Source organism: Mesorhizobium sp. WSM4836, from assembly GCF_055811815.1.
The window spans coordinates 1-54673 of the sequence record NZ_JBVVQF010000021.1; the positions used below are offsets into that span (position 1 = coordinate 1).

The 54673-nt window shown below is 63.5% G+C and carries 58 protein-coding genes (1 of these 58 cut by a window edge); 30 read left to right on the top strand and 28 right to left on the bottom strand.

Annotated features, from left to right (window positions below; translation table 11 throughout):
• Positions 1-170: 170 nt before the first annotated feature.
• From AC0L2P_RS22690 to msuE, 5 genes are read right to left on the bottom strand one after another with little or no spacing between them, the layout of a single operon-like run.
• The gene (locus AC0L2P_RS22690; protein WP_473504194.1) at positions 171-932 is read right to left on the bottom strand and encodes an ABC transporter ATP-binding protein; all 762 of its coding nucleotides are present in this window, start codon (positions 930-932) and stop codon (positions 171-173) included.
• Positions 933-974: 42 nt separating this feature from the next.
• Positions 975-1973, bottom strand: a complete 999-nt coding sequence (locus AC0L2P_RS22695) for an ABC transporter substrate-binding protein (protein ID WP_473504196.1) — start codon at positions 1971-1973, stop codon at positions 975-977.
• 58 nt (positions 1974-2031) lie between these two features.
• The gene (locus tag AC0L2P_RS22700; protein WP_473504198.1) at positions 2032-2880 is read right to left on the bottom strand and encodes an ABC transporter permease; all 849 of its coding nucleotides are present in this window, start codon (positions 2878-2880) and stop codon (positions 2032-2034) included.
• Positions 2881-2920: 40 nt separating this feature from the next.
• Positions 2921-4285, bottom strand: a complete 1365-nt coding sequence (locus AC0L2P_RS22705; protein WP_473504201.1) for an LLM class flavin-dependent oxidoreductase — start codon at positions 4283-4285, stop codon at positions 2921-2923.
• Between the two features lie 51 nt (positions 4286-4336).
• A complete protein-coding gene (gene msuE, locus AC0L2P_RS22710; protein ID WP_473504202.1) occupies positions 4337-4894 on the bottom strand; it encodes an FMN reductase in 558 nt (185 codons plus the stop codon).
• A gap of 334 nt (positions 4895-5228) precedes the next feature.
• On the opposite strand from msuE, the gene AC0L2P_RS22715 reads away from it, so the two are divergent.
• Positions 5229-5438: a hypothetical protein gene (locus AC0L2P_RS22715; protein WP_473504204.1), complete on the top strand. Its 210-nt coding sequence runs from the start codon at positions 5229-5231 to the stop codon at positions 5436-5438.
• A gap of 33 nt (positions 5439-5471) precedes the next feature.
• On the opposite strand, the gene AC0L2P_RS22720 is transcribed toward AC0L2P_RS22715, so the two are convergent.
• Positions 5472-6764 (bottom strand): Nramp family divalent metal transporter, encoded by a 1293-nt coding sequence (locus tag AC0L2P_RS22720; RefSeq protein ID WP_473504206.1) that lies wholly within the window; start codon positions 6762-6764, stop codon positions 5472-5474.
• A 255-nt stretch (positions 6765-7019) separates the two neighbouring features.
• On the opposite strand from AC0L2P_RS22720, the gene AC0L2P_RS22725 reads away from it, so the two are divergent.
• Together AC0L2P_RS22725 and AC0L2P_RS22730 are read left to right on the top strand one after the other, a co-directional pair.
• A complete protein-coding gene (locus AC0L2P_RS22725; protein WP_023677305.1) occupies positions 7020-7325 on the top strand; it encodes a hypothetical protein in 306 nt (101 codons plus the stop codon).
• A 468-nt stretch (positions 7326-7793) separates the two neighbouring features.
• Positions 7794-9920: an alpha/beta fold hydrolase gene (locus AC0L2P_RS22730; protein ID WP_473504208.1), complete on the top strand. Its 2127-nt coding sequence runs from the start codon at positions 7794-7796 to the stop codon at positions 9918-9920.
• Between the two features lie 112 nt (positions 9921-10032).
• Here the strand turns inward: AC0L2P_RS22730 and AC0L2P_RS22735 are convergent, their stop codons facing one another.
• A complete protein-coding gene (locus tag AC0L2P_RS22735; RefSeq protein ID WP_473504210.1) occupies positions 10033-10887 on the bottom strand; it encodes an aldo/keto reductase in 855 nt (284 codons plus the stop codon).
• 229 nt (positions 10888-11116) lie between these two features.
• On the opposite strand from AC0L2P_RS22735, the gene AC0L2P_RS22740 reads away from it, so the two are divergent.
• The 4 genes from AC0L2P_RS22740 to AC0L2P_RS22755 all read left to right on the top strand — a co-directional run bounded on the left by AC0L2P_RS22740 (position 11117) and on the right by AC0L2P_RS22755 (position 13494).
• Positions 11117-11752 (top strand): ankyrin repeat domain-containing protein, encoded by a 636-nt coding sequence (locus AC0L2P_RS22740; RefSeq protein WP_473504212.1) that lies wholly within the window; start codon positions 11117-11119, stop codon positions 11750-11752.
• Positions 11753-11897: 145 nt separating this feature from the next.
• The gene (locus tag AC0L2P_RS22745; protein WP_473504214.1) at positions 11898-12287 is read left to right on the top strand and encodes an ArsR/SmtB family transcription factor; all 390 of its coding nucleotides are present in this window, start codon (positions 11898-11900) and stop codon (positions 12285-12287) included.
• Entirely contained in the window at positions 12284-12817 is a 534-nt protein-coding gene (locus AC0L2P_RS22750) for an SRPBCC family protein (protein WP_473504216.1), read from the top strand. The genes AC0L2P_RS22745 and AC0L2P_RS22750 overlap by 4 nt, the downstream gene beginning before the upstream one ends.
• Before the next feature lie 101 nt (positions 12818-12918).
• Positions 12919-13494 (top strand): dihydrofolate reductase family protein, encoded by a 576-nt coding sequence (locus AC0L2P_RS22755; protein WP_473504218.1) that lies wholly within the window; start codon positions 12919-12921, stop codon positions 13492-13494.
• Positions 13495-13506: 12 nt separating this feature from the next.
• Here AC0L2P_RS22755 and AC0L2P_RS22760 read toward each other — a convergent pair whose 3' ends face one another.
• The 6 genes from AC0L2P_RS22760 to AC0L2P_RS22785 form a co-directional block, all read right to left on the bottom strand.
• On the bottom strand, positions 13507-14307 hold the full coding sequence (locus AC0L2P_RS22760) for a class I SAM-dependent methyltransferase (RefSeq protein WP_473504220.1): 801 nt from the start codon (positions 14305-14307) through the stop codon (positions 13507-13509).
• Between the two features lie 94 nt (positions 14308-14401).
• A complete protein-coding gene (locus AC0L2P_RS22765; protein ID WP_473504222.1) occupies positions 14402-15313 on the bottom strand; it encodes a DUF930 domain-containing protein in 912 nt (303 codons plus the stop codon).
• Between the two features lie 183 nt (positions 15314-15496).
• Positions 15497-16246, bottom strand: a complete 750-nt coding sequence (locus tag AC0L2P_RS22770) for a glucose 1-dehydrogenase (RefSeq protein ID WP_473504224.1) — start codon at positions 16244-16246, stop codon at positions 15497-15499.
• A gap of 46 nt (positions 16247-16292) precedes the next feature.
• On the bottom strand, positions 16293-17297 hold the full coding sequence (locus AC0L2P_RS22775; RefSeq protein ID WP_473504225.1) for a sugar-binding protein: 1005 nt from the start codon (positions 17295-17297) through the stop codon (positions 16293-16295).
• Between the two features lie 51 nt (positions 17298-17348).
• Entirely contained in the window at positions 17349-18410 is a 1062-nt protein-coding gene (locus AC0L2P_RS22780) for an ABC transporter permease (RefSeq protein ID WP_473504227.1), read from the bottom strand.
• 55 nt (positions 18411-18465) lie between these two features.
• Positions 18466-19206, bottom strand: coding sequence for an ATP-binding cassette domain-containing protein (locus tag AC0L2P_RS22785; protein ID WP_473504229.1), 741 nt, complete (start codon positions 19204-19206; stop codon positions 18466-18468).
• 463 nt (positions 19207-19669) lie between these two features.
• Between AC0L2P_RS22785 and AC0L2P_RS22790 the strand changes: the two genes are divergently transcribed.
• Complete coding sequence (locus tag AC0L2P_RS22790; protein ID WP_473504231.1) at positions 19670-21103, top strand: coiled-coil domain-containing protein; 1434 nt, start codon at positions 19670-19672, stop codon at positions 21101-21103.
• Between the two features lie 132 nt (positions 21104-21235).
• Entirely contained in the window at positions 21236-22798 is a 1563-nt protein-coding gene (locus AC0L2P_RS22795) for a serine hydrolase (protein ID WP_473504233.1), read from the top strand.
• 29 nt (positions 22799-22827) lie between these two features.
• Here the strand turns inward: AC0L2P_RS22795 and AC0L2P_RS22800 are convergent, their stop codons facing one another.
• A complete protein-coding gene (locus tag AC0L2P_RS22800) occupies positions 22828-23763 on the bottom strand; it encodes a hypothetical protein (protein WP_473504235.1) in 936 nt (311 codons plus the stop codon).
• A gap of 267 nt (positions 23764-24030) precedes the next feature.
• Here AC0L2P_RS22800 and AC0L2P_RS22805 point away from each other — a divergent pair, with 267 nt between their 5' ends.
• Positions 24031-24471: a hypothetical protein gene (locus AC0L2P_RS22805; protein ID WP_473504237.1), complete on the top strand. Its 441-nt coding sequence runs from the start codon at positions 24031-24033 to the stop codon at positions 24469-24471.
• A gap of 18 nt (positions 24472-24489) precedes the next feature.
• On the opposite strand, the gene AC0L2P_RS22810 is transcribed toward AC0L2P_RS22805, so the two are convergent.
• Positions 24490-25122, bottom strand: a complete 633-nt coding sequence (locus AC0L2P_RS22810) for a TetR/AcrR family transcriptional regulator (protein WP_473504239.1) — start codon at positions 25120-25122, stop codon at positions 24490-24492.
• A gap of 704 nt (positions 25123-25826) precedes the next feature.
• On the opposite strand from AC0L2P_RS22810, the gene AC0L2P_RS22815 reads away from it, so the two are divergent.
• The 3 genes from AC0L2P_RS22815 to AC0L2P_RS22825 are packed head-to-tail and all read left to right on the top strand — an operon-like array spanning position 25827 to position 29610.
• A complete protein-coding gene (locus tag AC0L2P_RS22815) occupies positions 25827-26312 on the top strand; it encodes a (2Fe-2S)-binding protein (protein ID WP_473504241.1) in 486 nt (161 codons plus the stop codon).
• Entirely contained in the window at positions 26309-27292 is a 984-nt protein-coding gene (locus AC0L2P_RS22820) for an FAD binding domain-containing protein (protein ID WP_473504243.1), read from the top strand. The genes AC0L2P_RS22815 and AC0L2P_RS22820 overlap by 4 nt, the downstream gene beginning before the upstream one ends.
• On the top strand, positions 27289-29610 hold the full coding sequence (locus tag AC0L2P_RS22825; RefSeq protein WP_473504245.1) for a xanthine dehydrogenase family protein molybdopterin-binding subunit: 2322 nt from the start codon (positions 27289-27291) through the stop codon (positions 29608-29610). The genes AC0L2P_RS22820 and AC0L2P_RS22825 overlap by 4 nt, the downstream gene beginning before the upstream one ends.
• Before the next feature lie 190 nt (positions 29611-29800).
• On the opposite strand, the gene AC0L2P_RS22830 is transcribed toward AC0L2P_RS22825, so the two are convergent.
• Positions 29801-30811 (bottom strand): zinc-dependent alcohol dehydrogenase family protein, encoded by a 1011-nt coding sequence (locus AC0L2P_RS22830; RefSeq protein WP_473504247.1) that lies wholly within the window; start codon positions 30809-30811, stop codon positions 29801-29803.
• A 106-nt stretch (positions 30812-30917) separates the two neighbouring features.
• Here AC0L2P_RS22830 and AC0L2P_RS22835 point away from each other — a divergent pair, with 106 nt between their 5' ends.
• On the top strand, positions 30918-31844 hold the full coding sequence (locus AC0L2P_RS22835; RefSeq protein WP_473504439.1) for a LysR family transcriptional regulator: 927 nt from the start codon (positions 30918-30920) through the stop codon (positions 31842-31844).
• Between the two features lie 53 nt (positions 31845-31897).
• Here the strand turns inward: AC0L2P_RS22835 and AC0L2P_RS22840 are convergent, their stop codons facing one another.
• The 7 genes from AC0L2P_RS22840 to AC0L2P_RS22870 form a co-directional block, all read right to left on the bottom strand.
• Complete coding sequence (locus tag AC0L2P_RS22840; RefSeq protein ID WP_473504249.1) at positions 31898-32662, bottom strand: slipin family protein; 765 nt, start codon at positions 32660-32662, stop codon at positions 31898-31900.
• The gene (locus AC0L2P_RS22845; RefSeq protein ID WP_473504251.1) at positions 32659-34053 is read right to left on the bottom strand and encodes an NfeD family protein; all 1395 of its coding nucleotides are present in this window, start codon (positions 34051-34053) and stop codon (positions 32659-32661) included. Before AC0L2P_RS22845 ends, AC0L2P_RS22840 begins: the two co-directional genes overlap by 4 nt.
• 257 nt (positions 34054-34310) lie before the next feature.
• Entirely contained in the window at positions 34311-34598 is a 288-nt protein-coding gene (locus tag AC0L2P_RS22850) for a hypothetical protein (RefSeq protein WP_473504253.1), read from the bottom strand.
• Between the two features lie 108 nt (positions 34599-34706).
• Positions 34707-35168, bottom strand: a complete 462-nt coding sequence (locus AC0L2P_RS22855) for an RES family NAD+ phosphorylase (RefSeq protein ID WP_473504441.1) — start codon at positions 35166-35168, stop codon at positions 34707-34709.
• Positions 35169-35261: 93 nt separating this feature from the next.
• Positions 35262-35609, bottom strand: a complete 348-nt coding sequence (locus AC0L2P_RS22860) for a hypothetical protein (protein WP_473504255.1) — start codon at positions 35607-35609, stop codon at positions 35262-35264.
• A gap of 155 nt (positions 35610-35764) precedes the next feature.
• A complete protein-coding gene (locus AC0L2P_RS22865) occupies positions 35765-36529 on the bottom strand; it encodes a pseudouridine synthase (RefSeq protein ID WP_473504257.1) in 765 nt (254 codons plus the stop codon).
• Between the two features lie 93 nt (positions 36530-36622).
• Positions 36623-38056: a LuxR C-terminal-related transcriptional regulator gene (locus AC0L2P_RS22870; RefSeq protein ID WP_473504258.1), complete on the bottom strand. Its 1434-nt coding sequence runs from the start codon at positions 38054-38056 to the stop codon at positions 36623-36625.
• A gap of 217 nt (positions 38057-38273) precedes the next feature.
• Here AC0L2P_RS22870 and AC0L2P_RS22875 point away from each other — a divergent pair, with 217 nt between their 5' ends.
• The 6 genes from AC0L2P_RS22875 to AC0L2P_RS22900 all read left to right on the top strand — a co-directional run bounded on the left by AC0L2P_RS22875 (position 38274) and on the right by AC0L2P_RS22900 (position 42874).
• Positions 38274-38561 (top strand): hypothetical protein, encoded by a 288-nt coding sequence (locus AC0L2P_RS22875; RefSeq protein ID WP_473504260.1) that lies wholly within the window; start codon positions 38274-38276, stop codon positions 38559-38561.
• 53 nt (positions 38562-38614) lie between these two features.
• A complete protein-coding gene (locus AC0L2P_RS22880) occupies positions 38615-39502 on the top strand; it encodes a DMT family transporter (RefSeq protein WP_473504262.1) in 888 nt (295 codons plus the stop codon).
• A gap of 124 nt (positions 39503-39626) precedes the next feature.
• Positions 39627-40355 (top strand): gamma-glutamylcyclotransferase, encoded by a 729-nt coding sequence (locus AC0L2P_RS22885; RefSeq protein WP_473504264.1) that lies wholly within the window; start codon positions 39627-39629, stop codon positions 40353-40355.
• Positions 40339-40584, top strand: coding sequence for a hypothetical protein (locus AC0L2P_RS22890; protein WP_473504266.1), 246 nt, complete (start codon positions 40339-40341; stop codon positions 40582-40584). The genes AC0L2P_RS22885 and AC0L2P_RS22890 overlap by 17 nt, the downstream gene beginning before the upstream one ends.
• A 111-nt stretch (positions 40585-40695) precedes the next feature.
• Positions 40696-42189, top strand: a complete 1494-nt coding sequence (locus AC0L2P_RS22895; RefSeq protein ID WP_473504443.1) for a winged helix-turn-helix domain-containing protein — start codon at positions 40696-40698, stop codon at positions 42187-42189.
• Between the two features lie 109 nt (positions 42190-42298).
• Positions 42299-42874: a DUF922 domain-containing Zn-dependent protease gene (locus tag AC0L2P_RS22900; RefSeq protein WP_473504445.1), complete on the top strand. Its 576-nt coding sequence runs from the start codon at positions 42299-42301 to the stop codon at positions 42872-42874.
• A gap of 47 nt (positions 42875-42921) precedes the next feature.
• On the opposite strand, the gene AC0L2P_RS22905 is transcribed toward AC0L2P_RS22900, so the two are convergent.
• Positions 42922-43665, bottom strand: coding sequence for an SDR family oxidoreductase (locus AC0L2P_RS22905; protein ID WP_473504268.1), 744 nt, complete (start codon positions 43663-43665; stop codon positions 42922-42924).
• 283 nt (positions 43666-43948) lie between these two features.
• Between AC0L2P_RS22905 and AC0L2P_RS22910 the strand changes: the two genes are divergently transcribed.
• The 7 genes from AC0L2P_RS22910 (at position 43949) to AC0L2P_RS22940 (ending at position 49161) form a co-directional block, all read left to right on the top strand.
• Positions 43949-44587 (top strand): NAD(P)H-dependent oxidoreductase, encoded by a 639-nt coding sequence (locus AC0L2P_RS22910; RefSeq protein WP_473504270.1) that lies wholly within the window; start codon positions 43949-43951, stop codon positions 44585-44587.
• A 69-nt stretch (positions 44588-44656) separates the two neighbouring features.
• Entirely contained in the window at positions 44657-44989 is a 333-nt protein-coding gene (locus tag AC0L2P_RS22915; RefSeq protein WP_473504272.1) for an ArsR/SmtB family transcription factor, read from the top strand.
• Between the two features lie 16 nt (positions 44990-45005).
• Positions 45006-45692: an aquaporin gene (locus AC0L2P_RS22920; protein ID WP_473504274.1), complete on the top strand. Its 687-nt coding sequence runs from the start codon at positions 45006-45008 to the stop codon at positions 45690-45692.
• Positions 45689-46111: an arsenate reductase (glutaredoxin) gene (gene arsC, locus AC0L2P_RS22925; RefSeq protein ID WP_473504276.1), complete on the top strand. Its 423-nt coding sequence runs from the start codon at positions 45689-45691 to the stop codon at positions 46109-46111. Before AC0L2P_RS22920 ends, arsC begins: the two co-directional genes overlap by 4 nt.
• A 70-nt stretch (positions 46112-46181) precedes the next feature.
• Entirely contained in the window at positions 46182-46514 is a 333-nt protein-coding gene (locus tag AC0L2P_RS22930) for an ArsR/SmtB family transcription factor (RefSeq protein WP_473504278.1), read from the top strand.
• Positions 46515-46564: 50 nt separating this feature from the next.
• Positions 46565-47941, top strand: coding sequence for an NAD(P)-binding domain-containing protein (locus AC0L2P_RS22935; protein ID WP_473504280.1), 1377 nt, complete (start codon positions 46565-46567; stop codon positions 47939-47941).
• Positions 47938-49161: an MFS transporter gene (locus tag AC0L2P_RS22940; protein WP_473504282.1), complete on the top strand. Its 1224-nt coding sequence runs from the start codon at positions 47938-47940 to the stop codon at positions 49159-49161. Before AC0L2P_RS22935 ends, AC0L2P_RS22940 begins: the two co-directional genes overlap by 4 nt.
• A gap of 24 nt (positions 49162-49185) precedes the next feature.
• Here the strand turns inward: AC0L2P_RS22940 and AC0L2P_RS22945 are convergent, their stop codons facing one another.
• Positions 49186-49410, bottom strand: coding sequence for a hypothetical protein (locus tag AC0L2P_RS22945; RefSeq protein WP_473504284.1), 225 nt, complete (start codon positions 49408-49410; stop codon positions 49186-49188).
• Positions 49411-49641: 231 nt separating this feature from the next.
• Positions 49642-50007: a VOC family protein gene (locus AC0L2P_RS22950; RefSeq protein ID WP_473504286.1), complete on the bottom strand. Its 366-nt coding sequence runs from the start codon at positions 50005-50007 to the stop codon at positions 49642-49644.
• Positions 50008-50151: 144 nt separating this feature from the next.
• Here AC0L2P_RS22950 and AC0L2P_RS22955 point away from each other — a divergent pair, with 144 nt between their 5' ends.
• The 3 genes from AC0L2P_RS22955 (at position 50152) to AC0L2P_RS22965 (ending at position 53028) form a co-directional block, all read left to right on the top strand.
• Entirely contained in the window at positions 50152-50463 is a 312-nt protein-coding gene (locus tag AC0L2P_RS22955) for a hypothetical protein (RefSeq protein ID WP_473504287.1), read from the top strand.
• 7 nt (positions 50464-50470) lie between these two features.
• Entirely contained in the window at positions 50471-51382 is a 912-nt protein-coding gene (locus AC0L2P_RS22960; RefSeq protein ID WP_473504289.1) for a sigma-70 family RNA polymerase sigma factor, read from the top strand.
• A gap of 125 nt (positions 51383-51507) precedes the next feature.
• A complete protein-coding gene (locus AC0L2P_RS22965) occupies positions 51508-53028 on the top strand; it encodes an FAD-dependent oxidoreductase (RefSeq protein WP_473504291.1) in 1521 nt (506 codons plus the stop codon).
• Positions 53029-53074: 46 nt separating this feature from the next.
• Here the strand turns inward: AC0L2P_RS22965 and dinB are convergent, their stop codons facing one another.
• Positions 53075-54316 carry a DNA polymerase IV gene (dinB, locus tag AC0L2P_RS22970; protein ID WP_473504292.1) on the bottom strand — a complete coding sequence of 414 codons (1242 nt, stop codon included), beginning with the start codon at positions 54314-54316 and terminating at the stop codon, positions 53075-53077.
• A 318-nt stretch (positions 54317-54634) separates the two neighbouring features.
• On the bottom strand, positions 54635-54673 hold the 3' portion of the coding sequence (locus tag AC0L2P_RS22975) for a GNAT family N-acetyltransferase (RefSeq protein WP_473504294.1). 420 nt of this gene lie beyond the right edge of the window; the window shows 39 of its 459 coding nt (coding positions 421-459); the start codon falls outside the window, past its right edge; the stop codon is at positions 54635-54637.

Here is a 54673-nt window from a genome sequence, read left to right on the forward strand (position 1 = left end):
CGCGCCCCTCCCCCCCCCGGTAACCCACCGGGGGGGGGGGGTAACCCGGTCCCCCCAACGCGGGGGGGGGCCGGCCCCCAAACGCACGCCCCCTCCCGGGCGCGGCTCCCCCGACACACCTCTCCCCGCTTCGCGGGGCGAGGAACCCAAGATCGCGTGGGTGGTCCTTGTCAGTGTAGGCCGAACTCGCGCAGCAGTTTTTCGCGGTAGCGTACGAAACGGCTTTCGCTGCGCTCGCGCGGGCGGGGCAGGTCGATGTCGATCAGCCGCGCCGCGCCGCCTTTCTCCTTGGGCAGGATCAGCACCCTGTCGGCGAGGTAGATCGCTTCCTCGAGGTCGTGGGTCACCATCACCATGGTGACGTTCTCCTCGCTCCAGATGCGCGCCAGTTCCTCCTGCATGCCGATCTTGGTCATGGCATCGAGCGCGCCCAGCGGCTCGTCGAGCAGCAGGATTTCAGGCTGCACGGTCAGCGCGCGGGCGATGCCGACGCGCTGCGCCATGCCGCCCGACAGCTGCCTTGGGTAAGCATCGCTGAACTCGGCGAGGCCGACGAGCGCGATGTAGAAGCGCGCCCGTTCCTCGGCCTCGGCCTTCGGCAGGCCGCGCACTTCGAGGCCGAAGGCGACATTGCCGAGCACCGTCAGCCAGGGCAGCAGGCGCGGTTCCTGGAAAATCACCGCGCGCTCGGCGCCGACGCCGTGCACCGGCTTGCCGTCGATGGCGACGCCGCCGCTGTCGGCGGCCTCCAGCCCGGCCAGGATGCGCAGCAGCGTGGTCTTGCCCGACCCGCTGGCGCCGACGATGACAAGGCATTCACCCGAGCGGATGTCGAGGTTGAGCGTTCTCAGCACGGCAAGCGAACGCCCGCCGATGCTGAAGGATTTGGACAGGTCGCGTATGCTGACCTCACAGCCGTTTGTGCCGCTCATCGGGCTCGTCTCCCAGCTGATTGTCTTTGCCGGTTCGCCTTGTCAGTTGGTCTTGGTTTCGCCCGGCCGGTAGAGGATATCCGCTGCCTTCAGCTTACCCTTCGGCAGGCGGCCGTCGCGCTCGAGCACACTGACCCAGAAATCGATGTCGCGATCGGTTGCCTTGGCCCCCTGGCGCAGCCCAAAGCCGGTCCAATAACGCGCCAGCTCGCCGTTTTCGCCGCGCTTGTCGAGGATTGTCGCGAGCACCTTGCGCGCGTCATCGGGGTTCTGCAGCGACCAGTCGGAGGCGCGGGCGGACTGTTCGACGAAGTTGCGGGCGGCGTCGGGATGCGCCGCGATGAAGTCGCGCCTGAGCACGACGAAGCCGCCGGCCAGCTCGCCGAGCACGTCGGTATCGTTGAACACGCCGCGCACGCCGCCATTGTCGACCAGCGCACCGGCAAACGTCGCCTGCCAGTAGCCGAGCGCCGCGACGTCGACCTGGCGGGAGCGCAAGGTCTGCTCGAGCTGCGGTCCGGGCACGACGACGAGATTGGCGGCGTCCGGCGACAGGCCGACGCTGTGCAGTGCCTCGCGCACGGTGTAGTCGAGATGGGCGCCGAGCGTGTTGACGGCGATGGTCTTGCCAGCAATGTCGGCGATCGATTTGATCGGGCTGTCGTCGAGCACGTAGAAGACGCTTCGCACCTTGCTGTTGATGCCGTTGCTCGGATAGACGGCGACGAAGTCGTTGCCGCCGGAAATCGAATTGATCACGGCGGCGGTCGCGGCCGAGCCGATATCGACGCTGCCGGAGGCAAGCGCAAACAACGATTCCGGGCCGCCACCGGAATAGCCGACATTCTCGACCTCGATACCGAGGCCTTTGAAATAGCCGAGCTCGTCGGCCAGTTCATGCGGAGAGATGCTGCCGCGGCTTGCGAGGGAGCGGAACTTGACGGGTGCCGCTTCGGCAAAGGCGAAGCGCGGCAGGCCGGCGGCGAGGAGGCCGGCGGCGAAGGGCGCGCCGGCAAGCAGGGAACGGCGGGTGATTTTCATTATCCGGGTCTTTCCTGATTCGAGTTCTGGCCTGGTTGAGATTGGTAAAGGCGGGTGGTCAGTCGACGGCATTGCTCCAGCGGCAGAGCCGCCGCTGCAGGCTGACCAGCGCCTGGTTGGCGATCAGGCCGAGGCCGGCGAGGATGACGATTGCCGCAAACATCAGCGGGATCTGGAAGTTGTACTGCGCGTTCATCACCTGAAAGCCGATGCCCTTGTTGGCGCCGATCATTTCAGAGGCGATCAAAAGCAGCAGCGCCGTGGTGGCGCTGAGCCTCAGTCCCACGAAGATCGAGGGCACGGCGCCGGGCAGCACGACGCGGCGGAAGACGGTGAGCTGCCGGGCACCGTAGACGCGGGCCATCTCCAGCAGTTTCGGATCGACCTGCTTGACGCCGCCGATGGTGTTGAGCAGCAGCGGGAACAGCGTCGCCCAGAAAATGACGAACACCTTGGAGGCTTCGCCGAGCCCAAGCAACAGGATGAACACCGGATAGAGCGCCAGCGCCGAGGTCTGGCGGAAGACCTGCAGGATGGGATCGAGAGCGGTTTCGACCGCCCGCACCTGGCCCATGAACAGGCCAAGCGGGATGGCGACCAGCACGGCGGCCGCGAAGGCGAGACCGGCGCGCTGCAGGCTGATGGCGATGTCGCCGAGCAAGGTGCCGCCGGCCAGCCCCTTCCAAAGCGCCGCGACAATCGTATCGATCGGCGGCAGCACGGCCGTGTTGACCCACCCTGCGCTGCTCGACACTTGCCAGATTGCGAGGAAAGCAATGAGGACGCCGTAGCGCGACAGGAAGCGGATGCCTGCCCGGCCGCCGAGGCGTAGGAAGTCCGTGCCGAGGCTTGTTGTGCTGTCACGCGTGCCGAGGCTGGCGGCCTGTTCGATGTGCTGCAAGGTCATCGTCTTGCCTCTCGCTTCGAGGGTAGTGGGCTTCTCGGAATTATTCGGCGGCCAGCACGGCCGAGCGGGCAGCGGTCCACGGGTTTTCCGGCCGCCTGAGGCCGAGGTTCTCGCGCAGTGTCCTGCCTTCATAGGCGGTGCGGAACAGGCCGCGGCGCTGCAGTTCGGGGATCACCAGCTCGACGAAGTCGTCGAGCCCGCCGGGCAGCCAGGGCGGCAGGATGTTGAAGCCGTCGGCGGCTTCGTTGCCGAACCACTCCTCCAGCTGGTCGGCGACCTGCGTGGCGCTGCCGATGACGGTGTAATGGCCGCGGGCCGTCGCCACCCATTGATAGAGCTGGCGGATGGTGAAGTTGTGCTCGTCGGCAATCTGGCGGATCAGCGCCTGGCGGCTCTTCATGCCTTCGGTTTCCTTACTCGGCGGTAGCGGTCCATCGAGCGGATAGCCTCTGATGTCGAGCGTCTGACCGGCCAGCCCGTTGAGCAGGGCGACGCCGTCCTCCGGCATGATGAGGTCGTTCAGTTGCTGGTATTTGGCGCGCGCTTCTTCTTCGGTACGCCCGACGAAAGGTGCTACGCCCGGCATGATCAGCACCTGTTCGGGATCGCGGCCAAAAGCCGCCACGCGCGCCTTGATATCGCGATAGAATTCCTGCGCCGACGCCAGGTTCTGATGGGCGGTGAAGATGACTTCCGCCGAGTGGGCGGCGAGCTTGCGGCCGTCTTCCGATTGCCCCGCCTGCACCACCACCGGGTGCCCCTGCACGGGGCGTGGCACGTTGAGTGGACCCTTGACGCTGAAATGCGGGCCCTTGTGGTCGATGTCGTGGAGCTTGTCCTTGTCGTAGAAGCGCCCCGATTTCTTGTCGCGGATGAAGGCGTCGTCCTCCCAGCTGTCCCACAGCGCCTTGACCGTCTCGACATGCTCATGCGCGCGGGCATAGCGCTCGGCGTGGGCAGGCTGGGTCTCGCGATTGAAATTGCGCGCGGTTTCGTCGCCGGCCGAGGTGACGACGTTCCAGCCGGCCCGGCCATTCGACAGATGATCGAGCGAGGCGAATTTGCGGGCGAGCGTGTAGGGCTCCTCGTAGGTGGTCGAGGCAGTGGCGATGAAGCCGAGATGTGTAGTAAGCGGCGCCAGCGCTGCAAACAGCGTCACCGGCTCGAAGCCGGCGATCTTGGCGTTGCCGCCTTCGCGGGCGCCGAGCCCGACGGTCAGATTGTCGGCGAGGAAATAGGCATCGAACAGACCGCGCTCGGCGGTCAGGGCAAGCTGCTTGTGGAACTCGAAATTGGTGGCGCCGTCGGCCGGCGCCTCTGGGTGGCGCCAGGCGGCGATGTGCTGTCCGCCGCCGGGCAGGAAGGCGCCCAGTTTGATTTGCCTGGATTTGGTGGATCGGGTCATCGCGGCGTGCTCCTGGATTGATCGGGGAGGGATCTCGGTTCAGTGGTGCGTTCAGGCGGCAAGGCCGACGCGATAGGGCTCCCCGGTTGCCCGGCATGCCTCGGCGACCGCCTGCCGGGCGCGGGCGTGGATGGCTTCCGACACCAGCACGCCATTGGCAAAATCCTTGTCGGAGGCGTAGATCGCGGTCGGCACGGTCAGCGCCTCGAAGAAGCCGAACAATGGCCGCAGCTGGTGCTCGACGATCAGCGAATGACGCTCGCCGCCACCGGTCGCGGCGAGGATGACGGGCTTGCCCCTCAGCGATGACGGATCGAGCAGGTCGAAGAAGTGCTTGAAAAGCCCGGTATAGCTGCCTTTGAAAGTCGGCGAGCCGGCCACCAGGATGTCAGCGCCCAGCAGCCGCTCGACGATGTTGCGCGCCGCCGGATCGAGGTCGCCGAGGCGCCTTGCCTGCGGCAGGGACGCGCCGAGATCCTCGATGTCGAAGACGGCCGAGGCCGCGCCGATGCTTTCGGCGGCCTGCCCGACAATGTGGCTGACGAACGCCTTGGTCTTCGATGGCCGGGTCAAGTTTCCCGACAGCCCCACAACGAGCTTCTTCGACATTCCTGGCTTCCTCTCAAGTGCTCAATTTTCTAACATCTTGGGTCTAGCGATGTATGTAAGTCTAGAGAGTTTGTAGGATTAAAAGAGCGAGAAAATTTCAAAAGCAGGGCGATGAGCGAACTGGGTTTGCGGAACACCGGCCGTAGTTGGTTCATTCCATGCGGCGTACCGCACCGGCGCAGCGCATCCACCAGCGATGCAACGGCATGCCAGTAGCTTGTCCCTCGGGCTGCGGTGAGTCAGGCCAATTTGATTCAAATCCGGCTGTGGATATTTGCTTTTAGGTAAATCGAGGCGGTCATCTTGCCGGCCGGCGAGCAACAGGGAGAAGCCGATGACAAGCGACTTTGCCGGCGCACATCTCCATCTCGAACGCGCCTGCCATTATTTGAGCGGCGACGACGAGACGAGCCGCACGGCTTGTGCGGCTCTGGATCTCCTGATCGATGCAATTGTCGCGGCGCAATTCAAGCGGCCCACGGGTGACGTCGTGGAATTTCCAAGACCGGCAAAGCTGGGACAATCCGCAAGCGGGAACGGGTAATCCCACCGGCGGCGTCGCTTTGCTTCCGCCGGATCACATGAACCAGGTTGCTACCAGGCCGATCGTCGCCGAGAAGATGGCGGCGGTCGTTGCCCAACCGAGTATGTTGGTGCTGTGGCTGTTCACCTGATCGCCCATGATCCTGCGGCTGTTCGTCATCAGCATGATGAGCAGCAGCAAGGGCGGTGTCGAGAAGCCTTGAACGATGCCGGACCAGACCAGCGCTTTCATCGGATTGAAGCCGAGAAAGTTCAGGCCGGCGGCGATCGCCGTAAAAAATCCGATGGCGAGATAAAATTTGGGCGCCTCTCGAGCCCGGGCGTGCAGGCTGTTCTTCCAGCCAATGGCTTGCGCCACATCATAGGCAGCGCCGGTGGTCATGACAGGAACCGCTAGGAAACCGACGCCGATCAAGCCTGCGGCGAACAGAACGCTTGCGGCCTGGCCGGCGAGCGGCCGCAGCGCCTCAGCCGCCTGCGCAGCCGTGTCGATATCGTGGTGGCCCGTCTTGTAGAGCGTAGCACCCGTCGACAGGATGATGAAATACATGATGAGATTTGAAAACATCATGCCGATGAGGATGTCCCGGCGAGAGCGACGGAGTTCACTGTCGGTGGCGCCCTTCCTTTCCCTGAGCGTCGTTCGCCCCTGGGCAATCTCCTCCTCGACCTCCTCATTGGATTGCCATGTGTAGAGATAGGCGGACAGCGTCGTTCCGATGATGGCGACCAGGATCGACAGGAACTCACGGTTGAATTCGATCCTGGGAAGCAATGTTCCGCGCAGCACCGCCGCAGCGTCCGGCTTGGCCAGAATGGCGGCACCGACATAGGCGAGCAGCGCCAGCGCCAGCCAGCGAAAGATGTTGCGGATCAAAGTATAGGAGCCGAAGACCTGGAGGGCGAAGATGAGGGCGGCGACGAACAGCACGATCAGCGGGATGGGAAGCGGCACGAATATGTTGATCGCCGCCGCCATTCCACCGAGATCCGCCGCTGCCTCGATGGTGTTGCCGACGAGCACACCCAACAGCACGGCCCAGAGCAGCCACCGCGGGTAAAAGTCCTTGATGACATGGAACAATCCGCGCCCGGATACCTGACCAAGCTTCGACGACAGATAGACGACCGCGTACATCATCGGCAAGGTCACCGGAGCCGTCCACAGCAGGTCGGGTCCGAAACGGGCGCCGGCGCTGGCATAGGTGCCTATCGCGGAACAATCGTCGTCGGCCGCCCCGGTTATCAGGCCGAGGCCGAGCGCTCGGCCTATGCCGCCTTTGCCCTCCTTCGGTGGGATGGAACGATCGGAACCGGCCTGCCTCATTGCGACCGGACCGGGTTGCGAACGAAAGGCGCGGCCTGCCATGCAACAATTATAAGGATCGGTCGCGGCGCTGGTCTCATTTTGCTTCCTTCAACAACTTGCCCAAACCCGGCGTGCCATGACTTGTTCCTTGGTGCGGCGGAGCAGGGCGTTGCCCTTGGCCCAGTTTTGCTGTCTTGGGGGGCAAGTTCCGGTTGACCGCTTCTGTACGCGAAGCGACTATCCGGCGGGGTGAAGACTACAGGAGGAAATGCAATGGACGAGCCCGGTCAGTGGCGCCACATGTCGAGCGCGCCAAGGGACGGCAGCAGAATCCTTGTCACGGTTCGGCCGTCCGAACAGGGGCCGGCCGAGGTCGACATGGCTTACTGGGCCCGCGCCGATCAGTTCGGCAGCGAAGGCTGGCGCGCTTCGGATTCTTCGCCAGGCCGCATCGTCGAATATGCCGAACCCGAACTGAAGTGCTGGATGCCGCTGCCGTCGGCCAATCTGAGCAAGGGATCGATGCCTAGCCCCTGGGAGGGCGAAGATGTGCCGCTGGTGGATGGCTCGGGGATATGAAAGGGCCGAATGCCCAAGACCTCCAAGAGCCGATGTCCACAGCTACCCGTATTCGCCAAAAGTGCGCGCAAGCTGGCCGCGGCGGCCCGGAAATCGAACCTCTGGATCATTGACGCCCGGCAGGCCCGCTGGTTCTCAAGATAGTGCGCGAGCGCAATGTCGTGGCGCAGTAATCCGCCGCGCGGCTGCTGGTCCTGCCTGTGATCATCATGCCAGATGGGCCATTCCGTCGGGGGTAGCACGGCGTCCTCCTGAGATACTGGTCTACCGACACTTGTCGTCCCTGCGCCGTGAGAAACGCGGTGGAGCCAGCGTGAAGGATTCGTGAAAAACACCAGGTCGGGCGAAATGATGGTTGAAATAGAGGCAAGTACAGGAAAGGATCGCAAAGAAGCTGTGGCTGTGGCGGATCCGATGGCGCACCCTCATCTCTGTCTGTTAGGCGGCTTTGACTTTGCCGGAGGAGCGGTGGCCCCGGTCTTCAGCCGCAAGGCGCGCGCCATGCTGGCTTATTTGGCCCTGCAATCCGGACACTCCCAATCGCGCGAGAAGCTCGCCGCGCTTTTGTGGGGCGGCAACAGCGAAACCCAGGCCCGGATGAACCTTCGACAGGCCCTTTCCGCCATAAGGAAAGGAATGGGCGCATCCGATGGCGAAAGGTTTTTGAGCGACGGCGACAGCGTTACGCTCAATCTCGACGATGTTGATTTCGACGTCGCGCGGTTCGAGGCGCTGGCCGCCGGCTCCGAGCCGGAGCAACTCGAGCAGGCGCTCGTCGTCTATCGTGGCGACCTCCTCGACGGGTTCGGCCTGAAGGAAGAGCAGTTCGAAGATTGGCTCCGAGTGGAGCGCGAGCGATTGAGGGCAATCGCAACCATCGTGCTGGAGAAGCTCGTTGCGCACTATTCGGCAACGAATGATCTTTCATCATGCCTGCGGGCCGCGGTGCGCCTGCTGGCTTTGGAGCCCTTACGGGAGGATATCCACCGAGCCCTGATGCGGACCTATGCCGCCCAGGGCCGCTTTAACTTCGCGCTGAAACAGTATGAGCACTGCCGTGATGTGCTGCAACTGCAGCTCCGCTTGCAGCCCGAGCCGGAGACCCGGCAACTCTATGATGACCTGCGGACGCGCCGCATGACGCCGCAAGCCGCCACCCGGATAGCCGCCTCGATGTCGCCTTCCCAGACACGGCCAACATCGGCAGCCGGAACCGGTGAGCGGCCGACGTCACGGGCCGAGCCGATGCGCCCCACGACCCACTATGTCAAATCGGCCGGAATCAACATCGCTTATCAGGTAACCGGCGACGGGCCGGTCGACCTGATTTATGTGCCTGGGTGGGTCTCCAACCTTGACCTTGCCTGGTCATCGCCGCGGCTGGCGCATGTGCTCCGGCGTCTCGGTTCCTTTGCCCGCCTGATCCGTATGGACAAGCGAGGGACCGGCCTGTCCGATCGCAATGTCGGTTTGCCAACGCTGGAAGAGCGGATGGAAGACATGCGGGCGGTGTTGGATGCGGTCGGATCGAAGCGAACGGTTCTGTTCGGCAGCTCCGAAGGCGGGCCTATGTGCATGCTTTTCGCGGCGACCTATCCCGAACGAACAGCGGCTCTCGTGCTCAACGGAACCTATGCCAGCGGGCGATGGTCGCAGGATTATCCCTGGGCAAGGACAAGCGAGCAGGTAGAAGAAGATCTGACCGCCGTCGAGAGGCAGTGGGGGGAGCCGGCCGACATGAGCAACGCCGCGCCCAGCCTGATGAATGACAGTTTCGAGAGAGAATGGTTCGCCGCGTATCTTAGGAATTCAGCCTCGCCTGCCGACGCGGTCGCGCTCTGGCGCTGGGGCACTGAAATCGATGTTCGCGCCCTTCTCCCAACCGTTCACGTTCCGACACTGATCGTGCAGACGGCGGGCGACCGCTGGGTAAAGCCGGAAGAGGGGCGCTACCTGGCAACGCGTATCGAAGGCGCCAGATACATTGAGCTTGCCGGCCGTGATCACGTAATCTGGGGGGAGAATTCCGATCGTCTGGTCGACGAGATCCAGGCTTTTGTCACCGGCTCGCTGCCGACAACGTCGAGCGAGCGCGTGCTTGTGACGGTGCTGCACATGGAAATCGTCGGGCTGCCGCCGGCTCCCGTCAACGCTGGCGACCGGGCGCGGCGCGATCTGATGCAGCGACACGACGACGAGATACGCAACGAATTGCATCTTGCTAACGGTCGGGAAATCAGCCGCACCGGAAACGGGTTTCTCGCGGTATTTCTGCGACCAACGCGGGCGATCCAATGTGCGGTCGCGGTCCGTCGTCGAATGAAGAGGTTAGACCTTCAGGTTCGCGCGGCAGTTCATATTGGCGAATGCGAAAGGCGCGGAGACGACTTTACCGGTGTTGCAATTCAGCTGGCATCGCATCTGCTCGACGATGCCGGATCGGGCGAGATCATCGCGTCGCGCACGGTTCGTGATCTCGTGGCCGGTTCCGGCCTGGCCTTTGAAGAGCATGGCGAGATGGAGCTTGCAGGTCTTCCCGGCAGCCTGCAGCTTTTTTCCGTCAGTGACCGGCTGCCTGAGGTCCCGCTGGGTTGAAATATGAGCGGGAGAGTTCCATAGGCCGGCGGGATAGCGCCCCCTCTGTCCTGCCGGACATCTCCCCCGCTTGGTCCGGCTTGGGGGAGATCGGCAGCTTCACTGTCGGCCCTCAGAACAGGAATGCGGCGGTAGCGGGGTTCGGGCCGGTGCGGCCGTCGGGCGAATCCATGCCCCGGATAAGCTCGAGGTCCTTCGCTTCCAACTCGAAATCGAAGACATCGAAATTGGCGGCGATCCTGTCCTGGTGGATCGACTTCGGAATGACGATCAGCCCTTCCTGAAGGTGCCACCTGACGATCGTCTGCGCCACCGACTTGCCGTGTTTCCTGGCGATGCTTTCAAGCGTCGGATCGCTCAACAGCCGGCCGCTGCCCAACGGGCTCCAGCTCTCGATGCGGATATTGTGCCTGTCATGGAATTCACGTTTGTCACGCTGCTGGAAGCGGGGGTGGAGCTCGATCTGGTTGACGGTCGGCGTGACGCCGGTATCGCCGATGATCCGTTCGAGATGGTCCTCGTTGAAATTCGAAACGCCGATCGACTTGATCCGGCCTGATTGCCTGAGTTCGATCAGCGCATTCCAGGCCTCGACATATCTGTCCTGGCTGGGCACCGGCCAATGGATCAGGAACAGGTCGATCTGCTCGATGCCGAGCTTGCTCATCGTCTCGTCGAAGGCGCGCAAGGCGGCGTCGCGCTGATGCGCGCCGTTGCGCAGTTTCGAGGTGATGAACAACTCGTTTCTCGGCACGCCGGCCGAGCGGATCGCCTGCCCGACACCTTCCTCGTTCTGATAGCCTTCGGCGGTGTCGATCAGTCTGTAGCCGGCCTCGATTCCCCAGCGCACCACCTTGGCGGTGATGGCTGGATCGACCTGCCACACGCCGAGGCCGATTTGCGGAATGGCGGAGCCGTCGTTCAATCTGATTTGTTCAGGTCGATTCAGGGTAATCTGTTCAGGCATGTTCAGGTCCTTCTGCATCGTTCCGCCCGGCGCACGCTCTATCTAGTCTGGATGGCCGCGAAAGCCAGTCGATATCAGGAGAATGTGAGGAGACGGACGTGAAGCGCTGATCCTCCGCTTCGGGCCGACAGCTCTCTGTGACCCACGGACTCCAGTGAACTCTACACAGGACGGCCCCACTGTTGCGGATTCTGTGGTATTCTGTGGACTATCCGAGGAGGCGACTGCGTTGACCAACAGCTTGGAAGCCGAAGGGGCAAGAGACTGGTCGCCCCTGCTGGTCGCGGCAGAAGAAGGCGATGCGGAGGCGGTTCGATCGGAATTGGCGGCTGGCGCCGATATCAATCAGTCGGACGACGGCGGCTGGTCTGCACTTCACCTTTCAGCCCTCAATGACCGCACAGCCGTGGTGGAGGCGCTGATCGAAGACCCGGAAATCGACGTGAATTCCAGAAACAAGTGGAAGAGCACACCCTTGAGCCTTGCGTCGGCCAAGGGACATTACGCGTGTATCTCAGTCCTAGTGAGACACCCCCAGATAAAGATCAACGCGCGAGCTGACTACTACGGCAGAACGGCTCTTATCGAGGCGGCGAAGAACGGGCATCTCGAAGTCGTCAAGTTGCTCGTGGAGAATGGCGCGGAAGTAAATCTGACCGATAAGACGGGGAGAAACAACGCGCTCATCGAGGCTATCAAGGGGCGGCACTACGAGATCGCGGAATACCTGCTGGATTCTGGGAAAGTGAGCTTTATCAACAAAGAGATGAGGCTAAACGCCCTGATCTGGGCTGGCAGCTGCCACAACCCTCAGCTTATCGAAAAGCTGGAAACCGCGATCCACAGTTTCTTCGACGGCAAATAGGGGCCTCGTCCCTACTTGTCGCGGGCGCGTCCGTATCTCCTGTCACGTCGACACGCTCGATGGCGCAAACGGCCCCGCGGCACTTTCCATAAATTATTCAACCAAACGGTTGAATATCCGAAGCTGCGCGCCTATATTCAACTACATGGTTGAATTACAGATACCTCAGATAGACGCGGTCTTTCACGCCCTTGGCGACGCCACCCGCCGGCACATGCTTCGCGATCTCGCCGATGGCGAGAAAACGGTAAGCCAACTCGCGGAACCCTTCGCGATGTCGCTCGCGGCCGCCTCCAAGCACATCAAGGCGCTGGAGAATGCAGGGCTTATTCGTCGAGAGGTGAGGGGCCGCACGCATCTGTGTCGTCTGGACCCCGGACCGCTGGCCAGCGCCCATCAGTGGCTCAGCTTTTATGAGCGCTTCTGGACCGGGCGTCTCGATGTTCTCGAACGCCTCCTTCGCGAGGAGGACGCACGCAAAGCCCAGGAAGAGCCCAGGAAATCGCCCAACTCTGAAGAAGGAGACCAGCAATGAACCAGATGAGAACCATCGACGCCTATGGCGCGCTGAGCGAGCCCGCCACGTTCACCATCCAGCGCCTTTTGCCCGGCACCATCGAGCGCGTCTGGGCCTATCTCACCGAGAGTGACCTGCGCCGGCAATGGATGGCAGCGGGCCAGATGGAAATGAAGGCGGGCAGCTCGTTCAAGTTCGTCTGGCGTAACGACGAGCTGACCGACCCGCCTGGCCAGCGCACCGCGGGCTTTCCCGAAGAGCATCGGATGGAGGGCCGGATCACCGAACTCGATCCGCCGCGCAAGCTTTCCATCACCTGGGGAAATACCGGCGGCGTCTCCTTCTTGCTGGAGGCGAAGGGTAGCGATGTGCTGCTCACCGTCGTCCATCGCCGGCTGCCGGAACGTGCAATCCAGCTCAACATCACCGCCGGCTGGCACATGCACCTCGACCTGCTGGCCGCCCGCCTGGCGGGTGAGACACCGACCTCATTCTGGGACGGCTGGAGCCGCCTGCGGGAAGAATACGACCGCCGCCTGCCGGCCTGATGTAACTCGCGGCGGCCATCCCTGAGGTCGCCGCCAGCCACACGAAGCAACGATGAACCGATCAAACGTGCTTGCGTCCCGCAAGCCTGATGGAGGAAGTCATGCGTAAATTGATCACTGGAATGAAAATTTCCGTCGACGGCAAGATGCAGGGGCCCGAGGGTTATGCCGATTGGGTCGACGCGTGGTCTGACGAATACGGCCTGACGCCGCAAATCGACGCCTGCCTGCTTGGCAGCGTCATGTACGCCGGCTACGAGCGCTACTGGAGCGCCATCCAGAACGAGCCCGACAAGCCGCTGCCGATGACCGGCAAGTTACCGAAGCCGGCCGAGCTCGAATGGGCCCGCTTCGCCGCGCAGACCCCGCATTATGTGCTGTCGAACACAATGACTTCGGCGGCCTGGCCAAAGACGCGCTTCTTGCGGAATTTCGAGGACATCGCTGCCCTCAAGCAGCAGCCCGGCAAGGACATTTACCTTATGGGCGGCGCCCGAATTACCGCGAGCCTTATTGATGCCGGGCTGGTCGATGAACTCAGGCTGATCGTCTATCCCCTGCTCGCCGGTGAAGGAAAGGCGCTGTTTGGGACGGCGAAGAATCGTCGTGGGCTCGAACTGCGCAAGGTCGAACAGCTGTCGGACGGCCGCGTCGGGCTGGTCTACGGGATCGGCTAATTAGCGCCGACGTCAGGCGACGGTACCGCGGCAGGCCCAGGCGACATTGGCAAAGGACCTCGGGCCGTCGGGCCGGCCGGCCTCGTAGGCGTCGCGCATGGCGGCGTCGGTGCGCGCCCGCTCTTCCGGGTCGAGCGTGGCCACATACTTGCCGAGCGGCCCTTCGCCGGCGGCAATCGGCGCCCAGTAATCGTCGAAGCTTTCATAGTCCATGCGGATCATCAGCTCGGTCTCCGTAACTTCGCGGAGACCCTGCTCGACAAAGGTCCGTTTCATTTCACCCGGCTGCATCATCGGCTGCGTGCAATAACGGGCGCGCAGCTGGCGTCCGCCTTCGCTGAGCACCGCCACCGTGTCGACCATCATGCGCATCCCCGGCATGCCGCCGAGATGGTCCCATACCGTCGCCGCGACCACGCCGCCCGGCCGCACGACACGGCGCATCTCGGCGACTGCCTTGCCGGCTTCGGGCACGAAATGGAGCACGAGCAGCGCCAGGGCGCGGTCGAACGCACCCTCCTCAAAGGGTAGGGCGCAGGCATCCGCCTGCTGAATTTTTATCCGCGGATCGGTATTGCGGCGGATTGCCTCCTCGACGAAAACGGCTGAAAAGTCGATCGCCGCGACCTCGCTGAGATCTGCCGCCTTGACCAGCGCGAACGTCAGGCTGCCGGTGCCGCAACCGACGTCGAGGACCTTTTCGCCGTCCTTGAGACCCCCGAAATCGATGAACAGGGGCGCGAGCTTTTGGCTCCAGCGGCCCATGAGCTGTTCATAGCCGGCAGCATGGTGAACGTTGAAACTTGAAGTCATCGAACCCTCCCTTGACGTAAGTTAAACCTCGACACAGCGATTGCCAAGACGGGCCGGCATCCACCTTGGGGCGGCGGCGATCAGCCTTGGCTAGCTATTCGGCCGGGAGCCCGCGGCGTTTCAACTCGCTACGTGGCACCGGATTTCCGACACGGAAGGCGAACGCCACGACCTTCGTCGCATCCGGATCGACCTCGCAACGAAAGCTCAGATCGTACCACTTCCCGTTTGCAGGGAACGGCGCACTGGCGACGTTCATGACCGTGCCGGCCTTCAGCCGATACTCAAGCAAGCTGTCTGGGAAATAGGGAGGCGACGCGTGCACCAATTGCTGTGCAAGCTCCGTGTTGCAGAGCTGGCCGATCCGCACGGCACGCGGCACATTTCTCATGGCTGTTGTCGCTACCGGATCACCGGTTGCTGTTTTCGAGAACAATCTCTTCGCTTCTTGAAGCTTCAAGGGCCTTTGCGCTTTGGCGACACCGGTCGAGTTTGGCTTCGGTGGCTGGGTCGCGGCCGGCTGCGCAGCCTGATCCTTCCCCTCGGCCGCTGTCACGGCAGTTGGCTGCGCAAGCTCCTGCTTATCTGGATCTTGCGGCGCCGGCGGTTGTTCCGAACCATCTTCCGCGCTGTTGCCATCCAGAGACTTCCGGGGACCGGCGTCCTTGTCACCGAATTGGAAGACAGGTCTCTGCGCGGCGGCCTCACGGCTCGCCGGCGTCTCGACCTTTGTTTGCTGCGGCTTTTCCGGCTTGGGCGGTTCAGCGGAAGGCGGAGGTTTGGTTTTTTCCGGCGGCTTAGGCGGCGGCACGATATCCACCGCGATGGCCTGCTCCTTCCCTGGCCGCGAGAGCGTTGCCGGCAGTCCGAACAACAAAAGCGCGACGATGAGCAGATGCAGGGCAATCGAGGTGGGCAAGGCCCACCCGAATACCCGGCGCTGATCCCGTATATCGTCCTTCATCGTGACCGGTGTGTGGAATGAAATATTGGCGGCATCAAGCATCGATGCCGCCCGACGTCGAAATAACCCGTCGCGAATCGAAAGTCGGCGGCTGCAATACGGCGCGTCATCCAATCGTCTGGCGCGGGCGTCCGCGCAGGGGACCGGGCCAGCAGCGCATGCAGCAAGTCGTCATTTCAGGCGGCTAGCAGGCACGCCCTGCCGGCACGGTGTCGCCGGTTGAAATCACAGGGAAACCGATAGCCCGCCGTCGACCGCCAGCACGTGCCCGTTGACGTAAGCGGCAGCGTCGGAGGCGAGAAACACCACGGCTCCGCCGAGCTCCTCAGGCTGGGCCCAGCGGCCCGCGGGGGTTCGTGCCTCGACCCATTTGGTGAAGGCCTCGTCGTTCATAAGTGCGGTATTGAGCTCGGTGGCGAAATAGCCCGGGGCGATGGCGTTGACGGTGATGCCGTGACGGCCCAGCTCAGCGGCGGTGGAGCGTGTGAGCCCGTGCAGCCCTGCCTTTGCCGCCACATAGGCGTGAATGGTGGGACGGCCAAGGATCGCTGCGACCGATCCGGTGTTTATTACGCGCCCGAACTTGTTTGGCAGCATCAGGCGCACCGCGTCGCGCATCATGCGGAAGCAAGCCGACAGATTGACGGCAACCACATGGTCGAAATCCTCGTCCTGCCATTCAACCAGCGGTTTCCGATGCTGGATGCCGGCGTTGTTGACCAGAATGTCGAGGCGGCCATGGCGTTCGACGATCCCTTCGAGCGACGCCCTTGAGATCGCCGCGTCGGTGACATCGAACGGCAGGGCTTCTGCACCGATCCGTTCGGCGGCCGCGGAAAGGGCGGCCATGTCGCGGGCATTGACGATCACCGTCGCGCCGTTTTCCGCAAGTGCCTTGGCCATGGCAAAACCAAGACCACGCGAGGCACCCGTGACCAATGCGACACGGCCCTTGAGCGAGAACAATTCCGGCATCGAGATCCCCTATGAAAAGGGCGGGAGTTCCTCCCGCCCAAAAGCACTACTTGGCGACGCAGGTGTCGGCTGTCTCCGGAGTGCAGACATCGAGGCCCGTGTAGGTGGGGTCGGCCGGCGGAGCCTTGCCGTCCTTCATGTCCTTCAGCGCCATCATCGTCTTGTAGCCCATCTCGAACGGCCGCTGGCCGACCTGGCCAAGGGAGAAACCTTCCTTCATCTGGTCGATCTGTACCGGAAGCGTGTCGGCAACGACAAGGGCCAGAGCCTTCGAGGCGATCTTGTCCTTGTACGGTGCGACGGCGGCGCGATTGGCATCGGGGATGAACTGCGGGAAGCCGCCGGTTGGGACGAATGCGTCGAGGTTCGGGTTTTTCGCCATGATATCCTCGAACTGTTGCACCGAAAGCGGGAAATCATCGTTGGTGTAGAGCGGGCAGCCTTCGATTTCGGTCCAGCCGTTCTGGCCGGTCACCCGATCCCCGGGCGAGGCTGCCGATTTGGTGCCCGAAAGCGTATCGCGAATGCCTTGCATGCGCTCATTGTGGTTGGCCGCCGCGGCGCCGCCCGACTGGATGCAGATCGTGCCGCCTTTTGGCTTGATCTGCATGACAAGCTTGGCAAGGTTCACGCCGATCTCGTAATTGTGCGTGCCGATATAGGCAACGCGCAGATCCTTGTTTTCGGGCAGGAGATCGGAGTCCCAGGTGAGGACCGGGATGCCGGCATCCTTGGCGGCCTGCAGCGCAACCGCCATCGCCGCGGCGTTCGATGGCGACACGGCGATGCCGTCCACCTTCTTGGCCACGAGATCCTGCACGATCTGTACCTGCTCGTCGCCGCCGCCATGTTCGCCGGGGCCGATATACATGCACTCCACGGCGCCATTCGATTCGGCCTCGGCTTTCTTGCAGCCGTCGCGTGCCTGATCGAAGAAAGGATTGTTCATGTTCTTCGGCACGAGGGCGAAGGTGTATTTCGCCTGGGCGCCGGAAACGGCCAGCACCATTACGCCAAGCGCGAGGGCGGCCGTTAGCAGGTGTTTTTTCATGTGACGTTCTCCTCCTTGGTGTGATCCCGCAAGCCTCCCGCCAGCGGGTTTCTAGCGGCGTTTTTTGGGCATCAAGACTGCCAGCGACGCGGCGAGAATCGATCTGCCGCCGGTTTGCATGCCCAAGAGAACCGCAAGAACGATGAAGGCGCCGACGAAGGCACCCTGCCAGTTTGAATCGATGCCGGCCATCAGCAGCGCGTTCCTGATCACCTCGAGGAAGGCCGAACCGATGATCGCACCGAAGGCCGTGCCGGCGCCGCCCATGAGGCTGGCGCCGCCAATGACTGTCGCAGCGATAACGCGCAGCTCATAGCCTTGGCCCATGGCGTTGATGGCCGAGCCGTTATAGCCGAGGAGCAGGAGCGAGGCGAGCGCGGCGGTGAAAGCCGAGAAGACATAGGCCTGGAATTTAATCCAGTTGACCGGAACGCCGGTGAGCCGTGCCGCCTCCTCATTGCCGCCGATGGCGAAGAGATGTCGGGCCCAGGCTGTGAAGTTGAACACGAAGCCGACAATCAGGGCCAGGATCACCATAGTCCAGAATTGCGACGACAGTTCTGGTATCCAATGCGGTGCCCAGTTGTCCGGACCATGCCGTGGCCATTTCCACTGACCGATCGCCTTCACGATCGGAGCATCGGGCCCGAACTGGTAGAGCATCTGGTTGGCCGAGAATACGACCGCAAGCGAACGCGCGACGGACAGCATGCCGAGGGTGACCACAAAGGACGGCATCCCGATATAGGCGACAAAGAATCCGTTGACCGCGCCGCAGGCCAGACCGGAGAAAAGGCCCATGGTGAAGGCGACGTACCAGGGATAATGCCAGGTTAGGAACAGGCCGGCGACGATGACCACAAGGCCCATGACGGAGCCGACCGACAGATCGATGCCGCCGGTGATGATGACGATCGTCATGCCGAGCGCCATGATACCGAAAGGTGCGAAATTGCGCGTCACATTGGCGACGTTTTCAGAGGTGCCGAAGCTCGGCTCCATCGCAGTCATCAACATGACGAGCGCGATGAGCGCGATCGTCACCCAGAAGGGCTGACTTGAAATCACACGTTGGAGAACTGTTTTTTCCTTGGTCGGGACGAAGTCCGACATGGCCGGCCGGCTATGCTCTTCGACTGGGCCCTGAACGCCAACTGACCCCTGAACACTATTCGCCACGGATGGCCCCCGTTATCAGTCCAGTGATTTCCTCGGGCGATGTTTTGTCGGCTGGCTTGTCGGCAACTTTCGAGCCCCGCCTGAGGACGATAATGCGATCTGCCACGGCGAACACGTCAGGCATTCGGTGACTGATCAGCATGACGCCGACGCCTTGCGCTTTGAGGCGTCGGATCAGTTCGAGTACCTCCGCCACCTGGCGCACGGAGATGGCGGCCGTCGGTTCGTCCATCAGCACCAGCTTGGCATTTGAAAGCCGGGTCCGCGCGATGGCGACCGCCTGGCGCTGCCCACCCGACATCTTCCTGACGAGGTCGCGCGGCCGGGTTTCCGATTTGAGCTCCTTGAACAGCGCTGCCGAGCGATCGATCATCGCCTGCTTGTCAAGAATCCTGATCGGCCAAAAGCCTTTCTTTATCTCGCGGCCCAGAAAAACGTTCTGCGCGGCCGTCAAATTATCGGCGAGCGCTAGGTCTTGGTAAACAACTTCGATCCCCTTGGCGCGGGCCTGCACGGGCTGGTGGAAGTGGCACACCTCGCCGTCGACTGCAATTTCGCCGTCGCTCGGAGGAAAATTCCCGGCCACGGTCTTGACTATGGTCGACTTGCCGGCGCCGTTGTCCCCCATCAGACCAACGACTTCGCCTCGCTCCACCTGGAAGGTGACGTCGGTCAGGGCCTGGATAGCCCCGAAGTTCTTGGAAACGTGGCGAACCTCAAGCACCGGCATCGCGGTCCTCCCGGGACAACATTATCGGTCTTGTCCCTGGTCTATGCACAGCAGCTAACCAGCGAAACGTATTCAACACAATCATTTATTAGGTCAGGCCTCCCCGGCAGTAACGCGCCTCGTCTGAGGCCGCGACCCTGTAGCTGCTGCAGAGCACCGAGGCGCTCGGCCGGTCCTTACGACAATCATCAGCGATCCTTAGGATTGCGCCGCTTCATTGTCCGTTTCGCACCGTTTCGGGTGAAATGAATGGGCATTTTGCGAGCGGTGCCAACGGTTTGGATATGGAACGCGGAAGAACACGGCTTTGCGTCATTCAAACACACGAGGACAGTGGGCAAGCCTGTCCCTAGCGTGCGTCGGCCAGAGCGCAATCAGGAGATGAACCCGTGCTTGGGGGAGGCGAGGGTCAAGTGTCGAAAGCCCGCTCCTTAACGGCGCTGCACGAGAGGGATATTCGGTCATGAATTTCAAAGGTTTGATCAAGCGTGCCGAGACTGTGGAGAAAGCGTTCAAGGAGCTCGAAACCGATCTGGCGGATGCGTTCAGCGAATGTCTCAACGTCGACGATCAGTCGCCGTTGTACGATGTCACTGTGCCGGATGAGACTGTGTCGGATGAAAATCTCGTAGCAACGGATGACAACTCGCAACTCGAGGCCAATGCGGACGCTTTCGAGACCGCGCGACGGCTGACCCCCCATACGCAAACCCGGCTGGCTGCCTTAAGCGCAGTCGATGGGCTCTTTCACGACGCGCAGGAGTATCTGGGGGAGATCAACGCGAAACTGTCGGAAATCGCGACCTCGCATCATCTGACGGGCGAATTCCTGAAACTCCTCCACGGCGACATTCTTCGCGCCAACGAATTGGAGCTGGCAAATACCGGCCTGACCGCGCAGCAAAGAGCGCTGTCCGAACAGCTCCACGACGCAACCAGAAAGCAGCGTGAGCGCGACAGCACTATCGAGGCCCTGCAGCAGCACGACGCGAGCTTGGTCGAGGATAAGGAAGCACTTCGTGGCGCGCTGGCTGCGGCAAGGCTGGAACTCGTCGTGGCAGGCAATGCGAGCGCAAAACGCGAGGCCGAGTTCGGCGAGCTTGTCAAAACGCTCTCGGCCAGAGCCGTCGAGGCCAACAGACGCTCGCGCGAGAACGAGATGCTGCGGGAGAAACATGTCAGCCTGTCGATCGACCTCGACAAGGCGCTGAAACGGGAGGCCGAGGCGCGGCACAGGCTGGACGAACTCTCGACTGTCCATGCCAATGATGCCGCCCAGGTTTCGGAACTGCTGGCTGCGCTTGGCAAGAGCGAGAAAGAGGAAATGCGGCTGCAGAAATCGCTCGATATGGCGCAAGCGAAGCTATCGGAAATAACGGAAGCAGCCCGCCTCAGGGACGGTGACAGGGAAGCCGAGCTTGCGCGCGGTGTCGCGGAGATGACTGGCTTGCGCTCTGAAATCGAGGATCTCCGATCGCGACTGGAGGCCGCCTCCAACCAGAGCAGCGAAGCCGCCAGCGAGATCGCCAGGCTCAAGGCTCAAGCGAGCGACGCGGTGGCGGAAAAGCAAATTGTCGAGCAAAAATTGTCCGCTCTCATAAAAGAGAGCGAAAACGACAAGGTGAATCTTTCCGCGGTCAGCGCGAATTTTTCGCAGCTTTCCCTGCAGCAGGCATCCGAACAGATACAATTCGACGTCCAGCGGCAGGAATGCGAGGATCTGCGTGCCGAAGTCGCGTCGCTTCAAGCCCGGGTCAAGGAGCTGTTGCCCTATGAGCGGCTCCACAAGGTCACCAACGCCAGACCGCGCGAAGACGGCGTGGTCGAGATCACCGCCGCGGTGGCGGATAAGGCCCGCGCCAGCAGGCGGCGCCTCCGCCTGCGCGCTGCATCCTAGCTCAGGCGCGGCAGTCTGAATTTCGACTGGTGCGAAGCGGACATCCGCCAATGAATGGCGGGTCGAGCGTGAGGCTGGCCTTCCCTGCGTCGGCCTGCGATAGTGCACGCCGTGAAGCGGAGGGGGCTGAGCATGCGGCTATTCACAAACCGGAACCACCTCCGGTGGGGGATGTTTGCCTTCATCGCAATCATGGTGCTTTCGCCGAAAGCAGCATCGGCCGATACCATCCCACCCGACAGGATCACCGCGGCCCTTGCGAAGCTCGAATTGCTTGCCGAAGGCGCCGTCGCGGATGGCAGCGTGCCCGGTCTGGCCATCGGCGTCGTGCATGGCGACGAAGTGATCTTCCTCAAGGGGTTCGGGCATTGCGAGGCCGGCAAGCCGCAGGTCGTCGACGCCGACACGGTCTTCCAGATCGCCTCGCTCTCGAAACCGGTCTCCGCAACCGTCGTGGCGGCGCTGGTCAGCGACGGGGCCGTTTCCTGGGGCTCGAAGATCGCCGACCTCGATCCGGGCTTCAGGCTCGCCGAGCCCTATCCGACCAGCGAACTCACGGTCCGCGACCTGTTTTCGCACCGCAGCGGACTTCCGGGCACGGCGGGCGACGACCTCGAGGACATTGGCTATGATCGCGCGGAAATCCTGCGCCGCCTGCGGTTCGTGTCGCCGTCATCGAGCTTTCGTGCCGGCTATTCCTACAGTAATTTCGGACTGACCGAGGGTGCCGTCGCGGCCGCGAAGCCGACAGGCAAATCATGGGAAGAAGTCGCCGAGGAGAAGCTTTACCGTCCGCTTGGAATGAGCTCGACCAGCTCCCGCCACCTGGACTTCATCAAGCACGCCAACCGCGCCGAACTCCACGCCAAGATCGATGGCGCCTGGACCGCGAAGGTCAAGCGCAATCCGGATGCACAGGCGCCAGCAGGCGGCGTCAGCTCTACGGCACGCGATCTCTCGCAATGGATGCGCCTGGTACTCGGCAACGGCGTCTACGCCGGCGAGACGCTCATCAAGGCCGATGCGCTGGACCAGATGCATGTTCCTCTGATGACCCGCGGCAAGAACCCGGTCTCGGGCGGCGAGTCCTTCTACGGTCTTGGCTGGAACATCGAATTTGGCCGGCACGGCCTGAGCTGGGGTCATGCCGGCGCCTTCAGCGTCGGCGCACGCAGCCTGGTGACGCTGTTCCCTCAGGAGAAGCTTGGCATCGTGATCATCGCCAATGCCTTTCCGACAGGCGTGCCGGAGGGACTGTCCGACAGCTTCGCCGATCTCGTCTTCGACGGAACGATGGAGAAGGATTGGGTGAAGGCGTGGGATGACATCTATGCAGGGCTGTTTGGGCCGGCGGTCACGGCGGCCAAGGCCACCTATGCCGCGCCGCCCTCTCCGGCAAGTCCGGCGGCGCCGGCCAGTGCCTATGCAGGCCGCTACTTCAACGACTTCTTCGGCGATGCAGTTGTGTCGGGCGAAGGAGACGCTCTTGTCCTCAAGGTCGGGCCCGCCGGTGCGCGGTCCTATCCACTGAAGCATTTCGACCGCGACCTCTTCGTGACCTTCCCTGATGCCGAGATGCCGGACAGGCCCTCGGCCGTCAGCTTTGCCGTCGGGCCCGACGGCAAGGCGTCGGCCATGATCGTTGATTTTCTAAACGACAATCATCTCGGTACGCTGCAGCGCGTCGGGGATTAGCCGCCAGCGATGAGTAAGCCTTTGCCGGTTCAGGATGCCGGGCCGAACTGGAGCAATTTGAAGCAATCGCCGCTGCCGGACGTCGCCTGCGTCAGGAAGGGTTTCGACCGGTCGATCCATTCCTGGTGCGATCTGGCATCCGCTTCGATCTCATTGGCCGGTACAAGCTTGACGAAGCCGCGCCCCTTGCTGAAAAGCCAGCACGCGCGGCCGAGGAACCGCCTGCCGCGCTGGCGCAGCAGGTCGGCATCGTAAAAGACGTCGAGCACCTCCTGCTTGATCATCCGCTCTTTTTCGGGATTGGTGATTGCAACCTCGATCGGCTCGCCGCCGATCGCATCCTGCAGATCCTTGTAATCCAGGGCGATCTGGGTGGTGGCATATTTGATGTCGCTCTCGTCACGGACGATGTTGAACCATAACGTCGGGTTGAGCTCGTTGACGACGAACGATGCTTCGAAATCGCGTGACAGATTGAGAATATCGAATCCCTGAACATCAACATCGCGCTCGACCAGAAGGATCTGGGAAACCTGCTTGGCGAGCGCCGTTCCATGGGCGCTGACGGCGGCATTGTTGCCGCCGAGTTCCGGACTGACATAGGCGCCGCCATCATCCAGCAACGGATCGAATTCGCCGAGAGCCTCCACGACAGCGCTGCCGCGGGCAACACGCGCCGCCAATTTGGCGAGAACCTGCTGGAGTTCCGTTTCGCGTCTGCGCTGGTCCTGATAATTCTGCTGGAAAAAGAAGATGAAAAGGGACACGCCAATCCCGATCAGGATCACGCCCAGCTGCGAAAAGATATTGCGATAATATTCCAGCAGCTTTTCACGATGGCGCACGTCGTCACGCACACTGTGCGCGACACGGAGATTAACGATCAGCGAAACGATCATTAGCCCGGCACCGACCAGGATCAGGCCGCCGATCAGGACGTAGCCGTGACGTGAGTTGAAGTCCATTCTTTGGCCGCGCTCCCCGAAACCCCAGACAGCGCAGACTAATACCATTCCGCTTCAACACCTACGTCTTCGTAGGGGCGCCGGCGCCGCTGTTCTTACAGCCAGGACTATGCTCGCCATCCGCCTCGTTTCGTAGCGGTCTTCTCGCAGCGGAATTCAGGCCGGGTGCTTGGAACCAATAACGGGCGAGACTGTTCAGCTATGACTTTGATACGACGCCGACGGCCCGGCCGGCTGGGCATGCGGCGATCTTGAGGAGTTCTCGTCATGAAGATTTCGTCCAGATTTCGTTCAGCCGCGGTTGCCGTCATCGCTGCGGCGGCAGTTAGCTTTGCCAGCGTCGCACATGCCGACACTGGTACGATCCGCTTCGCAGTCTACAAGGCGGCCTTTTTCATCGGTGGCTCCGGAGGCGAGGGCACGCTGACCTTCCATGGTCGCCGATATCCAATCTCGGTCGGCGGCATCTCGGGCGGCCTCGCCTTCGGTGCCTCCAAGACTTATTTCAAAGGTACGGTACGCCACATACGCCGCGCTCGGGATGTAGCGGGGGTGTACGGTGCAGCGGGCGGTGGCGGCGCAGTCGGCAAGGGGGCCCAGGTGATCGTCATGACCAATGACAAGGGTGCCCAACTCGAACTCACGGGCCGGCAGGTGGGCCTGCAAGTCAACGCCGATCTCAGTGGTATGAGCATCTCGCTGAAATAAGGGCAGTCACTGCATTCGTCATTCCCTGGATGGGCCGGATTTGGCCGCTCCAAACCGCAGCCCATCCATCAGCAGCGACACCAATCGGCGCGAGCGGTCGCGCCAGTCCTTGGTGTCAGGGGCCGAATAGATGCCGCCCAGCGCATGCAGCACGTCGGAGGCATCGACGTCGCTGCGGATCGAGCCGTCGACGACAGCGGCATCGATCAGCCGCCGCAAGGCGAGCGTGACCCTGCCCGAAACGTCGGAGAACAGGGTTGAGTTGGTCGTGAGCAGGATGCGCAGGCTTGTCGACAGCCCGCGCTTGGTGGCGATGTAGTCGACGAAGCGCTGCATCCATTGTTCGAGCGCGACGTCGGGCGCATGATCGTGGGCGAGCTCGTCGGCCGCCTGGCACAGTCCTTCAACTTCGCGCCGGTAGACCACCTCAACCAGATGCTCGCGGGTTGGGAAATGCCGGTAGAGCGTGCCGATGCCGACGCCGGCCTGGCGCGCAATCTCCTCCAGCGAGGCATCGACGCCATGCGCGGCAAAGGCTTTTGCCGCGACCTCGACCAGCGCATCGCGGTTGCGCTGCGCGTCGGCGCGCAGCGGTTTTGCAACGGCGGCTTCTGTTTTGTCTCCAGATATGACGGGCGGCTCCGCGGCCAATTTTTCTCCAGTGCTGATCCGAAGCATAACCGGATAGGCAGGCCCCGTTTCAAGAACGCGGACGCTTCCAGCTTCGTTACGTCTCTGACAAATATAATCGCAAGTAAATATAATCACAGGATCGGGTCTGGGCTGGCCGGCGTTCCGCCAAGCGAGGCATCTTGCCCGCCTCCGGTGCACGGCCGGTGGATGACGACGAAGGATATTTTCTCGCGGCCGGCACTCCTCATCTGTTCGGCCGATGCCGTGGGGCAAAATTGAGCCCACCTTGAGCACGATCCCCTCAGGATCATTGGACTGTCCTGCCCCTACAGACAGTTCAGGGAGCACCACCGGCTTGGGCCGGTGGTGCTTTTTTGTCTTGAGGCATGACGGCTGGCGCCCTGCCAATTTTCTCCAATTTTGATCAATTTCGATCCGGGGCTTGAACAGAGCAGGGCAGGCCCTTAGGTAATAAACGGAGGCGCCTCCGATTTGTGGAGCGCCTTTATCATGTAATTACGGGATCGGGTATGTTTCCTTCGAGCCTGCAAGCTTCCCTTGGCTGAGATTGGCGGTGTCGGCCGAGAGCATAGTCTCCCTCTCAAGTGGGGAGATAGGCCGTCACCCCTGCCTTCGTCCTCAGACCTAGCCACCTGACGCCCTTGCCCGGCCGGGCACCAGATCATCCCCTCCCGCGTCAAGCAACTGGAGCCAGACGCCCAATGACAAGCAAAACCCGAACTCCAATCCAACTTCAAATCAACGGACACCGGCATGAGCTGGAGGTCGAACCGCGCGTTACGCTGCTCGACGCCTTGCGCAATCATCTCGGCCTGACCGGCACCAAGAAGGGCTGCGACCAGGGCCAGTGCGGCGCTTGCACCGTGCATGTCGACGGCCAGCGCGTGCTGGCCTGCCTGACGCTTGCCACTCAGGCTGAAGGCAGGGACATCACCACCATCGAAGGGCTTGCCGGGGAGGATGGCACGCTGCATGCGGTGCAGGCCGCCTTCCTCGAACAGGACGCCTTCCAGTGCGGCTATTGCACGCCCGGCCAGATCATGTCGGCGGTCGCCTGCATTCGCGAGGGCCATGCCGGCTCCGACGACGAGATCCGCGAATATATGGCCGGCAATCTCTGCCGCTGCGGCGCCTATCCGCATATCGTCGCCGCCGTGCGCCAGGCGGCAATGGAGGCCGCATCATGAAGGACTTTTCATATCTCCGCGCCGGCTCCGTCGATGCGGCCCGCGAGGCAGCGGCGCTGCCGGGCGCCATGCTTTTGGCCGGCGGCACGACGCTTGTCGATCTCGCGAAATGCGGCGTTGCCGAACTCGAGACCGTGGTCGACATCACCCATCTCAAGGGACTGGACACGATTGCCGTCGATGACCGCGGCGCCATGATCGGCGCGCTGGCCAGGATGAGCCAAGTCGCCGACCATGCCGATATCAAGAGTAGGTTCCCTGCCGTCTCGGAGGCGCTATGGCAGGCGGCGTCGGCGCAGCTGCGCAACATGGCGACGGTCGGCGGCAATCTGATGCAGCGTACACGCTGCCCCTATTTCCGCGATCCGGCGAATTTCCCCGCCTGCAACAAGCGCTCGCCCGGCAGCGGCTGCTCGGCCATCGGCGGCGTCACCCGCGGCCATGCCGTGCTCGGCACCAGCGAGGCCTGCATCGCCACCTATCCCGGCGACCTGGCGATTGCGCTCGTCGCCTTCGACGCGATCGTCCGTCTCGGCGAACGCCAGATTGCCGTCGATGACTTTTTCCTGCTGCCTGGCAGCACGCCCGAAAGGGAACACACGATCGAGCCCGGCGAGATGATCACCGCGATCGGCATTCCGGCTTCCGCCGCCGCCCGCCGCTCGACCTATCTCAAGGTCCGCGACCGCCAGTCCTATGAATTCGCTGCGGCAAGTGCTGCGGTCGGCATTGAATTCGAGGCCGACGGCACGACGATCCGCGATCTGCGTGTCGCGCTTGGTGGCGTCGCCACCAAGCCATGGCGCGCCCGCGCCGTCGAAGAGGCGCTGAAAGGCAAGGTGCTCGAGCCGGAGGTCGTCAGGCAGGCCAGCCTGCTCGCCGTCGAGGGCGCCGTCGACCATGGCGCCAACCACTATAAGATCGAACTGGCGCCGCGCGTCGTCGCCCGTGCCATCCTCAAAATGGGAGAAACGGCATGACCGTTCACGAGTTGAGAACAAGACCCGGCGATGCCAAACGCGGCGACGCTTCGGACGGTGCCGTCCTCGCGGATCAGGTCGGTGGCCGGCTGTCGCGCGTCGATGGCCCGGCCAAGATCACGGGTGCCGCCAAATACGCCGTCGAGCAGCGGCTCGAGGGGCTCACCCATGCGGTGCTGGTCGAGAGCACCATTGCCGCCGGCCGCGTGCGTTCGATCGACACGGCGGCGGCCGAGGCGGCGCCCGGCGTGCTTCTGGTGCTGACGCCCGACAATATCCTGCCGCTGAGAACGGCAACGGACTGGCTGGGCACGCCGCCCCCTGCCGTTGCCTATTGCCCGCTGGCGCGCGACATCACCTTCAGCGGCCAGCATGTCGCGGCGGTCATCGCCGAAAGTTTCGAGCAGGCGGTCGCCGCCGCGGCGCTGGTCAAAATCGCCTGTGACGAGGCGCCGGCGATCGTCGACCTCAGCGACCCAAAGGCCGGCGACGGCATCCCGGTCGATGCGATGACCAAGGAATGGGGCGAGGCGGAGACAGCCTTCACCTCGGCTCCGGTCAGGATCTGCAACGCCTACAACACGCCGCGCGAATACCAGGCGCCGATGGAGCCGCATGGCCTGATCGCAAAGTGGAAGGGCGACCAGCTGACGGTCTGGGAGCCGAGCCAATGGCTCGACGGCATGGCGCGGACCTATGCCGAATGGTTCGGCGTGCCGTTCGAGAATGTACGATTGGTCTCGCCCTATATTGGCGGCGGCTTCGGCTCCAAGGCGTTCGCCTACGGCTACGGCGCCGTGGCGGCAGTCGCCGCGAAAATGCTGGGACGACCGGTGAAGCTGGCGGTCACCAGGCCACAGACCTTCACCGCCTATGGCGGACGGGCGGCGACGCGCCAGACGGTGGCGCTCGGCGCCGATCACGACGGCAAAATCCAATCGATCGTGCATCGTGGGGTCAACGAGACCTCGGTCGATGGCATGTGGGTCGAGCCGCTCGGCTCGGTCACGTCGGTCATGTACGCGACGCCGAATTTCTCGTCGCGGCAGAACGTCGTGCGGGTCAACACGGTGGTGCCGGGGGCATTGCGCGCGCCGGGCGAGAACCCGAGCGCCTTCGGTATCGAAAGCGCGATCGACGAGCTCGCCTATGAGGTCGGTATCGACCCGCTGGAAATCCGGCTCAGGAACTATGCCGAGCAGGATCCACATGCGAAGAAGCCGTGGTCGACACGGCAGCTGCGCGAGGCGTTCGCGGCCGGCGCCGAAGCCTTTGGCTGGTCGAAGCGGGACCCCCGGCCGCGCTCGATGCGGGACGGCAACCAACTGGTCGGCTGGGGCGTCGCCGCCGGTACCTATCCGGTGCGGCGCGCCTATGGCGAGGCGGTCGTGCGCATTCTTGCCGACGGCTCGGTCGAGGTCGAAAGCTCATCGATCGATATGGGGCAGGGCACCTACACGATCCTGGCGCAGACCGCCGCCGAGGTGGTGGGCGTGCCGGCGGAAAACGTCGTCGTCAAGCTTGGCGATTCCCGCTATGCCCGCGCCGGCGTCACCGGCGGCTCGCGGCTGGCCGGGGTGATGACGGGCGCCGTCCACAAGGCGGCGAGCGCCGCACTCGACCAGTTGATCGGGCTCGCCATCAGCGATCCGGCTTCGCCGTTCCATACGCTGCAGGCCAACACGCTCGTCGTCGCCGGCGGCCGCATTTTATCACCGCGCGGCGATGGCCCTGAAGTTTGCATCGCCGAACTGCTCAGCAGCGTCGGGCGCGAGCATATCGAGGCGAAGGGCGACACCATGCCGGCCAATTCGACGGCCGAGGACCGCTACAAGAACTTCACCACCATCGCCATGGCGCTGCCGCACACCGAGGGCAACTATTCCCGCCACAGCTGGTGCGCGCATTTCATCGAAGTGCGCGTCGACGAGGACTTTGGCACGGTTCGGGTGTCGCGCGTGGTGTCGGCACTGGATTCAGGCCGGCTCTACAACCCCAAGCTCGCCGAAAGCCAGTGGAAGGGCGGCATCATCATGGGCATCGGCCAGGCGCTGCTCGAGGAAGGCATCGTCGACCGCCGGCATGGGCGCATCGTCAACAACAACCTCGCCGACTATCTCATTGCCACCAATGCCGACATTCCCGACATCGAGGTGATCTCGGTCGGTATTCCCGATCCGCATTCCTCGGTGCTCGGCGGCAAGGGGGTCGGCGAACTGGGCATCGTCGGCGTGGCGCCGGCGATCGCCAATGCGGTATTCCACGCCACCGGGAAACGGGTGCGGGACCTGCCGATCACGCTGGAGAAGCTGATCTGAGGTGGAGGCGAGTAATCTCCCCCCTTGCGGGGAGATGGCCGGCAGGCCAGAGGGGGTCGTCTCGCGTGAAGCGCCAGCCTTCTCTGTCGGCGACAAGAGGCCGCTTCCAGTCGAGCCGACCCCCTCTGTCGCCTTTGGCGACATCTCCCCCTCGAGGGGGGAGATTGCGCGCTCGGCCGTTTTCGCCTCCTCACCACTGCAACTGGAACGCGAGCTTGCCGAAATGCCTCCCGCCGGCTGCCATATGCGCGTACGCCTCGGTCGCCTCGTGCTGGCTGTAGATTGTGTCGATGACCGGATCGATACGGGCGGCGCCGATGGCGCGCGCCGCGTCGCGCAGGTCGGACACCGAACCGGTGTTGTTGCCCACTACCTTGAGCGCCTTAATGATGATCGGCAGCAGGTTCGTGGTGGCCTCGGCGCCGGTGACGAAGCCGATGGCGAACACCGTGCCGCCGGGCGCCGCGGCATTGATGGAGCGGGCGAAGGTGGCCGAGCCGCCGGTTTCGACGATCAGGTCGGCGCCGAGGCCGTCGGTCAGATCGAGCACCTTGGCGTCCCAGTCCGGCGTCTCACGATAATTGATGAGATGATCCGCACCCAAGGCCTTGGCGCGCGCCAGCTTTTCGTCCGACGACGAGGTGATGATGACCGTGGCGCCGGCTGCCTTGGCCAGCTGCAGGGTCAAGATCGAGACACCGCCGGTACCGAGCAGGACGACGACCGATCCGGGCCCGGCATCGGCGGCGCGAACCGCATTCCACGCGGTGGTACCGGCGATCGGCAGCGTCGCCGCTGCTTCGAAAGACAAATGCGCCGGCGTCGGCACGACGGCATTGGCCGGCAGCGCGACATATTCGGCGAGTGAGCCAGGCAGTGTCAGCCCGCGCATCTCCCTGGTCTCGTAAGGCCGCGGACGGCCGCCGATCCAGCGCGGTTTTGCATGGGCGATAACGCGGTCGTTGATGGCGAGCTTCGACACGCCCTCGCCGATGCCGACGATCTCGCCAGCGCCATCGACGACGGGAATGAGCGGAAAGCTCGGACCTGGATAGTTGCCGCTTGCTATAGCGACATCGACAAAATTGAGGCTTGCGGCGCGCAGGCGGATCAGCACTTCGCCGCGCTGCGGTTCGGGCGTGGGAACGGTGGCCTCGCGAAACGCGTCCAGTCTCGGGGCAGTTAGTTCGATGGCTTTCATGTCTCACTCCGGTTGGTGGGCCGATTGACGGGCCGGGATTGAGTGAAACTATCTGCTGCGCTATTGGTATATAATCCTTGGCTTTTGCATTTGAGCTCTGCGCATGATGCAGCAATCGCACGAACCGGCAGCATTGGCCGAAATGGCCGCCTTCGCGGCAATCGCCGAAGCACGCTCCTTCACCAAGGCGGCGGCTCGCATCGGCCGCGACGCGACGATCCTGTCGCGGCGCCTTGCCTCGCTGGAAGAGCGGTTGGGCGTGCGCCTGCTGCATCGGACGACGCGAAGCGTGTCGCTGACCGAGGCGGGTTCGGAGTTCCTTGTCCGCGTCCGCGCCATCTTGGCCGCGGTCGACGAGGCCGAGGCTGCAGCGTCGGCGCATGCCGGCGGCGGGCCGCGCGGCGTGCTGCGGCTGGCATTGCCCGGCTCGTTCGGGCGCATGTGGATCGGCCCGCTGCTGCCACAGTTTCTCGCCGAATTTCCCGACGTCCGTATAGAGGCCGAGTTCTCCAACCGCTTCGTAGATCTCGTCGCCGAGAATTTCGATGTCGCCGTTCGTCTCGGCGCGCTGCAGGATTCGCGGCTGGTGGCGCGCAAGGTGGCGACACGGCGGCGGCTGCTATGCGCCGCACCGTACTACCTTGCCCGCCGGGGCACGCCAGCTGCGCCGGAAGCGCTGCTGGAACACAGCTGTCTCGGCTTCTCGGGCTTCCAGACCTTTCCGGCGTGGGAGATGACAGACAGATCGGGCCGCCGCGTCAGTATCGAAGTTTCCGGGCCGCTGGTCACCGACGATGCCGAGGTGCTGGTCGAAGCCGCCGTGCAGGGCGTCGGGTTGATGATGAGTACAGATTGGCTGGTCGGACGCGAGCTCGCCGACGGCCGGCTGGTGCCAGTGCTGGAGGACTGGACGCTTGCCGACGAGGGCGCCGTCTATGTCGTCATGCCTTCGGCCAAGGGACAAGCCGCCAAGACACGTGCCTTCGCCGACTGGATCGGCAAACGCTTTGCGCCGGTCCCGCCATGGAGGTGAGGGTGGAGCTGCCAATCTCCCCCCAAGTGGGGGAGATTGGCAGCTTCAGCCCCTCACCTCTCCGCACCCGGCTGCTTGATGAAATGACCGAGCAGATCCATCGGCACCGGAAACACGACCGTCGACGAGCGCTCACCGGCGATGTCATGGAGAGCCTCGAAATAGCGTAGCTGCATGGCTTGCGGTGCTTCGGCCAGCATCTTGCCGGCCTCGACGAGCTTTGCCGCCGCCTGCTGTTCGCCATCGGCATTGATCACTTTCGCACGCCGCAGCCGTTCGGCCTCGGCCTGCTTGGCGATGGCGCGGACCATGTTTTCGTTGAGGTCGACATGCTTGATCTCGACGTCGGAGACCTTGATGCCCCAGGCATCGGTGCGCTGGTCGAGAATCTCCTGGATATCGCTGTTGAGCTTGTCACGTTCGGCCAGCATTTCATCGAGCTCATGCTTGCCGAGCACCGAGCGCAACGTGGTCTGTGCCAGCTGGTTGGTGGCGGTCATGAAGTCTTCGACCTGGATCACCGCCCGCTCGGCGTCGACGATACGAAAATACAGCACCGCGTTGACCTTCACCGAGACGTTGTCGCGCGAGATCACGTCCTGCGGCGGGACGTCCTGGACCACCACTCGCAGGTCGACCTTCACCATCTGCTGCACGAAGGGGATGAGGATGATAAGGCCGGGGCCCTTGACCCCGGTGAAGCGGCCGAGCGTGAAGACCACGCCGCGCTGATATTCCCGCAGGATGCGAATGGCCGCGGATAGGAACATGACCACGACGAGCGCTGCCGCCAGATAGGCTACATAACCGATGATCATTGCCTTGCTCCATCGCTTCTCACATTGCGGCGCCGTATCGTCAGCACAAGATCCCTGACATCGGCCACCTCGACGCTGTCGCCCACTGCAAGCGGTTCGTCGGCTTTTGCCCGCCAGCGCTCGCCCCGGGCGAGCACGTGGCCCTCGCTGCCCTGCCAGTCGAGGATCTCCGCCGGCATCCCCTGCATGGCCTGTGCGCCAACACGCGGAACGTTCTTGCGGGCCGCCCACAGATAGCTGCCGGTCAACAGCGCCAGGCCGAGCGTCAGGACGGCGGCGGTGCCAATAACGGCCCACGACATCTCGAAGCCAGGCCCCTCGATCCTGAGCAGCATGGCAGCGCCCAGCAGAAACGCAGCCACGCCTCCCAGCCCAAGGACCACAGTCGGGTTCAGGGCTTCGACGACTAGGAAGATGATGCCAAGCAGCATCAAGGCAAGGCCGGCATAGCTGATCGGCAGGAGATTGAGCGCATAGAGCCCAAGCAGAAGGCAAATCGTGCCGATCACGCCGGGCGCGACTGCGCCCGGGCTCGTGAACTCGAAGACGAGGCCGTAGACGCCGACCAGCATCAGGATGACGGCGACGTTCGGGTCCGTGATGACGGCGAGAAGCCGGATGAGCCAGCCGGGCTCGAGCGTTTCAACCGGCAGCCCTTTGGTCGCCAATGCCTCTTTTTTGCCGGCGATCTCGACGGTCCGGCCGTCGGCCAGTTGAAGCAGTTCGGTGATGTCGCGGGCGACGAAGTCGATGACATGCTGCTGCAGCGCCGCGCCGGCCGACAGGCTGGCCGCCTCGCGCACGGCCTTTTCTCCCCATTCGGCATTGCGCCCGCGCAATTCAGCCAGGCTGCGGATCAGGGCAACGGCATCGTTCGTCGCCTTAGCTATCATCGCATCGCCGGCCGGCGCATTCTTCTTGTCCTTGTCCGCCTCGGGGCCATCGTTCTTGTGCCCGCCGGGAAACGACGGCAGCGGCCCACCCATCTCGATCGGCGTTGCCGCGCCCAGATTCGTGCCGGGCGCCATCGCCGCCAGATGGGTGGCATAGAGGATGTAGGTTCCAGCGCTCGCCGCATGCCCGCCGGCGGGCGCGACATAGCCGATGACGGGAACCGGCGAGGCGAGGATGCCGGCGATCATCTCGCGCATGCTGGTGACCAGCCCGCCGGGCGTGTCCATCTGCAGGATGAGAGCCTGGACGTTTCGGTCCGCGGCCACCGCCAGCGCTTCCTCGAGCTGCCTGGCACTTGCCGGACCAATGGCGCCATCGATCTCGACGCGCAACGCAATTTTCTCCCGGCCGTTCGCCTCTCCGGTTGCGGAAGAGGCACAAACGGCAGCAACAGCCACGAAAGCCGCGGCAAGCAGGACCGCACGCGCGAGTTTCACGCTCAAAGCTCCACATCCAGGATATGGGCTGGATTTTGCCGAAATCCATGTGGAAGCTGCCGATCTCCCCCTCCGGGCCCCCTCCGTGGGGAGATGTCCGGCAAGACAGAAGAGTTTCAAGCGCCGGCAATGAACCCCTGATAGGTGTGCAGACAGCAGTCCTTCTGTTCAGTCTTCATACGACGCGCTTGTTGTTCTTATGCATGTCGTTATCCCAAAACCGCTGCGCACTTCTGGGCGACATGCATTAGCGGGTTCTATTGCGCGGTGTCCTCCTGGATTGTCTGTTCCTGGATTCGGGCGGGTGCCCCGAGACACAGATCGTAGCCGATCGTACACTTGTTCAGGCATTCGTTGCGCGCATTGATTGACCGGACGCTGTTGTAGTCGATCGGCTGAGCCTGGCATTGGTTCTGGCACTCCCGGTCCTTCTCGGCGCAGTTCGTGCCGTGGCCTTTGGGGTACTTCTTGCCAGCCGCTTCGCCATTCAGTGGCATGACCGCCAGGAACACCAGCAGGGTCGGTATCAGTCGGAGCACACGCATGGATCCTCCTTCGCACGTCGGAGCCTTAGCAAATCGGAGGCGATGCTAGCGCGCCACTTCCCCTGGCCGCATCGCCCGCGCGGGGGATAGACAGTAGCGGGGACGCGGCTAAGTCCAGTCGATTTCCCCGTGATCGGTTCTTGTCGTTATCGCCCCAGTCATCAGCCGATCACAAAACGCGACGACGTTCAGGCAGTCATATCGCGCGCTGGGCACGATCAGACCGTCATAATCGAGGAAATATGCGGCCTCGCCGATATCTTGCGACCTCGGATATTCGGCGTGCTTTTCCTGATACGAAAGCTGCCCGTAGCGCGAGGTGTCGAGGCCAAGGGTCTGCAAGGCGGCCAGGTCGAGCAGTCTGAGCGTCCGGGCCAAAGCAAGATCGATCTCGAATAGATTGTATCTGACACGCGAAGGGACCACTGGCTGCCCCCGCGTCAGGTGGAATCTCATCTCGCTCAAGGCACCTTCGCGCTCTTGCGAGGTGTAGAGCACGTCGAATGTTCCATCGTCCCAACGGCCACCGGAGCTCGAGCACTGGATCGGGCTGCGGCCCTGGCGCACCACACGCCAAACCGTTCCGGAGTATTCGACAGGAACTCTTGCCTCGATAGCGTCGATGAGCTGGCTATCGCGTCGTTTCCGCCCGGCGATCGCCAATTAGAGAAAGACCTCGTTCTCAAGCCGATCGATGACTTTGAGCACGTCGAGAGCACGGTCGTCGTGAATGAGATCTATCGCCCTTTCACCGTTCAATTGCGGGTGTCGAGCGTAAAGCCAGGTGCGGATATCGCTTGGCTCGTAGAATTCCTGCAGTCGGCCGACGATATAGTGCAGGTCCGATAGAATGAGCTCGCTGCGCGGCTGGGGCTTGATGTCGCCGGCCTTCCACCTCGAAACGGTGGCCTTGGACACGTCGGTGATGTTTGCAATATCGGTCCCCTTGAGACCGCCAAACGTGCTCAATTCGTCCAGGAATCTGGGAACCGCGTGCAACGCCGTAGCCATGTCTTCTCTCCGGCTTCCAAGCCAGCTTTGCCCATGCGTGTCAGCCCGACACTTTGACTGCATCGACGCATTTCGGTTTCACGAATGGAAAATATGAAACAGAGATGCTAATGTCAATTGCCGCTTCGGTTCGAGGGCATCCAGTGCCTGGTCGCTCAGGCCTGAAGCCGCGCCAGCTCTTCGGCGGTCAGATGGCGTGCCTTGCCCTTGGCAAGCTCGCCGAGTTGCAATGGGCCGATCGCGATCCGCACCAGGCGCAGCACCTCGATATCGTGGGCGCCGAGCAGCCGGCGGATATGGCGGTTGCGGCCCTCGTCGAGCACGATCTCCAACCAGGCGGTGCTGGTGCCACCGCGCAGCAACTCGATCGACCGGGCCGTCAGCAATTCGCCATCGACTGTCGCGCCGGCGCGCAACCGCACCAGCATGGCCTCGTCGGGCAGGGCGCCGATCTGCACGTGATAGGTCTTGGCGACATGCGAGGCGGGATCGAGCAGGCGCTGCGCGACGCGCGTGTCGTTGGTCATCAACAGCAGGCCTTCGCTGGCCTTGTCGAGGCGGCCGACCGGCGAGACGAAGGGCAGGTCTAGGCCTGCCAGGCAATTATAGACTGTGCCGCGGTCCTGCGGGTCGTCGCGGGTGGTGACCAGGCCACGCGGCTTGTTGAGCATCAGATAGACCTTGCGCTCGGCAGCGACGCGGCGCCCGTCGACCTCGATGCGGTCGCGGCCGGGATCGACGCGCATCGAGCCGTTGTGCACGATCTTGCCGGCGACCCGCACGCGGCCCTCGGCAACCAGAAGCTCCGCCTGCTTGCGCGAGCACAGGCCAAGCTTCGACAGCGCGCGGCAGAGGCTGACGCCGGGAGGCTGGGCCCCGGGGGCGGGGCGATGCCGGGCAATGTTCGGTCGCGGCGACATGGCGTTCGGTTCTCGTTACGCATTCCCAGTATAGTCGGCTGCCGGCTGTGTCCACGCAAGGACTGGATGTCGCCTCGGATGCATGCGGCGGTATTAGACGAGCCTTGCCAGCCTTGCGGCATCGCGTATGGCCAGCACGGCATCCGGATTGGTCACGGGATAGGCTGTGACGAAGCGCTCGACCGAAAATTCGGGGAATTCAGCTTTCAAACGGGCGGCAAACCTGGCGGCTTCGCCGGCCTCACCTATGGCCGCATGCGCGAGCGCCAGAAACATCAGCACGTCCGGCGACTCCGGCGAACTCCGGCGGAGCGCAGCAATGGCTTGCCGGTGTCTGCCGGCGGCGAACAGAATGCGGCCCTGCATTCCGAAATACCAGGGCGGGGCCAGCGGATTGAGGCGCATGGCACGTTCCATTAGCGGGATCGCCTCGGCCGGATCGCCAACGACAAGCGCCTTGCTGCCGGCAAGCAGCGCCAGTATGCCGGCGTGATTGAAGCCGTATTCGAGCGCGCGCCGGTGGGCGCGCTCGGCTCCTTCGAGGTCGCCAACGCATGCCCTGAGATTGCCAAGGCATGCGTGGGCGCAGCTGTCCGTCGGGTCGAGGCGCAGTGCGTTTTCGGCCGCCGTCCGCCAGTTCTCGATCGAGGTCAACACGTCGTCGCCAAAGCCGTTGCAGGCCTCGATCGAATAGGCATAGGCGAGTTCGGCCCAGCAGTTGGCGAAAGTGGGGTCAAGCTCCAGCGCGCGTAAAAACAGGCGGATCGCCTCCGCATTGCCGGCGCGGCTGAACGTGGTGTGCTGTTCGACGGCGAGCAGATAGCAGTCATAGGCGCGCAAGCTGGCCGGCGGCTTGCGGCGAACCGCGTTGCGGCCGACGGTGGCGAGGGTTCCGTAACTGCCGGCGAACACATTGATGATGCTTTCGGTCAGGTTGTCCTGCAGCGCGAAAATATCCTCGACCGCGCGGTCGTAGCGCTCTCTCCACAGGCTTACGCCGTTACGGGCATCGGCAAGCTCCATCGTCAGTCGAACCCTCTGGTCGTCGGCGCGCAACCGGCCTGATACGATATAAGTGACGCCGAGCGCCTTGCCGTCCGCGGCGAAATCGGCAGGCTTGCTGCCCAGCGATTTCATCGTGTGGAAGGCAATGACGGGCAGGCCGGCGTAGCGCGCCAGGTCGATGGTGATGTCCGACGACAGGCCGTCGGCGAAGCGCTGCCATCGCTCTTCGGAATTCAGGCATTCGATGGGGAATATGGCGAGCACCGGCGAGGCGTCGGACAAGGACGGAGCCGGCTGCGCGCCGGAGGCACCGGCAAAATACGCCGCAAGCCCGATCTTTGTACGCACGCCAAGCTTTTCGTAGATGGCTGCAAGGTGGGTGCGAACGGTGGTCGGGGCAATGAAAAGTGCATTGCCGATTTCTCGATAGGTCATGCCGGTTGCGAATTTTTCCGCGACCGCGCGCTCGCGACCCGACAAGGCATCGAGCGCCTGCGCTTTCGAAGCGTCGTTGAGCATCATGGTAGAACCCGTCCCCAGCGGAAGAATACTACAAATGCAGGAGGTCGAATACTGCATCTGTCCGATGCCGCCGCTGACGCACAAACTGCAAGGTCACCTGCAGAAACAGCAATAATCAGGGGGAGCTTCCATGCGTATTGTTTCGACAATTCTGGCATGCACGATGTTGAGTTTTTCCGCCGGCCCGTCGCCGTCGCTCGCAGGCGGATGCAGGCAGTTGCTGGAATCGGACGTGAAAATCGCCAGCATGCGTGTCTATGCAGACATCCTGGCCAATGCTGCCCGGAAGGGCTGGAACTACGCGCCTGAATCCATTGTCAGCGGCTCAAGGCGTCATTTCGAGGAGATGAAGCTTCAATTGGCGGCCGCCGGCTATGAGATCGTGCCCGTCAGCGCGCACCCACGCTGCACCACTCGAACGGGTTGGACCGACAATTCGAGCACGATGTCCGCGCCGAACGCCGACGGAAGCCCGAACCATCGCGCGCGGCACAGCCGAACCTGATCTCTCATCGATGCGCCGAAACGCACTCGGCGCAAGCTTGTCGAGGCATTGATATGTCAAAGGCGCAGGCCAACTGTCTGCTCCTGCTCGCCGCCGCCTTCTGGGGCTTTGGCAATGTCGCGCAGAAGACCGTGTTGGATCATCTCGATCCGCTCAGCGCCGTGGGCATGCGCTGCCTGATCGCGGGGCTGATGGCCGCGCCGCTGATGCTGCTTGAGCGGGGACGGAAATTTGGAGCCGGCTACCGGGCAAGCCTCGTCAAGGTCAGCCTGCTGTTTTCAATCTCCATTGCCATCCAGCAGGCCTCGTATCTCGGCACCTCCGTCACCAATGCGAGCTTGCTGGTGAACACGGCAACCGTGATCACACCGCTTGCCGCCTGGTTCTTGATCGGCGAGCGGCCGACCGGGACGGGTGCGCTTGCTGCTGCCACGACATTAGGCGGTGTCCTGCTGCTGTCCGGAGGCTTGGGTGCGGGCTTCCGCCAGGGCGATCTCGCTGCGATCGCTTCGGCCGCGTGTTACGCATTCTGGATGGTGGAGCTTGGCCGCCATGTGAAGACCTACGGTGCGCCAATCACCATGGCTACCGCTCAATTTCTCGGCGCGGCGATGATCACCCTGCCGCTCGGGGCGTTTCAAGGCAATTTGTCGCTGGCGGCCGTCCGCGACGCGGGCCCGGATTTGGCTGTGCTCGGCATTTTCTCGACTGGGGCCGCGTTTGGCATCCAGACATTCGCTCAACGTTTCACGTCGGCCAGCCATGCGGCCGTGATCGTCAGCGGAGAGAGCGTGTTCGGAGCGATTGGCGCCGCCATATTTCTGGGCGAGCGGCTAACGCCCGTGGGAGCAGTCGGTGCCGCAGCTATTTTCGGAGCGATCACCTTGCTGTCGCTTTCGGCCGACAAAACCGAAAACCGCAAGATGGCGGTGGCGGACTGAGGGACCCTGAGCTTTTCGCACGCTTCCGACGGCTCCATTCGATTTCAGCGCAATATCAGCATCCCTTCAGGACGCGGAGGCCCGCCGGCGCGATGCTCTCGGCAGACAAACCCCACGAGCAGCCATGAACATCGCCCTTACTGAGGATCTACTCGCCAGGATCAACCGCAAGATCGAAGATGCTGGCCCGGCGCCCGGGCTGCGCAGCCTCCAGGATCGTGACTATCTCGAGCTGCGAAAGCAGCTGCTTGCCGGGCGCGCCCGTGACGTCTGGGTGTTCGCCTACGGCTCACTGCTTTGGAATCCGTGCTTCGAATTCGTCGAGGAACGGCCGGCGGTCGTGCATGGCTGGCACCGGCGATTCTCGCTATGGCTGACCCGGTGGCGCGGCACGCGCGAGCGGCCGGGACTGATGCTGGCGCTCGACCGTGGCGGCAGCTGCCGCGGCGTCGTCTACCGTCTGCCCGACCAGGGTGTCGAGGCGGCGATCGACCGGCTGCTGCGCCGCGAGATGTCAGCCAACCCGCCGACCAACGTTCCGCGCTGGGTTTCGGTCCGCAGCAGCGACGACCATTTGCCGGCCATCGCCTTTGTCGCCGACCGTACCGGTCCGGCCTATGCGGCAGGCCTGCCCGAAGAAGCCACGGTCGAAATCCTGTCGCTTGCAGGCGGCCACATCGGCAGCTGCGCCGACTATCTGCGCCGCACGGTCATGCAGCTTGAAACCCGCAACATTCGCGACCGGACGCTGTGGCGGCTGCAGGGCAAGGTCGCGGCCTATCTGGAATCCCTGCCATCCGGCACGCCCGTGCCGGCGCCAACCATGGAGATCGATCATGCATGCGAAGGTTGAAGGACCGCTTCCGCAGGCCAGCCAGGCGAGGGAGGAACTGCACCGGGTCCTGTCGATGGGCAGCATCGGATTCTGCAGCGGCGACACCGTGCAGATGCTGCACTATCTCGACAGTCTGATGGCCTGCGAGGCGGCCAAGAGTCCCGCCGGAACGCGGCCGCGGCTGTGGCGGCGCCTTTCCGGCACTTTTCGGGCCTGCATCGTTCGGGCTGGCATCATTCAGGCTTGACCTTTAGCGGCTTCCGCGGCTCGATAATCGTAGCGCAATCCGGCGCGGCGATGGTGCAAGGGATTGGCACAGCAGATCGGCAGCGCGGTCCTCGATCTCGAGCGCGGCACGTTGCGGCGTGACGGCGAGATCGTTGCGGTCAGGCCAAAGACTTTCGACCTTCTTGCTTTCCTGGTGCGCAACCCCGGCCGTGTGCTGAGCAAGGACGAGTTGTTCGAAGCGGTCTGGCCGCGCACCACCGTCACCGAGGATTCGCTCACCCAGTGCATTCGCGACCTGCGCAAATGCATAGGCGACGAGGCGCAGAAGTTGGTTCGCACCGTCCCCCGGCGCGGCTACCTGTCCCAGCCCGTCGACGACATTTTGGCTGCTTCGCCGGCGCCGACCGCTGGAGCCGCTCGGGCCGGACGGCCGCCCGAGCCGATGGTCGCCCTCCTGCCGTTCTGCATCGACGCAGAGGATGGTATGGCAAAGCCGCTCTTCGACGGCGCGGTCGAGGAGATCACCAACGCGCTTTCCTACTTCAAGACCATTGCGGTGCTGGCGCGTCATTCAGCCTTCGCCCTCGCCGAATACTCCGACCAGGACATCTGGGCCACCGCCGAGCGTCTCGGGGTCGACTATGTTGCAGAAGGCGCTGTCGAAACCGCTGCCGGCGGCTATAAAGTTCGGATCGTGCTGACCGAAACGGCGTCCGGCCGGCGTGTCTGGGCGCAGTCATTTTCATTCACAATCAATGAGATTTTCGCTTTTCAAAGAACGGTCGCGCAACGGGTTGCGACGGCGCTGGTCGCCAACATAGAGAGTGCGGCGATGCGACGCGTATCCCCGGCAGCGGCCGCCAATGTCGAAGCGTACGTCCATATTTTGCGAGGCATTGCGCTGCTGCGCAGTTATGGCGAGGGGGTGAACCAGCAAGCGCGCGCGCATCTCATTCAGGCGCTGGAACTCGACCCGAATTCGGGACTCGCCCACGCCTATCTCGCTCTGGCGGACACGATCATCGGCGGGTACGGCGGTGCGCTGCGATCCGTGCTGGATCAGGCGCGCGACCGGGCCCTGCATGCCACCGCGCTCAGTCCCGACGAGGCGCGGTGCCACCGCATCCTGGCGTTGATCCTGCTCTATCGAGGCGATTTCGACGCGGCGGCGCGGCATTTTTCCCGAGCCCTGGACCTCAATCCCTACGATGCCGATACCTTGGCCCAGACCGGCTTTTTCCACACGCTACGTGGCAATGCGAAGATAGGCCTGGTGCTCCTCGACCAAGCCGTCGATCTCAATCCGATGCACCCGTCTTGGTACTATTTTGACCGGGGCGAAGCCCTGCTTCACATGGGTCGATATCGAGAAGCCGCCGTTTCGTTCTCCTGCCTGCCACGCAAGAGCGCCTGGGAATTGGCCCGGCTGGCGGCATGTTATGGCCTCGACGGCAACCTCGATAGGGCGCGCTCTTGCGCCAGGGAGGGAAGGCAACTCGAACCTGACTTGACTGTCCAGGCGATTATGGCAGACCTGCGCCTGCAGGGCGTCGATAATCGAGAGCGGATACGGACAGGCCTCGAACGCGCCGGTTGGGACGATCCCCTGCCGAAACGCGACTGAGGGGGTAAAGCCTGTTCTCAAATTCTGACCGAGTCGGCCAGCCGCCTTGGAGGCATGCGCCTTGCGGAGAGCGGTGTTGCAACGTCTTGATGTCGGCATGAAAACAGCCATGCCAGTTTGCCTGCTGGTCTGTCTGTTTACGTCGCCGGCGCATGCCGGCTGGCAGGCGGTCGAGAAGGTCGAGACCTATGCCATCTCAGGGCAATCCGGGCCGGAGCTCTATGCCTCGATCGGGGGGCGCGGGCCGCTGCTCGGCGAGCGCCGCGTCATTGCGCATACCAATTTCAAGCTGACCTGGGTGAGGGACTACGAGCCGCAAGGCGATGCCTGCGTGCTGGTGTCGGCGCGGCCGAAGCTGATCATCACCTACACCTTGCCGCAGCCGGCGGCGCGGCTGCCGGGCGCAATCCAGAAGAACTGGGAGATTTTCGCAGCCGGCCTCGCCGCCCACGAGAAGGTGCATGGCGCCAGCATCATCGACATGGTGCGCAAGATCGAGGCGGCCACCATTGGCCTGACCGTCGCCGATGACCGCGGCTGCAGCAAGATCAGGACCGAAGTGACGAGACGGCTCGCCGGAATTTCGCAGGCGCAGCGGCAGGCGAGCCGCGATTTCGACCGGGTCGAATTCGGCCCCGGCGGCAAGCTGCGGCAGCTTGTGTTCACGCTGATGACCGGGGGATGATCCTGCAGGGCTGCGGGGGCGGCGCAGGGATATCAGCTTTGCGGCCCTCACGCCTGCTCGGTCGGATAGAGCGTCAGGATGTTGACGTTGACCCGTGGCGGCTGGGTCACCGCGTACAGGATGGCGGCGGCGATGTCCTCGCTTTCCAGCTGCTCCATGTCGCCCAGCCTTTGCTCGACCGCCTGGCGCACATCGGCGCGCATATTATGGATGAACTCGGTCTTGACGGCGCCGGGCTCGATGCAGGTGACGCGGATGCCGTCCTTGCCGATCTCGCGGCGCAGCGATTCCGCCATCGCGCTCACCGCGTGCTTAGTGCCGGAATAAACCACCGAAGGGTGGATATAACGGCCGGTGCCGGACGAGACAACGACGATATGGCCGGCGCCTTGCCGCTGCATCGACGGCAGTGCCGCATGGATCGGATAAAGCAGGCCGAGAATGTTGACGTCGACCATCCGGCGGTACTCTTCGGGCGTCGTGTTGCGGAACGGCGCGGCGACGCCGACGCCGGCAACCGCAAGCAGAATGTCGAGCCGGCCGTACTCCTGCTGGACCCGTTCGATCATCGCGGTGGCTTGCGCTTCGTCGGTGACGTCGACGGTAATCGGCAGTGCCGCGCTGGCGGTCTCACGGATCCGCCTCGCCAGATCTTCCAGGCGCTCGGTGCGCCGCGCGGCAATCACAACGGTGGCGCCCTCGGCCGCCAGCGCCAAGGCGGTGGCCTCGCCGATTCCTGAGGAGGCACCTGTTACCAAGGCGATTTTGCCGCTCAGTTTTCCTGTCTGCATGTTTTTCTCTCCTGACGCTTTGGACACGCCGTGAAGCTAGGGCGCAGACTTTCGGGCAACAATGCTGGGAGTTCTTGGCACGATACGCGGCAGCGCCCCATCCCGCAGAATACGGCAAGCCAGGCAAATGTCCGCACAGTTTTCGTTGAGTAAACGAGCGGGGCTTGACGTGACTGGAGCTGTTGCGTCTTGATACGGGGGCTGCGGGGCTTCGCATGAAAACAGCTGATCGACTATGTCTGCGGGTGGCTTGTTTGCATGCGACGCGCTTGCATGCACTCTGGTGACCGAGCGCAAGATGAAGGTCCTCGTCGTCTATTGCCATCCATGCACCGACAGCTTCAATCGTGCCGTGCGCGATACCGTGCTGGAGACGCTTGCCGAAAGCGGCCATCAGGTCCACCTGCTCGACCTCTATGCGACCGGCTTCGATCCAGTCATGCGGACCGAGGAATGGCGCGGTTACCACGACAAGGCGGCGAACCTGCAACCGGTGCACGAACACGCGCAGGAGCTGCTCTGGGCGGAAGCGGTCGTCTTCATCTATCCGACCTGGTGGTACGGCCTGCCGGCGATGCTGAAAGGCTGGCTGGAGCGCGTGCTGGTGCCGGGCTTCGCTTTCGAGATGCCGACCGCTCGACGCGGCCCGCGGCCCAAATTGCGGCACATACGCCGGGTGATGGCAATGACCACATGCGGCGCCACGCCATTGATGTCGTGGATCATGGGGCAACCCGGCCGACGGACCCTGCTGCGCGGCTTCCGCTCCGTCTGCCATCCGCTGTGCCGAACCAAATTCGTGGCGCTCTACCGGATGGACAGCGTCTCGGCCGCCGGACGCCAGACGCATCTGCAGCGGGTCAGGAAAGCGCTTGCCGGTTTTGGCCGCGCTGATGCGATCACCGCAGCGGTGCCTGGCTGATTTGCCCGGGCGGGCCGCCGACAGGCAACGCAAGTTGACTCTCTTCGTCATTTCTGGAATTTTGGAAATATGGATAAGACACTCGCGCTTTCAGCGCTTGCCGCGCTCGGGCAGGAAACCCGGCTGGACGTTTTTCGCCTTTTGGTGCGGTCCGGTGCCGAGGGCGTCGCTGCGGGCGAGATCGCCTCGCGGCTCGCCGCGTTCCCGAACACGATCTCGGCCCATCTCAAGATCCTGTCGCATGCCGGCCTGGTGCGGACCGAACGCGAGGGCCGCAGCGTGCGCTACTTTGCCGATATGACCGGCTTTCGCGATCTGCTGGCCTACCTCATGGAGGATTGCTGCGATGGCGCGCCGGAACTTTGCCAGCCTGTGATCCAGGCTGTGACCTGCAACTGCTAGCGAGATGAGCTCCGGTATGGCCAGTCTTTCCCGGCGTCTTGTTGCCGAGGCCCTCGGCACGGCTCTGCTGGTCGCCACCGTGGTCGGTTCCGGCATCATGGCTGACAAGCTCAGCGACGACGTCGCCGTCTCCCTGCTCGGCAACACCTTGCCGACCGGGGCGATCCTGGTCGTGCTGATCACCATATTCGGGCCGATCTCCGGAGCACACTTCAACCCGGCGGTGACGCTGGTATTTGCGCTTCGACGTGAGATCGAAACGAATGCAGCGCTGGCTTATGTCGCCGCCCAGATTGCCGGCGGCATCGCCGGAACGTTGCTCGCGCATGCGATGTTCGAACTGCCGATCCTGCAAGTGTCGGCAACGGTGCGGACCGGAGGCGGGCAATGGATTGCCGAACTGGTCGCCGCCTTCGGGCTGGTCTTCACCATCCTCGCCGGCCTGCGTTCTCGCCCGGATTCGATCCCCTGGCTGGTCGGGCTTTATATCACCGCCGCCTACTGGTTCACCGCATCGACATCCTTTGCCAATCCGGCCGTCGCCATCGCCCGAGCCTTCTCCAACACTTTTGCCGGCATCCGTCCCGCCGATCTGCAGGGCTTCATCGCCGCCGAACTTCTGGGCGCGTTGCTCGCCATGGCATTGGCAGGGTGGCTGCTCGCCCAACCGAAACCAGTCGGACAGATGAAAGCTGCGCAATGACCATCACCATCTACCACAACCCCGATTGCGGCACCTCGCGAAACACGCTGGCCATGATCAGGCAGTCCGGCGAGGAGCCTGAGGTGGTCGAATATCTGAAAAACCCGCCGTCGCGCGAAAAGCTGGTCGAGCTGATCGCCGCGATAGGCATGACGCCGCGCCTATTGCTGCGCGAAAAGGGCACGCCCTATGCCGAACTCGGCCTGGACGACCCGAAGTGGAGCGACGACGAGATCCTCGATTTCATGCTGGCGCATCCGATCCTGATCAACCGGCCGATCGTGGTGACGCCGCTCGGCACTATGCTCGCCCGACCCTCCGAAGCCGTGCTCGATATCCTGCCCAATCCGAATATCGGCTCGTTCACCAAGGAGGACGGCGAGGTCGTCATCGACGCCGGCGGCAAGCGCGTCGCGTAGATATTGGGCTTATTTCGATCTTTGTCGAAATTCTCTTGACGTGCAGCGATTCTGGAAATAACTTATTTCCATGAAACTCGAAAAAGCAGCCGCACAGCTTGAAGCCCTCGGCAACCCTACGCGGTTGCAGCTCTATCGCACGCTGGTGCGGGCGGGCGATGACGGGCTGCCGGTCGGGCGCATCCAGGACAGGCTCGGCATCGCCGCCTCGACGCTGTCGCATCACCTCAAGCGGCTGGTCGACACCGGCCTGGTGACACAGGAGCGCCAGGCGACGACGCTGATCTGCCGGGCCAACTATCCCGCCATGAACGGGCTCATCGGATACCTCGCGGACGAATGCTGCGCCGACGCCACCTGTGTGCCGGCATCGGCGGAAGCGGCCGCCAAAACGGCGGCGTGATTTTTTTGGCGTTATAATTCGAAATTACCGGAAGGATGGAAGATATGGAAATGATCGAAAGGCTCCCTGTCGCGGTGATCGGCGCCGGGCCGGTCGGTCTGGCGGCAGCGGTCCACCTCATCGCGCAGGGCATTCCGGTCAAAGTCTACGAAGCCGGCAATGCGGTTGCATCCAACCTCAGGGATTGGGGCCATGTCCGTGTGTTCACGCCCTGGCGCTATTGCGTCGATCAGGCGGCCAGAAACCTGCTCGAGGCGCATGGCTGGCGGATGCCGGAGCCCGAAGCATTCCCAACCGCAAACGATCTCGTCGCGGATTATCTCGAGCCGCTTGCAAAACTTCCGCAATTGTCGCCGTCGATCGAAACCGGCGCCCGAGTCGTCGGCATCTCGCGCTGGGGCGCCGACAAGGTGCTGAGCAAGGAACGCGAGAACCGGCCGTTCATGCTGGCGGTCGAGACTGCCGATGGTACAAGACGCGACAGCGCCCGTGCCGTCATCGATGCTTCGGGAACGTGGCAAATGCCGAACCCGCTCGGCGCCGGCGGAATTCCTGCAGAAGGCGAAGCCGAGTTTGCCGACCGCATTGTCTACGGTATCCCCGATATTCTCGGCCGCGACCGCAGCCTTTATGCCGGCAAGACGACGCTGGTTGCCGGCTCCGGCCATTCGGCTGCCAATGCGTTGCTGGATCTCGCCAGCCTGGCAAATGTGGAGGCCGGCACGGCTTTCATCTGGACCACGCGCGGCACCGACCTGGTGCGCATCTATGGCGGCGGCGATGCCGACCAATTGCCGGCACGCGGCGAACTCGGCGCCGAAGTGCGCGAACTCGCCGAGAGCGGCGGCGTCAGGCTGGTGACGGGCTTTGCGGCTGTTTCGATCCGCGATGCCAACGGCCGGCTGGTCGTCGAAGGCCAGACCAGGGACGGTTTGCAGGCGCTTGGCCCGGTCGACCGCATCATCGCCGCGACCGGACAGCGCCCCGATCTGTCGCTGACCCGTGAGCTTCGGCTCGAGCTCGATCCGTGGCTGGAAAGCGTCAAGGCACTGGGACCGTTGATCGATCCCAACGAGCACTCCTGCGGCGACGTGCCGCCGCACGGCCACCGTGAGCTCAGCCATCCCGAGCAAGGCTTCTATACGGTTGGCATCAAGAGCTATGGCCGTGCGCCGACGTTCCTGCTGCTGACCGGTTATGAGCAGGTCCGCTCGGTCGCCGCGGCGATCGCCGGCGACATGGTTGCGGCCGACAATGTCCAGCTTGTGCTGCCCGAGACCGGCGTCTGCACCGTGCCGCGGATCGGCGTGGCCGAAAAGGCTTGCTGCGGCGGTCCGGCGCCGGCACCGGTGGATGCCTGCTGTGTCGCCGACGCCGAGGCGAAGGCGGTCGGCAAAGGCGGCTGTGGCTGCCGCGTCGCGGCATGAGCCTTTCGCCGCCTTCGCCGGTTATCTTGCGCAGCCGCGGCGCGATCATCACCGCGCTCGGCCTGACGCAGATCATGGCGTGGGGATCTTCCTACTATCTTCCCGCCGTCATTGCGCCGGCGGTCTCCTCCGATACCGGCTGGCCGCTGGCATGGGTTGTCGGCGGCCTGTCTCTCGGCTTGCTCGTGGCCGGATTGATCTCTCCGCGCGTCGGGTCGTCGATCGAGCGGCATGGCGGCCGCAACGTCCTGGCGTTCAGCGCTGGATGCATAGGGGTCGGCCAGGTTGGCCTGGCCGTTGCCCCCAACCTTGCGGCGTATATCGCTGCCTGGCTGGTCATCGGCCTGGGCATGGGGGCGGGGCTCTACGATGCCGCTTTTGCAACGCTTGGCCGCCGCTATGGCCATGGCGCGCGCTCCGCCATCACCACGCTGACGCTGTTCGGCGGTTTTGCCAGCACGATCTGCTGGCCGATCTCGGCCTTTCTGCTGGGGGAAGTCGGCTGGCGCGGCACCCGCCTGGTGTACGCGGCTGTTCAGTTGGTGATTGCGCTTCCGCTCTACCTGGTGATCCTGCCCCACGAGGTGCCGCAACCGCCAGTCGAACCGGGATTGAACCAGGCGAGGCCGGCCCTCGAAGGCAATCCCGATCCGTCGATCATGATCGTTCTGGCCGCGACACTTACGCTTGCAGCGGTGATCTCCTCGACGCTGTCGGTGCATCTGCTCACCATCCTGCAAGGCAGCGGCATGGCGCTGGCCGCTGCCGTCGGGCTCGGCGCGTTGGTCGGCCCGTCCCAGGTGGCGGCGCGTGCGATCGAGATGACCATCGCGCGCTATCACCATCCGATCCTGACCAAGTTCGCCTCGGTTACCTTCGTCGCGATCGGCGTTTCGGCGCTCTGGGCCGGCATGCCGGTCATCCCGCTGGCGCTCGGCTTCTACGGCGCGGGCATCGGCCTCGAATCCATCGCGCGGGGGACGTTGCCGCTCGCGCTGTGCGGCTCGAACGGCTACGCGAAGCTGATGGGCCGCCTCGCCATGCCGAGCCTGATCGCCCAGGCGGCGGCACCCTCGGCCGGCGCATTGCTGCTGGAGCAATTCGGCCCGCATGGGACGTTGGCCGCGCTTTCCGGCCTTGCGCTGGCCAACGTCATCCTCGCATGCGGCTTGGGCTGGCGGATGCTCCGGCGCCAGCAATCACAGGTTCAAACCCGATAGGATTTCGACCTGCGGTCAGTGCTTTCAACTAGAGAGCGGGAGATCTTCCAAGGGATCGACAAGGAAGGACGCGGCAATCAGATCGTCCGCGTCGAGGCGCAGGGAGCCTTCGGCGCCGCTCATGATGGCGGCAACCTTTTGAAACGTCTTGATCTCGTGCTCGGTAATCTGGGCAGTTTGCATTCTGGATTTGAGGTCAGCAACGCGCAGCCCCAAACTGTGGGATATTCCGATTTTACGGTTCGACATGGTAAGATGCTCCTCCCCGGCCCATGTTTGTTTGCCACCCGCCCTTATTCGCATTTCCTCCGCCTGCCTAAATATGAGGCATCGCGAATATAGCGCCCGAACGTCCGATGCAAGGGAAGGTTCCGGCGCGCAGAGGTCACGAAATAATAACACGAAGGAAGCAGGGCCTACGGTCCGGCCGGAGGTAGGACTTAGGTACGACGCCGCGCCGGACAGAGGGCTCCCGGCGGCTTATCGGCTGGCGAGGACCATGCGGTTGCCTTCGCTGTCGCGAAACTCCGCCACCGTGCGCCCCGGCTGCCACGTCGCCTCATGCGGGTCGGTAAGGATCTCGACGCCGTCCGCCTTCAACGCCGCGATCATTGCTCCGACATTTTCGTCGACCAGCACCAATACGGGCTCCGCGCCGGGGGCGTCGTCGGCGCGCCTGGTGAAATGCAGGTTCGTCACGGCATACGGAAAGGCCAGCTCGATCCAGCGCCAGCCGTCATCGCCCATCTTCTGGTCGGCCATGACCTGACAGGCGAGATGCCTGGTGTAGAACGCCTTGGCGCGGTCCTGGTCGAACGCCGGTAGCTCGGCAAACTGGATATGCATGATCGTCGCTCCTGCTTGATGGCTGCCGCGCAGCCGCCCACGCGGGAAAGACGATGCGGGCGACCGAAAAGATTCTTCGGCAAGGAGAATCTTTTTGGCGCAGCCGGTCGTCCTTCGTTCATACCAACCAGTCAGGAGACGACAATGGACTACGCACTCATTCGATACGGCGTGAACCAAGCCGACCTGAACGACAACCGCGCGCTGGTCGAAAAGGTGTTCGAAGCGCTGGGCGAGGCGGCGCCGCCGACGGTGCGCTATCTCGTGCTCGAATTGGACGACGGCTCGTTCGTCCACATCGTTGGCCAGGACGGCGATTCGTCGGCGCTGACCGGGCTTGCCGCCTTCAAGGCATTTGCGGAAAACCACGCCCAGCGCCGTTCGACCCCGGCAATGCGATCACCTGTCAAAGTCATCGGCAACTATCGTATGCTGGCGGATCAGAAGGCGGGATAGTGCCTGCATGCCGCTCGCGCAGAAATGGGACGCTACGCCGAAAATGAACAGGGCGACTTTGGAGGCGATGCTCGTCGGGTTGCGGCCAAGGCTGCATCGCTACTGCGCGCGCATGGCCGGCTCGGTGATCGACGGCGAGGACATCGTCCAGGAGGTGCTGATCAAGGTGCTGCAGGCGATCGACGGCGGCGCCATGGTCGAACGGCCGGAGCAATGGCTGTTTCGTATCGCCCACAATGCCGCGCAGGATCACCTGCGGCGGCGCCATCGGGAAAGGTCGCGCATGACCGAGGCCGACATGAGCGTGATCGAGGATCCCTCCGGCAGCGCCGACAGCCGGCTCGCCGCCCAGACCGGCCTGCACTCCTTCATGCAGCTTTCGGTGCCGCAGCGCAGCGCCGTGATCCTGGTCGACGTGCTCGGCCTCAGCCTGCAAGAAACCTGCGAGGTTACCGGCGCGACGCTCGCCGCCACCAAGGCCGCGCTGCATCGCGGGCGGGCGCAGCTCAAGCTGCTGGCGCTGCAGCCCGAACAGGCGCTCGCCCCGAGGCTCGACGCCGATGACGAGCGCCGGCTGCGGCGCTATGTCGACCTGTTCAACGCGCGCGACTTCGACGCGGTCAGGGCACTGATCGCCGAGGACGTCCGGCTCGATGTCGTCAACCGCGTCCGCCTGCGCGGCAAGGCCGAGGTGTCGACCTATTTCGGCAATTACGACCGTATCAGCGACTGGACATTGTCGCTCGGCTTCGTCGACGGCAGGCCGGCGATCCTGATCCGCGACCCGCAGGCGGCCGACGGCACCGTGCGCGGCTTCATGCTGGTCGAATGGGCGGGCGATCAGGTCATCCAGATCCGCGACTTCCGCTATGCGCCCTGGTGCCTGGTCGACGCGGAGATTGAAACCGTGGACGGGTGAGGGGCCGGAGACATATCAGACCTCCGGCCGTTCCGGACGACACTGAGCATCATGGCATCAAAGGCGCCGAGGAACTTTGAACTGTCGCATCCGTTTACCGGCTATCCCGTCGGGAGAGTTCCGCCATGAATGTCAGCGATGAAAGGACTGTATCCCTTTGGGCGGCAACCGAAGTCGCGCCTGATACGGTTCCGCTCGAGCGGAGTGAACAGGTCGATGTCGTGGTCGTCGGGTCTGGAATTGCCGGACTGTCGGTCGCGTACGAGTTGGCCAGTGCCGGGCAAAAGGTGGCGGTGCTCGATCGCGGCCGGATCGGAAGCGGCATGACGGCCCGCACCACCGCGCATTTGTCATCGATCTGCGACGACTATTTTTCGGAACTGATCAAATTGCGCGGCGAGGAACTGGCGCGGATTTACTACCAAAGCCAGTCGGCCGCTATCGACCGTATCCAATCGATCCAGGAAGCGGAGGGTATCGCGTGTGATTTCCGCCGGCTCGACGGCTTTCTGTTTCCGGCGTCAGGCAGAAAGGAATCCGTTATCGAGCGCGAACTGGACGCCGCTCGGGAAATCGGAGTCGGCGTCGAGAAAATCGTGGGCGTGCCGCTTGCAGGCTTTTCGGACGCGCCCGTCCTTCGTTACGCCGATCAGGCGACATTTCACCCGCTCAAATATCTCCGCGGGCTTGCTGCCGGCATTCGCGCGCGCGGCGGCGCGCTTTATGCGGAGACCATCGTCGACAAGGTCGAGGAGACCGACGGCGGCGTGCGCGTAAGCACGGTCTCGGACTTTGCCGTGTCTGCCAGATCGGCCGTTGTCGCCACCAACTCGCCGATCAACGATCGGCTCGCGCTCCATACCAAGCAAGCACCCTATCGGACCTACGCGATGGCGTTCGAGATCGCCCACGACGTTTTGCCGGATGCACTCTATTGGGACACGCTGGATCCCTATCACTACGTTCGGCTGCAGCCTGGCGAAGGCAAGGCCGACTTTTTGATCGTCGGTGGTGAAGACCATAAGACAGGGCAGGCCGACGATGCCAACGATCGCTTCGCGGCCCTGGAGGCCTGGATCAAGAAATTGGTGCCCGATATCGGCACCGAAACCAACCGATGGTCGGGGCAGGTGATGGAGACCGTCGACTATGCCGGGTTCATCGGCCGCAATCCTGGCAACCGGCATGTCTTCGTGGCTACCGGCGATTCCGGCCAGGGCATCACTCATGGGGTCGTCGCCGGCCAATTGATTTCCGACCTGATCCTGAAGGGGGAAAGCCCTTGGCGGGAACTTTACGAGCCCTCCCGCAAGACGGCACGCGCGATCGGCGATTATCTGGTGGAGAATGCGACAGCGATCAGGAGTTTTGCCGAGTATGTCGCGCCTGGCGAAATCGATTCCGCCGATAAGCTGCGGCCGGGAGAGGGCGCTATCGTCCGCGAGGGACTTACCAAAGTGGCGGCTTTCCGCGATGAGGACGGCACGCTCCACAAGCGCTCAGCCTCATGTACCCATGTCGGCTGCCATGTCCATTGGAACTCGTTGGAACGCTGCTGGGACTGCCCCTGCCACGGCTCGCATTTTGCCGTCGACGGCACGGCCTTGAACGGACCGGCCGTGTCGCCGCTGACTCCAGCCGGATAGTCTTTTCGAGATCGCCATCGCCAGACGTTCGCCCCGGCCGGGCGGCTCACAATTCCTTTTCGGCCAGTTCGCGAAAGGCGTCGGGAACCGACCGCTGTAGTCCGAGCGCGACCGAGGCGTAGCCGACCGCCTCCCAGCCGAAGCGGTCGCGGATCTTGTCGACGGCGCGATCCGCGGTCCAGCGCGCGGCGCCCTTGCTGGTGCCGGGGCGGCGGCGGTCGTCGTCGAGCCCGAGCGGCAGTTCCAGTTGCAGGCCGGCATGCTGCTCCAGCTGCGAGACCGCGACCGCCAGCAGCGAGATGGTCTTTTCGTGCGGATAGTCGATGAGCACCTTGCGCACCAGCGCCTCGGCGATTTCGGCCAGCATGGCGGTTGCCGATATCGGCTGGTCGAGCGTGATCGAGCGCGTCACCGAGCGCAAATCGGCAAAGCGGACGCGAACCGTCACGGTGCGGCCGGGCCTGGATTTCGCCCGCAATCTGGTGGCGACCCTGTCGGCCAAATGCAGCAAAGCGGGCACGAAGACCTGCTCTTCGGCCGGTTTGCGGCCGAGCGCCGACTGCGCGCCGGCCGATCGCGCGCGGCGCTGCGTCTCGAGCTTGCGCGGATCGCGGTTCCACGCCAGCGCGTTGAGTTTCTCTCCGGCCGCCGGCCCGAGCAGGCGCTCCAGCGCTCCACTATTGGTCTTGGCCAGCTCGCCGATGGTGTTGACGCCGATGCCGGCCAGCCGCTCCCTGATGACCGGGCCGACACCCCACATCAGCTCGACCGGCAGGTGGTGCAGGAACTCCAGCTCGTGGCGCGGATCGACCACCACCAGCCCGTCGGGCTTTGCGACCTGCGAGGCGATCTTGGCCAGATGCTTGGTGCGGGCTACGCCGACCGAGATCGGCAAGCCGAGCTCGGCCCGCACGCGGCGGCGGATCTTGCCGGCGATCTCGGCCGGCGAGCCGAACAAATGGGTGCAGCCCGCGACGTCGGCAAAGGCCTCGTCGATCGAAATCCGCTCGACCAACGGCGTGAAATCGCCGAGCACTTGAATAGCCGCATCGCCCAGCCGCTGATAGTCCCTGAAATGGCCGCCGACGAAGATGAGTTGCGGGCAGAGTTCCCGCGCCCGCCGTCCCGGCATACCGCCGCGCACGCCGAACGCCTTGGCTTCATAGGATGCGGCAAGCACCACCCCGCCGCCGACGGCAATCGGCTTGCCGCGCAAGGCCGGGTCAAGCAATTGTTCGACCGAGGCATAGAAGGCATCCAGATCCGCGTGGAGGATGTTGGCGTCCATCCGGCCCGTTCGCCCGCGGCGGTTCGAACGCCGCATTATCTCGAGTTGTGGTGGGAACATAAAGAGAACATTGTGGGCGGATTGTCAAGCAGCGCGGAGGGGCAATCGCTTCAGGTTGGCGCCGCCCCTCATCGCCCTGCTGGGCACTTCTCCCCGTATGGTGACGGGGAGAAGGACGCCTTCGTCGATGGTTTCGCCAATCACCAAAGTTGCAGCAAAGTGCCGGTTGCGGACAGCCCCTTTTCCCGTCACTACGGGAGAAGATGCCGGCAGGCGGATGAGGGGCAGCGCCGACTTCGGCAATCAGCCGATCGAGCGCTACAGCGCCATCTTGTAGCCGAGATGACTGGCGGCGAA

Coding starts and splice junctions, on each gene's coding strand:
- AC0L2P_RS22835 (WP_473504439.1), top strand. CDS start 30,918: ATGCAGCAATCGCACGAACCGGCAGCATTGGCCGAAATGGCCGCCTTC.
- AC0L2P_RS22965 (WP_473504291.1), top strand. CDS start 51,508: ATGAATGTCAGCGATGAAAGGACTGTATCCCTTTGGGCGGCAACCGAA.
- AC0L2P_RS22930 (WP_473504278.1), top strand. CDS start 46,182: ATGAAACTCGAAAAAGCAGCCGCACAGCTTGAAGCCCTCGGCAACCCT.
- arsC (WP_473504276.1), top strand. CDS start 45,689: ATGACCATCACCATCTACCACAACCCCGATTGCGGCACCTCGCGAAAC.
- AC0L2P_RS22715 (WP_473504204.1), top strand. CDS start 5,229: ATGACAAGCGACTTTGCCGGCGCACATCTCCATCTCGAACGCGCCTGC.
- AC0L2P_RS22795 (WP_473504233.1), top strand. CDS start 21,236: ATGCGGCTATTCACAAACCGGAACCACCTCCGGTGGGGGATGTTTGCC.
- AC0L2P_RS22900 (WP_473504445.1), top strand. CDS start 42,299: ATGCCAGTTTGCCTGCTGGTCTGTCTGTTTACGTCGCCGGCGCATGCC.
- AC0L2P_RS22700 (WP_473504198.1), bottom strand. CDS start 2,880: ATGACCTTGCAGCACATCGAACAGGCCGCCAGCCTCGGCACGCGTGAC.
- AC0L2P_RS22905 (WP_473504268.1), bottom strand. CDS start 43,665: ATGCAGACAGGAAAACTGAGCGGCAAAATCGCCTTGGTAACAGGTGCC.
- AC0L2P_RS22940 (WP_473504282.1), top strand. CDS start 47,938: ATGAGCCTTTCGCCGCCTTCGCCGGTTATCTTGCGCAGCCGCGGCGCG.
- AC0L2P_RS22775 (WP_473504225.1), bottom strand. CDS start 17,297: ATGAAAAAACACCTGCTAACGGCCGCCCTCGCGCTTGGCGTAATGGTG.
- AC0L2P_RS22825 (WP_473504245.1), top strand. CDS start 27,289: ATGACCGTTCACGAGTTGAGAACAAGACCCGGCGATGCCAAACGCGGC.
- AC0L2P_RS22745 (WP_473504214.1), top strand. CDS start 11,898: ATGGTTGAATTACAGATACCTCAGATAGACGCGGTCTTTCACGCCCTT.
- AC0L2P_RS22850 (WP_473504253.1), bottom strand. CDS start 34,598: ATGCGTGTGCTCCGACTGATACCGACCCTGCTGGTGTTCCTGGCGGTC.
- AC0L2P_RS22735 (WP_473504210.1), bottom strand. CDS start 10,887: ATGCCTGAACAGATTACCCTGAATCGACCTGAACAAATCAGATTGAAC.
- AC0L2P_RS22760 (WP_473504220.1), bottom strand. CDS start 14,307: ATGACTTCAAGTTTCAACGTTCACCATGCTGCCGGCTATGAACAGCTC.
- AC0L2P_RS22805 (WP_473504237.1), top strand. CDS start 24,031: ATGAAGATTTCGTCCAGATTTCGTTCAGCCGCGGTTGCCGTCATCGCT.
- AC0L2P_RS22890 (WP_473504266.1), top strand. CDS start 40,339: ATGCATGCGAAGGTTGAAGGACCGCTTCCGCAGGCCAGCCAGGCGAGG.
- AC0L2P_RS22750 (WP_473504216.1), top strand. CDS start 12,284: ATGAACCAGATGAGAACCATCGACGCCTATGGCGCGCTGAGCGAGCCC.
- AC0L2P_RS22755 (WP_473504218.1), top strand. CDS start 12,919: ATGCGTAAATTGATCACTGGAATGAAAATTTCCGTCGACGGCAAGATG.
- AC0L2P_RS22830 (WP_473504247.1), bottom strand. CDS start 30,811: ATGAAAGCCATCGAACTAACTGCCCCGAGACTGGACGCGTTTCGCGAG.
- AC0L2P_RS22790 (WP_473504231.1), top strand. CDS start 19,670: ATGAATTTCAAAGGTTTGATCAAGCGTGCCGAGACTGTGGAGAAAGCG.
- AC0L2P_RS22840 (WP_473504249.1), bottom strand. CDS start 32,662: ATGATCATCGGTTATGTAGCCTATCTGGCGGCAGCGCTCGTCGTGGTC.
- AC0L2P_RS22820 (WP_473504243.1), top strand. CDS start 26,309: ATGAAGGACTTTTCATATCTCCGCGCCGGCTCCGTCGATGCGGCCCGC.
- AC0L2P_RS22870 (WP_473504258.1), bottom strand. CDS start 38,056: ATGATGCTCAACGACGCTTCGAAAGCGCAGGCGCTCGATGCCTTGTCG.
- AC0L2P_RS22690 (WP_473504194.1), bottom strand. CDS start 932: ATGAGCGGCACAAACGGCTGTGAGGTCAGCATACGCGACCTGTCCAAA.
- dinB (WP_473504292.1), bottom strand. CDS start 54,316: ATGGACGCCAACATCCTCCACGCGGATCTGGATGCCTTCTATGCCTCG.
- msuE (WP_473504202.1), bottom strand. CDS start 4,894: ATGTCGAAGAAGCTCGTTGTGGGGCTGTCGGGAAACTTGACCCGGCCA.
- AC0L2P_RS22725 (WP_023677305.1), top strand. CDS start 7,020: ATGGACGAGCCCGGTCAGTGGCGCCACATGTCGAGCGCGCCAAGGGAC.
- AC0L2P_RS22815 (WP_473504241.1), top strand. CDS start 25,827: ATGACAAGCAAAACCCGAACTCCAATCCAACTTCAAATCAACGGACAC.
- AC0L2P_RS22720 (WP_473504206.1), bottom strand. CDS start 6,764: ATGAGGCAGGCCGGTTCCGATCGTTCCATCCCACCGAAGGAGGGCAAA.
- AC0L2P_RS22960 (WP_473504289.1), top strand. CDS start 50,471: ATGCCGCTCGCGCAGAAATGGGACGCTACGCCGAAAATGAACAGGGCG.
- AC0L2P_RS22865 (WP_473504257.1), bottom strand. CDS start 36,529: ATGTCGCCGCGACCGAACATTGCCCGGCATCGCCCCGCCCCCGGGGCC.
- AC0L2P_RS22945 (WP_473504284.1), bottom strand. CDS start 49,410: ATGTCGAACCGTAAAATCGGAATATCCCACAGTTTGGGGCTGCGCGTT.
- AC0L2P_RS22800 (WP_473504235.1), bottom strand. CDS start 23,763: ATGGACTTCAACTCACGTCACGGCTACGTCCTGATCGGCGGCCTGATC.
- AC0L2P_RS22880 (WP_473504262.1), top strand. CDS start 38,615: ATGTCAAAGGCGCAGGCCAACTGTCTGCTCCTGCTCGCCGCCGCCTTC.
- AC0L2P_RS22955 (WP_473504287.1), top strand. CDS start 50,152: ATGGACTACGCACTCATTCGATACGGCGTGAACCAAGCCGACCTGAAC.
- AC0L2P_RS22915 (WP_473504272.1), top strand. CDS start 44,657: ATGGATAAGACACTCGCGCTTTCAGCGCTTGCCGCGCTCGGGCAGGAA.
- AC0L2P_RS22950 (WP_473504286.1), bottom strand. CDS start 50,007: ATGCATATCCAGTTTGCCGAGCTACCGGCGTTCGACCAGGACCGCGCC.
- AC0L2P_RS22695 (WP_473504196.1), bottom strand. CDS start 1,973: ATGAAAATCACCCGCCGTTCCCTGCTTGCCGGCGCGCCCTTCGCCGCC.
- AC0L2P_RS22935 (WP_473504280.1), top strand. CDS start 46,565: ATGATCGAAAGGCTCCCTGTCGCGGTGATCGGCGCCGGGCCGGTCGGT.
- AC0L2P_RS22770 (WP_473504224.1), bottom strand. CDS start 16,246: ATGCCGGAATTGTTCTCGCTCAAGGGCCGTGTCGCATTGGTCACGGGT.
- AC0L2P_RS22780 (WP_473504227.1), bottom strand. CDS start 18,410: ATGTCGGACTTCGTCCCGACCAAGGAAAAAACAGTTCTCCAACGTGTG.
- AC0L2P_RS22705 (WP_473504201.1), bottom strand. CDS start 4,285: ATGACCCGATCCACCAAATCCAGGCAAATCAAACTGGGCGCCTTCCTG.
- AC0L2P_RS22785 (WP_473504229.1), bottom strand. CDS start 19,206: ATGCCGGTGCTTGAGGTTCGCCACGTTTCCAAGAACTTCGGGGCTATC.
- AC0L2P_RS22885 (WP_473504264.1), top strand. CDS start 39,627: ATGAACATCGCCCTTACTGAGGATCTACTCGCCAGGATCAACCGCAAG.
- AC0L2P_RS22765 (WP_473504222.1), bottom strand. CDS start 15,313: ATGCTTGATGCCGCCAATATTTCATTCCACACACCGGTCACGATGAAG.
- AC0L2P_RS22920 (WP_473504274.1), top strand. CDS start 45,006: ATGGCCAGTCTTTCCCGGCGTCTTGTTGCCGAGGCCCTCGGCACGGCT.
- AC0L2P_RS22860 (WP_473504255.1), bottom strand. CDS start 35,609: ATGGCTACGGCGTTGCACGCGGTTCCCAGATTCCTGGACGAATTGAGC.